The 57,671-nt window shown below is 44.1% G+C and carries 54 protein-coding genes and 1 pseudogene (1 of these 55 running past the window's edge); 39 read left to right on the top strand and 16 right to left on the bottom strand.

The window, feature by feature from the left end; all coding sequences use genetic code 11:
- From ACYQ0H_RS10840 to thrC, 11 genes are all read left to right on the top strand, one after another.
- Positions 1-809: the 3' portion of an adenosylhomocysteinase gene (locus ACYQ0H_RS10840; RefSeq protein ID WP_459812856.1), read on the top strand. It extends 436 nt beyond the left edge of the window; the window shows 809 of its 1,245 coding nt (coding positions 437-1,245); the start codon falls outside the window, past its left edge; its stop codon occupies positions 807-809.
- A 122-nt stretch (positions 810-931) separates the two neighbouring features.
- Positions 932-1,507 carry a site-2 protease family protein gene (locus ACYQ0H_RS10835; RefSeq protein ID WP_459812855.1) on the top strand — a complete coding sequence of 192 codons (576 nt, stop codon included), beginning with the start codon at positions 932-934 and terminating at the stop codon, positions 1,505-1,507.
- 66 nt (positions 1,508-1,573) lie between these two features.
- Complete coding sequence (locus ACYQ0H_RS10830; RefSeq protein ID WP_459812854.1) at positions 1,574-3,421, top strand: TIGR03960 family B12-binding radical SAM protein; 1,848 nt, start codon at positions 1,574-1,576, stop codon at positions 3,419-3,421.
- Positions 3,414-4,118 carry a TIGR03936 family radical SAM-associated protein gene (locus tag ACYQ0H_RS10825; protein WP_459812853.1) on the top strand — a complete coding sequence of 235 codons (705 nt, stop codon included), beginning with the start codon at positions 3,414-3,416 and terminating at the stop codon, positions 4,116-4,118. The genes ACYQ0H_RS10830 and ACYQ0H_RS10825 overlap by 8 nt, the downstream gene beginning before the upstream one ends.
- A gap of 200 nt (positions 4,119-4,318) precedes the next feature.
- Entirely contained in the window at positions 4,319-4,663 is a 345-nt protein-coding gene (gene rplS / locus ACYQ0H_RS10820; protein WP_459812852.1) for a 50S ribosomal protein L19, read from the top strand.
- Between the two features lie 195 nt (positions 4,664-4,858).
- A complete protein-coding gene (lepB, locus tag ACYQ0H_RS10815; RefSeq protein ID WP_459812851.1) occupies positions 4,859-5,449 on the top strand; it encodes a signal peptidase I in 591 nt (196 codons plus the stop codon).
- A gap of 5 nt (positions 5,450-5,454) precedes the next feature.
- Positions 5,455-6,039: a signal peptidase I gene (gene lepB, locus ACYQ0H_RS10810; protein WP_459812850.1), complete on the top strand. Its 585-nt coding sequence runs from the start codon at positions 5,455-5,457 to the stop codon at positions 6,037-6,039.
- Positions 6,040-6,062: 23 nt separating this feature from the next.
- Entirely contained in the window at positions 6,063-6,980 is a 918-nt protein-coding gene (gene ylqF, locus ACYQ0H_RS10805; RefSeq protein WP_459812849.1) for a ribosome biogenesis GTPase YlqF, read from the top strand.
- On the top strand, positions 6,977-7,582 hold the full coding sequence (locus tag ACYQ0H_RS10800) for a ribonuclease HII (protein WP_459812848.1): 606 nt from the start codon (positions 6,977-6,979) through the stop codon (positions 7,580-7,582). The genes ylqF and ACYQ0H_RS10800 overlap by 4 nt, the downstream gene beginning before the upstream one ends.
- Positions 7,566-7,940: a YraN family protein gene (locus tag ACYQ0H_RS10795; RefSeq protein ID WP_459812847.1), complete on the top strand. Its 375-nt coding sequence runs from the start codon at positions 7,566-7,568 to the stop codon at positions 7,938-7,940. Before ACYQ0H_RS10800 ends, ACYQ0H_RS10795 begins: the two co-directional genes overlap by 17 nt.
- Positions 7,941-7,974: 34 nt before the next feature.
- A complete protein-coding gene (gene thrC, locus ACYQ0H_RS10790) occupies positions 7,975-9,465 on the top strand; it encodes a threonine synthase (protein ID WP_459812846.1) in 1,491 nt (496 codons plus the stop codon).
- Positions 9,466-9,556: 91 nt separating this feature from the next.
- Here the strand turns inward: thrC and ACYQ0H_RS10785 are convergent, their stop codons facing one another.
- Entirely contained in the window at positions 9,557-9,724 is a 168-nt protein-coding gene (locus ACYQ0H_RS10785; protein ID WP_459812845.1) for a DUF1540 domain-containing protein, read from the bottom strand.
- Positions 9,725-9,819: 95 nt separating this feature from the next.
- Here ACYQ0H_RS10785 and ACYQ0H_RS10780 point away from each other — a divergent pair, with 95 nt between their 5' ends.
- From ACYQ0H_RS10780 to clpX, 4 genes are all read left to right on the top strand, one after another.
- Positions 9,820-10,530: a metallophosphoesterase gene (locus ACYQ0H_RS10780; RefSeq protein WP_459812844.1), complete on the top strand. Its 711-nt coding sequence runs from the start codon at positions 9,820-9,822 to the stop codon at positions 10,528-10,530.
- Positions 10,531-10,603: 73 nt separating this feature from the next.
- Complete coding sequence (gene tig / locus ACYQ0H_RS10775; protein WP_459812843.1) at positions 10,604-11,884, top strand: trigger factor; 1,281 nt, start codon at positions 10,604-10,606, stop codon at positions 11,882-11,884.
- A 73-nt stretch (positions 11,885-11,957) separates the two neighbouring features.
- Complete coding sequence (clpP, locus tag ACYQ0H_RS10770; RefSeq protein WP_459812842.1) at positions 11,958-12,545, top strand: ATP-dependent Clp endopeptidase proteolytic subunit ClpP; 588 nt, start codon at positions 11,958-11,960, stop codon at positions 12,543-12,545.
- A gap of 28 nt (positions 12,546-12,573) precedes the next feature.
- Positions 12,574-13,845 carry an ATP-dependent Clp protease ATP-binding subunit ClpX gene (gene clpX, locus ACYQ0H_RS10765; RefSeq protein WP_459812841.1) on the top strand — a complete coding sequence of 424 codons (1,272 nt, stop codon included), beginning with the start codon at positions 12,574-12,576 and terminating at the stop codon, positions 13,843-13,845.
- A gap of 88 nt (positions 13,846-13,933) precedes the next feature.
- Here clpX and ACYQ0H_RS10760 read toward each other — a convergent pair whose 3' ends face one another.
- The 4 genes from ACYQ0H_RS10760 to ACYQ0H_RS10745 form a co-directional block, all read right to left on the bottom strand.
- Entirely contained in the window at positions 13,934-14,176 is a 243-nt protein-coding gene (locus ACYQ0H_RS10760; RefSeq protein ID WP_459812839.1) for an RNA-binding S4 domain-containing protein, read from the bottom strand.
- A gap of 73 nt (positions 14,177-14,249) precedes the next feature.
- Positions 14,250-14,525 carry an HU family DNA-binding protein gene (locus ACYQ0H_RS10755; RefSeq protein ID WP_177453924.1) on the bottom strand — a complete coding sequence of 92 codons (276 nt, stop codon included), beginning with the start codon at positions 14,523-14,525 and terminating at the stop codon, positions 14,250-14,252.
- Positions 14,526-14,599: 74 nt separating this feature from the next.
- Positions 14,600-15,412, bottom strand: coding sequence for a nucleoside triphosphate pyrophosphohydrolase (gene mazG / locus ACYQ0H_RS10750; protein ID WP_459812838.1), 813 nt, complete (start codon positions 15,410-15,412; stop codon positions 14,600-14,602).
- A gap of 65 nt (positions 15,413-15,477) precedes the next feature.
- Positions 15,478-17,190: a putative polysaccharide biosynthesis protein gene (locus tag ACYQ0H_RS10745; RefSeq protein ID WP_459812837.1), complete on the bottom strand. Its 1,713-nt coding sequence runs from the start codon at positions 17,188-17,190 to the stop codon at positions 15,478-15,480.
- Between the two features lie 266 nt (positions 17,191-17,456).
- Between ACYQ0H_RS10745 and ACYQ0H_RS10740 the strand changes: the two genes are divergently transcribed.
- The 7 genes from ACYQ0H_RS10740 (at position 17,457) to ACYQ0H_RS10710 (ending at position 26,818) form a co-directional block, all read left to right on the top strand.
- Positions 17,457-18,650 carry an aminotransferase-like domain-containing protein gene (locus ACYQ0H_RS10740; RefSeq protein WP_459812836.1) on the top strand — a complete coding sequence of 398 codons (1,194 nt, stop codon included), beginning with the start codon at positions 17,457-17,459 and terminating at the stop codon, positions 18,648-18,650.
- A gap of 64 nt (positions 18,651-18,714) precedes the next feature.
- Positions 18,715-19,170 (top strand): hypothetical protein, encoded by a 456-nt coding sequence (locus ACYQ0H_RS10735; protein WP_459812835.1) that lies wholly within the window; start codon positions 18,715-18,717, stop codon positions 19,168-19,170.
- Between the two features lie 102 nt (positions 19,171-19,272).
- Entirely contained in the window at positions 19,273-20,274 is a 1,002-nt protein-coding gene (gene trpS, locus ACYQ0H_RS10730) for a tryptophan--tRNA ligase (protein ID WP_459812834.1), read from the top strand.
- A gap of 23 nt (positions 20,275-20,297) precedes the next feature.
- On the top strand, positions 20,298-23,108 hold the full coding sequence (locus tag ACYQ0H_RS10725; protein ID WP_459812833.1) for an FtsX-like permease family protein: 2,811 nt from the start codon (positions 20,298-20,300) through the stop codon (positions 23,106-23,108).
- Between the two features lie 23 nt (positions 23,109-23,131).
- The gene (locus ACYQ0H_RS10720; RefSeq protein ID WP_459812832.1) at positions 23,132-23,386 is read left to right on the top strand and encodes a hypothetical protein; all 255 of its coding nucleotides are present in this window, start codon (positions 23,132-23,134) and stop codon (positions 23,384-23,386) included.
- Between the two features lie 129 nt (positions 23,387-23,515).
- A complete protein-coding gene (gene ychF, locus ACYQ0H_RS10715) occupies positions 23,516-24,610 on the top strand; it encodes a redox-regulated ATPase YchF (protein WP_459812831.1) in 1,095 nt (364 codons plus the stop codon).
- A gap of 141 nt (positions 24,611-24,751) precedes the next feature.
- Positions 24,752-26,818: a glycoside hydrolase family 3 C-terminal domain-containing protein gene (locus ACYQ0H_RS10710; protein ID WP_459812830.1), complete on the top strand. Its 2,067-nt coding sequence runs from the start codon at positions 24,752-24,754 to the stop codon at positions 26,816-26,818.
- Between the two features lie 54 nt (positions 26,819-26,872).
- On the opposite strand, the gene purD is transcribed toward ACYQ0H_RS10710, so the two are convergent.
- The 11 genes from purD to ACYQ0H_RS10655 form a co-directional block, all read right to left on the bottom strand.
- Positions 26,873-28,213, bottom strand: coding sequence for a phosphoribosylamine--glycine ligase (gene purD / locus ACYQ0H_RS10705; protein ID WP_459812829.1), 1,341 nt, complete (start codon positions 28,211-28,213; stop codon positions 26,873-26,875).
- Positions 28,214-28,385: 172 nt separating this feature from the next.
- Positions 28,386-29,114 carry a PsbP-related protein gene (locus tag ACYQ0H_RS10700; protein ID WP_459812828.1) on the bottom strand — a complete coding sequence of 243 codons (729 nt, stop codon included), beginning with the start codon at positions 29,112-29,114 and terminating at the stop codon, positions 28,386-28,388.
- A 27-nt stretch (positions 29,115-29,141) separates the two neighbouring features.
- Positions 29,142-30,323: a phosphoribosylaminoimidazolecarboxamide formyltransferase gene (locus tag ACYQ0H_RS10695; protein ID WP_459812827.1), complete on the bottom strand. Its 1,182-nt coding sequence runs from the start codon at positions 30,321-30,323 to the stop codon at positions 29,142-29,144.
- Positions 30,324-30,369: 46 nt separating this feature from the next.
- Positions 30,370-31,086: an IMP cyclohydrolase gene (locus tag ACYQ0H_RS10690; protein WP_459812826.1), complete on the bottom strand. Its 717-nt coding sequence runs from the start codon at positions 31,084-31,086 to the stop codon at positions 30,370-30,372.
- A gap of 63 nt (positions 31,087-31,149) precedes the next feature.
- Positions 31,150-31,788 carry a phosphoribosylglycinamide formyltransferase gene (gene purN, locus ACYQ0H_RS10685; protein WP_459812825.1) on the bottom strand — a complete coding sequence of 213 codons (639 nt, stop codon included), beginning with the start codon at positions 31,786-31,788 and terminating at the stop codon, positions 31,150-31,152.
- A gap of 251 nt (positions 31,789-32,039) precedes the next feature.
- Entirely contained in the window at positions 32,040-33,074 is a 1,035-nt protein-coding gene (gene purM, locus ACYQ0H_RS10680) for a phosphoribosylformylglycinamidine cyclo-ligase (protein ID WP_459812824.1), read from the bottom strand.
- Positions 33,075-33,100: 26 nt separating this feature from the next.
- Positions 33,101-34,525 (bottom strand): amidophosphoribosyltransferase, encoded by a 1,425-nt coding sequence (gene purF, locus ACYQ0H_RS10675; RefSeq protein WP_459812823.1) that lies wholly within the window; start codon positions 34,523-34,525, stop codon positions 33,101-33,103.
- 70 nt (positions 34,526-34,595) lie between these two features.
- A complete protein-coding gene (purC, locus tag ACYQ0H_RS10670) occupies positions 34,596-35,318 on the bottom strand; it encodes a phosphoribosylaminoimidazolesuccinocarboxamide synthase (RefSeq protein WP_459812822.1) in 723 nt (240 codons plus the stop codon).
- A gap of 483 nt (positions 35,319-35,801) precedes the next feature.
- Complete coding sequence (gene purE, locus ACYQ0H_RS10665; RefSeq protein WP_459812821.1) at positions 35,802-36,299, bottom strand: 5-(carboxyamino)imidazole ribonucleotide mutase; 498 nt, start codon at positions 36,297-36,299, stop codon at positions 35,802-35,804.
- 41 nt (positions 36,300-36,340) lie between these two features.
- Positions 36,341-36,487, bottom strand: coding sequence for a hypothetical protein (locus ACYQ0H_RS10660; RefSeq protein WP_459812820.1), 147 nt, complete (start codon positions 36,485-36,487; stop codon positions 36,341-36,343).
- Positions 36,488-36,666: 179 nt separating this feature from the next.
- Positions 36,667-36,918, bottom strand: coding sequence for a hypothetical protein (locus ACYQ0H_RS10655; RefSeq protein ID WP_459812819.1), 252 nt, complete (start codon positions 36,916-36,918; stop codon positions 36,667-36,669).
- Between the two features lie 197 nt (positions 36,919-37,115).
- On the opposite strand from ACYQ0H_RS10655, the gene rsmA reads away from it, so the two are divergent.
- The 17 genes and pseudogenes from rsmA to ACYQ0H_RS10570 form a co-directional block, all read left to right on the top strand.
- Entirely contained in the window at positions 37,116-37,982 is an 867-nt protein-coding gene (gene rsmA, locus ACYQ0H_RS10650; protein WP_459812818.1) for a 16S rRNA (adenine(1518)-N(6)/adenine(1519)-N(6))-dimethyltransferase RsmA, read from the top strand.
- Between the two features lie 136 nt (positions 37,983-38,118).
- On the top strand, positions 38,119-40,401 hold the full coding sequence (locus tag ACYQ0H_RS10645) for a SpoIIE family protein phosphatase (protein WP_459812817.1): 2,283 nt from the start codon (positions 38,119-38,121) through the stop codon (positions 40,399-40,401).
- Between the two features lie 239 nt (positions 40,402-40,640).
- Positions 40,641-42,644, top strand: a complete 2,004-nt coding sequence (gene glgB / locus ACYQ0H_RS10640) for a 1,4-alpha-glucan branching protein GlgB (protein WP_459812816.1) — start codon at positions 40,641-40,643, stop codon at positions 42,642-42,644.
- A 48-nt stretch (positions 42,645-42,692) separates the two neighbouring features.
- Complete coding sequence (locus ACYQ0H_RS10635; RefSeq protein ID WP_459812815.1) at positions 42,693-43,895, top strand: glucose-1-phosphate adenylyltransferase; 1,203 nt, start codon at positions 42,693-42,695, stop codon at positions 43,893-43,895.
- 17 nt (positions 43,896-43,912) lie between these two features.
- The gene (gene glgD, locus ACYQ0H_RS10630) at positions 43,913-45,040 is read left to right on the top strand and encodes a glucose-1-phosphate adenylyltransferase subunit GlgD (RefSeq protein WP_459812814.1); all 1,128 of its coding nucleotides are present in this window, start codon (positions 43,913-43,915) and stop codon (positions 45,038-45,040) included.
- 42 nt (positions 45,041-45,082) lie between these two features.
- Positions 45,083-46,495 carry a glycogen synthase gene (locus tag ACYQ0H_RS10625; RefSeq protein WP_459812813.1) on the top strand — a complete coding sequence of 471 codons (1,413 nt, stop codon included), beginning with the start codon at positions 45,083-45,085 and terminating at the stop codon, positions 46,493-46,495.
- A gap of 174 nt (positions 46,496-46,669) precedes the next feature.
- On the top strand, positions 46,670-47,608 hold the full coding sequence (locus ACYQ0H_RS10620; RefSeq protein ID WP_459812812.1) for an AAA family ATPase: 939 nt from the start codon (positions 46,670-46,672) through the stop codon (positions 47,606-47,608).
- Position 47,609: 1 nt separating this feature from the next.
- Complete coding sequence (locus tag ACYQ0H_RS10615; protein ID WP_459812811.1) at positions 47,610-48,764, top strand: DUF58 domain-containing protein; 1,155 nt, start codon at positions 47,610-47,612, stop codon at positions 48,762-48,764.
- Between the two features lie 95 nt (positions 48,765-48,859).
- Entirely contained in the window at positions 48,860-51,052 is a 2,193-nt protein-coding gene (locus tag ACYQ0H_RS10610; RefSeq protein WP_459812810.1) for a transglutaminase-like domain-containing protein, read from the top strand.
- Positions 51,053-51,282: 230 nt separating this feature from the next.
- A complete protein-coding gene (locus tag ACYQ0H_RS10605) occupies positions 51,283-51,495 on the top strand; it encodes a FeoA family protein (RefSeq protein WP_459812809.1) in 213 nt (70 codons plus the stop codon).
- 22 nt (positions 51,496-51,517) lie between these two features.
- Positions 51,518-51,736 carry a FeoA family protein gene (locus ACYQ0H_RS10600; protein ID WP_459812808.1) on the top strand — a complete coding sequence of 73 codons (219 nt, stop codon included), beginning with the start codon at positions 51,518-51,520 and terminating at the stop codon, positions 51,734-51,736.
- A gap of 65 nt (positions 51,737-51,801) precedes the next feature.
- Entirely contained in the window at positions 51,802-54,261 is a 2,460-nt protein-coding gene (gene feoB, locus ACYQ0H_RS10595) for a ferrous iron transport protein B (protein ID WP_459812807.1), read from the top strand.
- A gap of 21 nt (positions 54,262-54,282) precedes the next feature.
- Positions 54,283-54,432, top strand: coding sequence for a FeoB-associated Cys-rich membrane protein (locus ACYQ0H_RS10590; RefSeq protein WP_459812806.1), 150 nt, complete (start codon positions 54,283-54,285; stop codon positions 54,430-54,432).
- A gap of 366 nt (positions 54,433-54,798) precedes the next feature.
- Positions 54,799-55,017 carry a hypothetical protein gene (locus ACYQ0H_RS10585; RefSeq protein ID WP_058118389.1) on the top strand — a complete coding sequence of 73 codons (219 nt, stop codon included), beginning with the start codon at positions 54,799-54,801 and terminating at the stop codon, positions 55,015-55,017.
- A gap of 128 nt (positions 55,018-55,145) precedes the next feature.
- Entirely contained in the window at positions 55,146-56,090 is a 945-nt protein-coding gene (locus ACYQ0H_RS10580) for a DUF6017 domain-containing protein (protein ID WP_058118388.1), read from the top strand.
- 36 nt (positions 56,091-56,126) lie between these two features.
- Positions 56,127-56,600, top strand: coding sequence for a PcfB family protein (locus ACYQ0H_RS10575; RefSeq protein WP_002604484.1), 474 nt, complete (start codon positions 56,127-56,129; stop codon positions 56,598-56,600).
- Positions 56,597-57,553, top strand: a pseudogene (locus tag ACYQ0H_RS10570) (type IV secretory system conjugative DNA transfer family protein); the annotation flags it as partial. The gene ACYQ0H_RS10575 and the pseudogene ACYQ0H_RS10570, both read left to right, overlap by 4 nt.
- Between the last annotated feature and the right edge of the window lie 118 nt (positions 57,554-57,671).

The following is a 57,671-nucleotide window of genomic DNA, read 5'->3' as shown; positions in this document are numbered from 1 at the left end:
GTGAGGAAACTACTACCGGAATAATCCGTCTTATCGCAATGAACAAGGCAGGCAAGCTTAAATTCCCTATGATGCTTGTCAATAACGCAAAATGCAAATACCTGTTTGACAATCGTTACGGAACCGGACAGTCGGTATGGGACGGAATAAACCGTACGACTAATCTGATAGTTGCCGGCAAAAACGTAGTTGTCGCAGGATACGGCTGGTGCGGAAAAGGCGTTGCAATGCGAGCAAAGGGTCTAGGTGCGTCTGTAATAATCACAGAGATAGACTCGATAAAGGCAATGGAAGCAGTCATGGACGGCTTTAAGGTAATGAAAATGGAGGAAGCAGCGAAAATAGGCGATTTCTTCGTTACGGTAACAGGCTGTAAGGACGTTATAACAGAAAAGTCATTTGTAAATATGAAGGACGGAGCTATACTGTGCAACGCCGGACACTTCGACTGCGAGGTTGATGTAGCAGGTCTTAAAAAGCTTGCCGTGGAAACAAGGCTTGCAAGAAACAATATAGACGGCTATAGGCTTAAAAACGGAAACTGGCTTTATGTTATCGGAGAAGGCAGGCTTGTAAACCTTGCGGCAGGCGACGGTCATCCGGCTGAAATAATGGATATGTCCTTTGCTATTCAGGCGCTTTCTGCCGCTTATCTTGTTAAAAATCGGGATAAGCTTGAAAGCATGATCATTTCCGTGCCCGAGGAGATAGACAGGGAGGTAGCCGACAGAAAGCTGAAATTCTGGGATCTCGAAATAGATAAGCTCAGTGAAGAGCAGGAAAGATACCTTAACAGCTGGCAGGTTTAAAATTTTAACTGCTGACTTTCGCTTCTTTAACGGGACATATCTGCATATATATTATTCTGGAACGGAGTTTTAGGAATAATGTTCCGGAAACGGGGGCGCTGCCGCTTTGAGCGGCTGCAGTTATGCTTGAATTATCGGTCGGCAGGATAAGGGTTTCTCTTTCATTTACTTTTTTTGCGGCAGTTGCTGCGGTAACGCTGTGGAACGGCTCGTGGGGGTTTAAGATAATAACGGCGCTTATCTGCTGTATCCTTCACGAGCTGGGGCATATTTCGGCAATGTGTATGTTCGGGATACCGCCTGAGCGCATTTGCTTTTATGCCGGCGGTATAAAAATATCTCCTCACAGGGGAAGACTTGTTTCAAAAAAACAGGATATGATAATTCTCTTTGCCGGCTGTTCTGTCAATCTTTTCATTGCATTGCTGTGGCGGATCCTGTCAGGAGGACTTAATTATTTCGCCTGTGCCAATCTGTTTCTGGGTATATTCAATCTTATGCCTGTAAAATATTTTGACGGAGGGCGTATTCTTTCGCTTGCTTTGAACGAAAGCAGGGTCTGTGATTTTATAAGAGGTTTTTTCCTTGTCTTTCTTTCAGCTGTTTTGATAAAAATGCTTCTGTCGGGCAATGTAAGCATATCGCTGATGATTACGTTTGTATATATAGCATTTGCGGAGTTTATGGGCAGGGAGTAGGGCGCGGTTCGAGATTTGTATATGCCGGCTCTGAAAATTAAAGATGTATAAATCGGAGGTTATCCTTTGGAAGAAATAAAACGTAAAATAGAACAGCTTCTGCTTAAAACACAGAAGCCCGCAAGATATATAGGAGGAGAGCACGGCAGCGTTGTTAAGGACAAGTCCGAGGTTGACGTAAGATTTGCTTTCTGCTTTCCCGACGTTTACGATGTCGGAATGTCGCATTTAGGAATGAAGATACTGTACGGTCTGAAAAATTCAGTGCCTAACTGGTGGTGTGAACGGGTATTCATGCCGGAAAAGGACTTTGAAGCGCATATGAGGGAAAATAATATACCCCTGTACGCACTTGAAAGCCTTGATCCGCTGACGGAGTTTGATTTTATAGGTTTTACGCTTCAGTATGAACTTTCCTATACAAATGTGCTTGCAATGCTCGATCTTGCCGGACTTCCGATTTATGCAAAGGACAGGAAAGCTCTTACGCCTATTGTAGTAGGCGGCGGCCCGTGCGTATGCAATCCGGAGCCTATGGCGGATTTTTTTGATCTGTTTATTATCGGAGAGGGCGAGGAGGTCAATATTGAACTGCTTTCCCTTTACGAGAAAATGAAGCCGTGTAATCCCTCAAAAGAGGAATTTTTGAGGGAAGCGGCGAAAATAGAGGGAATATACGTCCCGTCCTTTTACAACGTGGAATATAACGGCGACGGAACGGTAAGGTCTGTAACTCCCAATATACCCGAAGCCCCCGAAAGGGTAAAAAAGAGGGTTATCAGGGATTTTAACAGGGTTTATTATCCTGAAAGCTTTGTAGTTCCGTTTACAGGTATCGTTCACGACAGAGCGGTAGTCGAGGTGCTTCGCGGCTGTATAAGAGGCTGCCGTTTTTGCCAGGCAGGATTTATATACCGCCCGTTCAGGGAAAAGAATATAGATACGATAACAAATGAAACAAAATGCCTTTGCAGGCAAACGGGTTATGAGGAAGTTTCTCTTTCCTCACTTTCGACAAGCGATTATACCGATATAAACGAGCTTTTGGAAAAACTTGCGGATTATACCGACGGTGAAAAGATCAATCTTTCGCTTCCGTCACTGAGAATAGATAATTTCAGCAAGGAGCTTATTGACAGGATAGCCGCCGTAAGAAAAAGCGGTCTTACCTTTGCTCCGGAGGCCGGAACTCAGAGGTTAAGGGACGTTATAAACAAAAACGTGACCGATGATGAGATAATGCGTACCTGCAGTCTGGCGTTCAGCGAGGGCTATCAGACGGTAAAGCTGTATTTTATGCTGGGACTTCCTGAGGAAACTATGGAGGATATAGAGGGCATAGCAAAGCTTGCGCAGGATGTTGTCGATCTTTATTATGACACTCCCAAGGAAAAACGTGGAAAGAATATACAGGTCTCTGTTTCTGCCGCTACGTTTGTTCCAAAGCCGTTTACCCCCTTTGAATTTGAGCCTCAGGCAGCTCCTGAGGAAATATCAGCAAAGCAGAAGCACCTTCTTGACTGCATAACTTCGAGAAAAATTAAATGCAGCTATCATCAGCAGAACGTATCAATTCTTGAAGCGGTTCTGGCAAGAGGTGACAGGCGGCTGAGCAAAGCGATCTGTACCGCATGGAAAAAAGGCTGTACCCTTGACAGCTGGGACGAGCATTTCAGATTTGATCTGTGGCTTGAAGCCTTTGAGGAATGCGGTGTAGATACAGGCTTTTACGCTAACCGCCGCCGTTCCTATGACGAGGTAATGCCATGGTCGCACCTGGATTATCTGGTATCGAGGGAGTTTCTTGTCCGTGAGAACAAGAAGGCGCACAACGCTCAGACGACCCGCAACTGCAGGGAAGGCTGCTCAGGCTGCGGAGTAGGCAAAAACTGCGGAGGTGTTTACTGTGGCTGAACAGCTTATACCGAAAAATCAGAATCTGAATATAGAACGGTTTGAATACAGGCTGGTATACGGAAAGACCGGAAGGGCAAGGTATATTTCACATCTTGATCTTATGAGAGCAATGCAGAGGGCATTCAAGCGCGCCGATATACCTCTTTGGTATACTCAGGGCTTTAATCCTCATGCATATCTTATGTTTCCGCTGGCGCTTCCCCTCGGAACTGACAGCAAAATTGAAATACTGGACGTTGCGCTTGTTGAAAAGCTTGGGTTCGACGAGATAAAAAGCCGTCTTAACGCAAGTATGCCGGAGGGCCTGAGAGTAAACAAAGTTTCAGCGCCTGTAATGAAGCATACCGAAATAGCAGCGGCGGCGTATACGGTTAGGTTTTCCTGCAATTATGATGCCGATAGGGCGGAGAAGCTGTTTATTGAGTTTCAGGCTCAGGATAAGATCGAGATAGAAAAGCGTTCAAAAAAGCGTGGAATTAATCTTGTTGATATAAAACCGCATATCAAGCTTGTGAATTCGGCGGCTGAAAACGGGGAAGCCGTACTTGAGCTGATTTTGCCTGCCGGAAGCAGCTTTAATCTTAATACATCTGCGGTTATGGACGCATTCTGCAAGGATAAGTCTGTTGAAATAGATATGATTTATACAGAACGCACAAAAATACTTACTGAAACAGGCGCAGATTTTATGTAATTGCTAATTGAAACAAAGACAGTTTTGTGGTATAATATTTAAGCATTTGAATTACCGTCGGATTTTGTCCGACGAGAGTTAGTGCCGTTTTCCGTATTTTCGGCGGAAAGACATTAAAGCGGACAGTCCTCTGGCTTTGCGGAAAAGATTTTCCGCCATAAGGTGAATGAATGTCTGAAAATAAACAGGAGGTATTTAAAGTGGACGCTTTAAAACTTATTTCAAACTCAAGCTTAAAATCAGAAGTTCCCGTTCTTAACGTAGGTGATACTGTTAGGGTTCACGTTAGGATCAAGGAGGGCGACAAGTCGAGGATCCAGATCTTTGAGGGAACTATCATTGCAAAGAAGCACGGCGGTATCAATGAAACATTTACTGTTCGCCGCGTAGCTCACGGCTGCGGAATCGAGAGAGTATTCCCTGTACATTCCCCGGTTGTTGAAAAGGTAGAGATCGTAAGAAGCGGACGTGTTCGCCGCGCTAAGCTGTACTATCTCCGCAGCAGAGTCGGTAAGGCAGCTAAGGTAAAGGAAGCAATCAGATAATTTTAAGTCTTTAAGAGCCGGTCAGTTTGCCGGCTCTTGTTTTTTAATTGTAAATTTTTTGTTAATCGATTGATATTTTAGATCGGTTTTTTTGTATAAGCTCTTGAAATCTTATGCGGATTTTGCTATAATAAATCTATATGGTTTTCTGAATATCAATTCTGTCTTATATTGACAGGGAATAGGAGCATATTTATGCGGAAAGATAAAAGCAGCGGCGATGAAATAACGCTGTCGGCAAAGGTGCTCGATGAAATACTGGAGTGGGCGGAATCGTTTGTTTTCGCCGTTTTTGTGGTTGTTCTTATTTTTATATTCCTTTTTCGTATAGTGCTTGTTGAAGGTCCGTCTATGAATTCTACGCTGAGCGACGGCGACAGGCTTATCATTTCACATCTTAACTACAAGCCACAGCGTGGAGATATAGTTGTGCTTAACAGTACAGGGCTTAATAAGACTATCATAAAGCGCTGTATCGGCGTAGGAGGAGATACGGTCAGGATAGACTACTCCGACAGCTCAGTTACGGTCAACGGCGAAAAGCTTGATGAAAGCTATATTGACGAGAGAATGAAGGTTCAGCCGATGTTTGATCAGGATTACTATAAGGACGGAACTGTTTATGAATATAATATTCCTGAGGGCAAGATCTTTGTTCTCGGGGATAACAGAAATCATTCTACAGACAGCAGGTCGTATTTTGTGGGCTTGGTTGATGAAAGCGATGTGCTTGGAAAAGCTGTATTCAGGCTTCTTCCATTCGGCAGCTTCGGAAAAATCGGGTGAAATAAATGTATCTCAATAAGCGTGCGTTAAGCTACAGATCCGATTCATTTCTCAGCAGCGCTCTCGGGTGGGCTGAAACGATCGTTATGGCAGTATTCGTTGTAATACTGATGTTTACCTTTGTTTTTAAAATCGTTCTTGTGGTAGGAAGTTCGATGGAGAATACATTGTTTCAGGACGACAGGCTGATTATTTCCAACCTCTGCTATTCTCCTGCCGCCGGAGATATTATAGTGATAAACTCCGATGTTATGGACGAGGTAATAGTTAAAAGAGTTGTTGCTACCGCTAATGAAACGGTAAGTATAAATTATGATTCCTGTACTGTAAAGGTGGACGGAAGAATAATCGACGAGCCTTACATAAAAGAACAGATGATAAATACCGGCAGCTTCAGCGATTTGTTTTATAATTCCGAAAGCGGCTGCTATGAGTACAGGATCCCGTTCGGTTATGTATTTGTAATGGGAGATAACAGAAATCATTCGACGGACAGCCGTGAGATAGGTCTTGTTTCTGAGGACGAGATACTCGGCAGGGTAGTATACAGATTTTATTCGGAAAAGGCGGACAGAGGAAAGGTCGCCTGAAAAACGGAAGAAAGGAATGTTCTATGAGCGAGGTTTCAAATATACAGTGGTTTCCGGGGCATATGGCGAAAACGCGCAGGATAATGCAGTCGAACCTGAAGCTGGTGGACGTTGTAGTTGAGATAACCGACGCACGGATACCTTATTCCAGCAGAAATCCGGAAATGGACAGACTTGTCGGTTCAAAACCCAGGCTGCTTCTGCTCAACAAGGCTGATTCGGCCGATGAAACCGTTACCTCTATGTGGCTCGATTATTACAGAAGAAAGGGAATAACGGTTATTGCCACGGACTGCCGAAGCGGGAAAAACGTAAATAGGTTCTATTCCGCATTAAAGGAGCTTATGGCGGATAAGCTTGCGCAGTGGGAAGCTCACGGAATGAAGGGCCGTCCTATAAGAATAATGATCGTAGGAATACCCAATGTAGGAAAATCGTCGTTCATTAACAGGCTTGCAGGTTCTAAAAGAGCTAAGGTCGAGGACAGACCGGGAGTAACAAGAGGAAAACAGTGGGTAAGCCTTGAAAGTGATTTGGAGCTTTTGGATATGCCGGGAGTTTTGTGGCCTAAGTTTGAGGATAAACAGGTAGGAGAACGTCTTGCATTTACGGGAGCGGTCAAGGACGATATAATGGATATGGAGTATCTCGCCTGCCGTTTTCTTGAATACCTAAATAAAAGCTATCCTGAACTTATTGCAATGCGCTATGGTGTTGAAACCGATGATATACAGGAAAATGATGAAGCTGCTTCGGGCTGTGTTCAGGGGTTTGAGATACTTGAAAGGATAGGAAGAAAACGCGGATTTCTTATTTTCGGAGGAGAGATCAATACTGAAAGAGCAGCAATTACCGTTATGGATGAATTCAGAAGCGGAAAGATAGGCAGGCTCTCTTTGGAAAGACCCGACGATATGATAAGAAAGGGCGGGGGAAAATGACGCTTGCTGAATTTGACGATGAGTACAGAAAAGAAAATCCTATTGTCTGCGGCGCTGATGAAGCTGGAAGAGGACCTCTTGCAGGTGATGTATTTGCGGCGGCAGTTATTTTTTCTGCCGATACTGTTATAGACGGCATAAACGACAGCAAAAAGCTATCTCCGAAAAAGCGTGAACAGCTTTTTGAGGAGATAGTTGAAAAGGCCGAATATTTTTCAATTCAGCGTGCATATGTAGCGGAGATAGAAGAGATCAATATTCTTCAGAGCGCAATGCTTGCTATGAAAAGAGCCGTTATGGATATTGAATGCACGCCGGATATTGTCCTGATAGACGGTAATAAAACTCCGGATCTTAGCTGTAAAACAGAGGCTGTTGTAAAGGGCGACGCAAAATCGCAGTGCATAGCAGCGGCTTCGATACTTGCAAAGGTTGCCAGGGATAAATATATGGAGGAAATGGCTCTTGAGTATCCGCAGTACCGGTTTGAAAAGCATAAGGGCTACGGAACAAAGCTTCATTACGAAATGCTGGATAAGTTCGGTCCCTGCCCTATACATAGGCTCAGCTTCCTGAAAAAATATTATGACAGGAAGAACTGATGCCCGTAAGATCGGAGATTCAGGAGAAGAAGCCGTATGCGGTTTTTTGATCAAGAACGGGTACGAAATTCTGGACAGAAATTACACTATCCGCGGCGGAGAGATAGATATAATAGCAAAGAAAGGCGATATAATAGCCTTTGTCGAGGTAAAGACCCGCAGGAAAAACTCTCTTGTAACGGGAGAGGAAGCAATAACGAGATCAAAACAGGCACATATTATCAGAACTGCCGAGCGTTATTTATGCGGACTTGATCGGCCTTATGCTTGCAGATTTGATGCGGCGGTGGTCGAAACCGAAAATAACAGGGCGGTAAAGCTGAAATATTATGTTTCGGCGTTTGACGCAAGTAAGTAATGGCTTAGCCAATTTATAAAGAAGGGTGAAATTTATGTATTACAAAAGTACCAGAAACAGCAGCGTAAACGTTACGTCTGCTCAGGCGATAGCGCAGGGGATCTCAAAGGACGGAGGCTTGTTTGTTCCGTCGGAGATACCTTCGGTTTCTATGGACGAGATAATAGCCTTGGGAAAGATGACCTATGCTCAGAGAGCGTTTTTTGTATTTTCAAAGTACCTAACTGATTTTACCGACGCGGAAATAAAATACTGCGTTGACAGCGCCTACAACGATAAGAACTTTGACAGCGGCAATATAGCTGAGCTTGCTCATCTTTTTGACGGAACTTATATGCTGGAGCTTTGGCACGGTCCTACCTGTGCATTCAAGGATATGGCGCTTCAGATACTTCCTTATCTGCTTACTACCTCGGCAAAGAAGATCGATCTGAACAAGAAGATCGTAATTCTTGTCGCTACCTCCGGCGATACAGGAAAGGCGGCTCTTGAGGGCTTTAAGGACGTTCCTGGAACAGAAATACTTGTTTTCTATCCTGAGGACGGCGTTTCCGCAATGCAGAAGAAGCAGATGACAACTCAGGAAGGCTCAAATGTCGGTGTATGTGCGATAAAAGGAAACTTTGACGACGCTCAGAACGGAGTAAAAGCTATTTTCACAAATGATGAAATTGCCCGTAAGCTTTCTGACAGCAATATGATGTTCTCGTCGGCAAATTCTATCAACTGGGGACGTCTTGCTCCGCAGATAATATACTATGTATCAACCTACGCTCAGCTGGCTGAGGACGGAGAGATAAAGCCGGGAGATAAGATAAATATAGTGGTTCCTACGGGAAATTTCGGAAATATCCTTGCCGGCTATTATGCTAAAAAAATGGGAGTTCCCGTAAACAAGCTTATATGCGCTTCAAATGCAAACAATGTGCTTACCGATTTTATCAGAACAGGCATTTATGACAGAAACCGTCCGTTCCATACGACGATTTCTCCGTCAATGGATATTCTTATATCGTCGAATCTGGAAAGGCTGCTTTATCATTTGTGCGGTGAGAATGACGCACAGATAAGAGAGTGGTTCGGAGCGCTTGCTCAGAGCGGAAGATACGAGGTAACAGATGAGGTAAAGGCAGTTCTGAAAGACGAATTTTATGCCGGCTGCTGCGACGACGCTCAGACTAAATCCTGCATTAAGGAAATTTATGATAAGTATTCGTATACCTGTGATACTCATACTGCGGTAGCCGTAAAGGTTTATGAGGATTACAAGGCGGCAACAGGAGATACGACCAAAACGGTTATTGCTTCTACTGCAAGTCCGTATAAGTTCTCAGGTTCTGTTCTTGAAGCTATCGGTGCGGATACACACGCAGATGAATTTGCATTGGTCGAAAAGCTTAATGAGGCTTCAAGGCTGCCGGTTCCGTCATCTCTTGCGGCGCTAAAGAATAAGGAAATTAGGTTTAGCGAAACGGTGGATAAGTCGGAAATGAAGGATTACGTTTTCAAGACCCTGGGTATCTGATAAATATGTACAGTCTGACTTATTCTGCAACAGGTCAGACTGTCGGTTATCTTTTCATTTTAATGATAGGATAACCTGTTAAAGGCAGTAATTAGCAGCCTCTTGCTTTAAAAGTCTTGCACTCTGTTTCATCGCAGCAGTCAGGATTTGAGCAAGTACAGCATACGTCGATTTTACCGGCAGTACACTCGCAGCCGTCCTTGTTGTATACACAGTTCTTAACGTCGCAGTTTATGCCGTAAATTCTTTCCTTTTCCATTAGTAATCACTCCTTCCGCAACAGTGGTTGCAAAATTATTATGCTCTTATCTTCTGTATTTATTATGGAAATTTTGACCGTGAGGAGGTAGCCTTTTGAGCCTGTTTGTAATGGCTGATCTGCATTTGTCCTTATCAGCAGACAAGCCGATGGATATATTCGGCGGCTGGAAGGATTATATTCAGAAAATTGAAGAAAATTGGCAGAAAAAAATAAAGCCTGACGATACGGTCGTAATACCCGGTGATATTTCATGGTCAATGGGACTTGAACAGTCATACAAGGATATGGAATTTCTTGACAAACTCAACGGTACAAAAATTATTTTAAAGGGCAATCACGATTACTGGTGGAATACAAAGAATAAGATGGATAGCTTTTTTCAAAAAAACGGCTTTGATACGCTGAATATTCTGCATAACAATCATTATGCGTACGGTAAAATCGGAATATGCGGAACCAGAGGCTGGATAAACGACGGAAGCGAAGAGGGAGATAAAAAGGTTATTTTAAGGGAAGCGGGCAGGCTTGAAGCGTCTGTAAGCTCAGCTGAAAAAGCCGGGCTTGACCCTGTGGTTTTTCTTCATTATCCGCCCATTTTCGGAGCCGGCTGCAATTACGATATGCTTGAGGTGCTTCACAGGCACAATATAAAATGGTGCTTTTACGGTCATATTCACGGCAGGGGTCATGAATTTGCAATAAACGGAGAGAGGGACGGCATTAATTACCGTCTTATTTCAAGCGATTTCTTGCAATTTGACCCAATGGATATAACGAAAATTGTGCAAAGTGACAATTTATAAAAAAACACTGGAAAAAATCAAATGTATGTGCTATAATTATTTAGATACATTTATTTAATGGAGGAATTTTAAAATGAGTTTAAAAGCTGCAAATAAGGTTGAAGCAAATAAGACGGAATTGGAAATAGAGATTTCTGCAGAGGCTTTTGAAGAGGCTATTGAAAAGGCCTATCAAAAGGCAAAAAAGAATATTACGATCCAGGGCTTCCGCAAGGGAAAAGCTCCGCGTAAGCTTATTGAAAAGCAGTACGGCGAGGGCGTTTTCTTTGAGGACGCTGTAAATCTGCTTTACGGTCCAGAGGTTGACGGAGCGGTCGCAGAATCAGGTTTAGAGCTGGTTGCAAGACCTGAGGTCGAGGTTACTTCTATCGACAAGGCTACAGGCGTTGCGCTCAAGGTTACCTGCATTACTAAGCCTGAGGTTGAGGTAAAGGATTATAAGGGTATAGAAGTTGAAAAAACGGTCAATGCTGTAACTGACGAAGATATTAACAAAGAAGCTGATAAGCTCAGAGAAAAGAACGTCCGTATTATTACCGTTGACGACAGAGCGGCTGAAATGGGCGACGATGTTGTTATAGATTTTGAGGGCTTTAAGGATGATGTTGCGTTTGAGGGCGGCAAGGCTGAGGACTTTACTCTTTCTCTCGGAAGCGGACAGTTTATCCCAGGCTTTGAAGAGGCTATTGCAGGTCATAACGCAGGCGAGCAGTTTGATATAAACGTTACCTTCCCTGAGGAATATCAGGTAAAGGAACTTGCTGGCGCACCGGCAGTTTTCAAGATCAATCTCAAGTCTATTTCCAAGAAGGAGCTTCCTGAGCTTGACGACGATATGATAAAGGATTCAACCGAGTTTGAAACTGTTGACGAGTATAAGGCTGACGTAAAGAGTAAGCTTGAAGAGGCTGCTGAAAAGGCTGCCGACGCTCAGGTAGAGGAAAAGCTTTTCGATACGGTTATTGCAAATATGACGGCTGAAATTCCGCAGGTCATGTTTGACAACAGAGTCAACGAAATGATAAACGAGCTTTCTCAGCGTCTTCAGCCGCAGGGCATTACTCTTGACCTTTATCTTCAGTATACAGGTCAGACTATGGATACTCTCAAAAAGGCTTATATGGAACAGGCTGAAAAGCAGGTTAAGCTCAGACTTGCTCTTGAACAGATAGTCAAGAACGAGGGTATAGAGGCTTCAGAAGAGGAAATAAACCAAGAGTTTACAAAGCTTTCCGAAGCTTATAAGATGGACGTTGAACAGATAAAAATGTATATCCGCTCTGAGGATCTGGCTAAGGATATTTCTGTAGGCAAGGCAGTAGACATGATAAAAGAAGCTGCTGTTATCAAATAATTTTGTAATATTTTGTCGTTTTCGCTCGCCGTTATTCAGCGGGCGAAAAGCATATAATTAGGAGGTAATGAAAATGGCATTGGTACCTTATGTAGTAGAACAAACAAGCAGGGGCGAGAGAAGCTATGATATTTACTCAAGGCTGCTCAACGACAGGATCATAATGCTGTGCGATCAGATCGACGATGCAGTTGCCAGCGTTGTTGTAGCTCAGCTTCTTTATCTTGAGGGTCAGGATCCCGAAAAGGATATAGACCTTTATATCAATAGTCCCGGAGGTTCGATTACTGCGGGAATGGCTATCTATGATACAATGCAGTATATAAAGTGCGACGTTTCTACTATCTGTATCGGAATGGCTGCTTCTATGGGAGCTTTCCTGCTTTCAAGCGGCGCTAAGGGCAAAAGGCTTTCACTTCCCAACAGTGAGATCCTTATTCATCAGCCTCTTATTTCCGGAGGACTTTCTGGACAGTGTACAGATATTAAGATACATTCCGATCACTTGGTTAGAACAAGAGAAAAGATGAACAGGATTCTGTCTGAAAATACCGGAAAGCCTATCGAACAGATCAATATAGATACCGAACGGGATAATTATATGACCGCTCAGCAGGCTAGGGAATACGGTCTTGTAGATAAGGTGATTACTAACAGATAGTTTTGATTAGATAGGATTGGTGTAATAAATGGCTAACGATGTAATTAAGCGGTGTGATTTCTGCGGAAAGCCTGACTCAAAGGTCAAGAATATGTTTTCCTCAGGCGATAATCATATCTGCGACGAATGCGTTCTGTTCTGTTATGATATTCTTGCGGAGCAGGGCATTGCCACGGCACCTAAGCAGGTTAAATTCAAGGATAAAAAAGAAAATGACAGCAACATAACTTTAAAAAAGCCTGCGGAAATAAAAGCGTTTCTTGATGATTACGTTATCGGACAGGAGGACGCGAAGATTTCACTTTCTGTGGCTGTATACAACCATTATAAAAGAATTATGGCGCTTGAGGACGAAAGCGACGACGTTGAGATCCAGAAGAGCAATGTGCTGCTTCTCGGTCCTACCGGTACTGGCAAAACAATGCTTGCCCAGACGCTTGCCAGGCTGCTTAATGTTCCGTTTGCGATTGCAGACGCTACGACTCTGACAGAGGCGGGCTATGTAGGCGACGACGTTGAAAATGTACTGACAAGACTTATACAGGCGGCAGATTACGATGTAGAAGCGGCTCAGAAGGGTATAATCTATATCGACGAAATTGATAAGATCGCCAGAAAATCGGAAAATACTTCTATTACCCGTGATGTAAGCGGCGAGGGAGTTCAGCAGGCGCTGCTTAAAATCGTAGAGGGAACCGTTTCAAACGTTCCTCCTCAGGGGGGAAGAAAGCACCCTCATCAGGAGTTTATTCAGATAGATACCAAGAATATTCTTTTCATTTGCGGAGGAGCTTTCGAGGGACTGGAATCTGTTATAAAGAAAAGAACCGATTCTTCTTCTATGGGCTTCGGAGGAAATATAAAAAATAAAAATGCCGAAAACAACGTTATGAAAAAGGTGCTGCCTCACGATCTTGTGAAATTCGGAATCGTTCCGGAGCTTGTAGGAAGACTGCCTGTTATAACAGTTCTTGACGAGCTTGACGAGGACACCCTTTGCAGGATTCTTACAGAGCCTAAAAATTCGCTTATAAAGCAGTATACAAAGCTGTTTAAGCTTGACGGAATTGATTTTGAGGTTACGGACGAAGCGAAGCGTGAGATCGCCAAAATGACGATAGCTCAGAAGACGGGAGCAAGAGGACTTCGTGCAATTGTAGAAAAGATACTGACAAGGCTTATGTTCGACGCTCCTTCCGATGACGATATTATCGGAATTACTATTACAGCCGACTGCGTAAAGGGTATTTCTGAGCCTGAAATAAAAAGGGCGGAAAGCTCCCCAAGCAAGGGCGCATAAGCTCTAAGAATAACAAAAGTCCGGAGAGTTCCGGACTTTTTTGTTTTTATACAGAAAAACCGCCGCATTATGAACCGGCGGCTGAAAGCTATTCGATTATTACATAATTGTCTGCCGCAGTTTCCTTGGTAGCGTGTTCAGAAACGCTGAGAACCTTGACCTTAAGCGGTTTTTGTCCCATGTTTATTTGAATAATATCGCCGGTTTTTACGTCGTAGGAGGCTCTTGCTGTTTTTTCATTTACGGTTATCTTTCCGGCATCGCACGCTTCGTTGGCAACGGTTCGTCTTTTTATGAGCCTTGTAACCTTCAGATATTTGTCTAATCTCATATATTTGCTTCTCCTTTCATATGAAAAAGAACCTAACCAAAATCAGGCTAGGTTCAAAGCTTCCGCTGTAAAATTACTTGTTAACGGCTTCCTTAAGAGCTTTTCCTGCCTTGAAAGCGGGAACCTTCTTAGCCGGAACGTGTACAGGCTCTTTTGTAAGAGGGTTGATAGCTTCCTTAGCGGCTCTGTCGCGAACCTCGAATGTGCCGAAGCCTACGAGAGAGATCTTTTCACCCTTTTCAAGTGTTTCGCTGATAGAATCAATTACCGTTGAAAGAGCTTTTTCAGCGTCCTTCTTTGAATATTCGCCTTTTTCCGCAATCAGATTGATCAATTCTGCCTTTGTCATTTTCAGTACCTCCAAATTATTTTTAACGAAATGTATGAGCTGTTAATTAAATTTATTGCCCATGAAGCAAATAATCACTTCACACACTTCTTAGCCTTACGCCAGTAGACGTCAAGCTCGTCTATGCTCAGGGCTGACATTTCAAGCCCGTCTTGCCTTATTAGATTTTCAGCCTGCTCAAATCTGGATAGAAATTTGTCGCTGGCTGCCGTAAGAACTTCCTCAGCGTCAAGCTCCAGAAGCCTTGCCGTATTGCAGCAGGAAAAAAGCACATCGCCCAGCTCGTCGGCAATACTTTCAGGTCTTCCGTCGGCGAAAGCCTCTTTAAGTTCCCCTACTTCTTCCTCCAGAGCGTTGAGAGCTTCTTTTGCATTATCAAAATCCATTCCTGCGCGCGCTGCCCTTTTGCCCAGCTTTTGTGCCCGCATAAGAGCAGGAAATACCCTTGGCACGCTTTTCAGTGTATCTGTATAGCTTTCCTGTCCCTTGGTTTCTTTTTTGATGGCGTCCCAGTTTTTAAGAACCGTATCTACGCTGTCGGCATTTACTTCTCCGAAAACGTGAGGATGTCTGATTATAAGCTTTCTGCATATATCGTTTGCTACGTCGTTAAGATCAAAAATGTTTCTTTCGTTTTCGATCTCGGTATGAAATATTACCTGAAGCAGTACGTCGCCCAACTCTTCCCTTAGCATTTCCGGGTCGCAGCAGTCTATAGCGTCAATTACCTCATAGACTTCTTCAAGAAAATCCTTGCGTATTGATTGATGAGTCTGAACCTTATCCCAAGGACACCCGTTTTCGCTCCTGAGTATCTTAACTATCTCGGCAAGGTCGTAAACGTCGTAGGATTCCTTATTCAGTATTTCTTTAACAGCATCGTTCATATGATCAAAGTCCTTCCCTGCAACCAGAGGATACTTTATAATTATAACCCAAATCAAAAAAAATTTCAATAGGTTTTATAAATTTTTTTATAAAAAAATGCTTTAATTTGCTTTTTCGGCAAAACGCACAATAAATACAGTGAAAAAAAGTACATTATGCTACCTGAAAAAATTGAAATAAGCAGAATTAAACGGTAATTCAGAGAAAAAGGCAGATAAACTGTGAGAACGTCGTATAAGAGTCTGGCCGTAGCTCCGCAGAGGAGTCCCGAAAAAAGCGGCTTTACGAATATCTCCTTTGCGCTTATTCTTACTCCCGAGGTTTTCAGCATTGCCGCTGCAGACCAGATACAGATTATACCCTGAGAAATTACGGTAGAAATTGCTGCGCCGCTAATATTAAGCGCAGGGATCGGTATTAGGATAATATTGAAAACCAGCTTTGCCGCGCCGCTTACAAGCATTATTATAACAGGCAGCTTAGGCTTTCCGATAGTCTGAAGCGCTGAAAAGCAGGGAATTGAAATACCCATAAAAATTACTCCCGCTCCGAGAATAGTCAGCGGCAGTACTGAAACTGCGATCTCGTCCGTTCTTCCGCCGTAGAGAAATTCAAGTATCTCCTTTGACATAAGGCTGATCCCGATTCCCGACGGGACAGCGATTATCGAGGTTATAAAAAGCATACCCGAAAGATTTCGCTGTATACAGCTGTGATCCTTTTTCGCCCATGATTCCGCAAGATTGGGAAGTATGCTCTTGCCGAACATAGCTGTAAGCGTCGGCACAAGTCCGAATATAGTTACCGCAAGTCCCGTATACGAGCCGTAAATAAAGTTAGGCAGTGTCTGAGAGGTAAGGTTATTTTCGGTAAGCTGAGAAAAAAGCGCACCGTGTTTTTCAATTGCCTTTGAAAGACATGGGTTGATGGTTATAAGATCTATCATATTGGTAAGCGTCGTTATTACCGAGGCGACAGCTATAGGTACAGCGTATTTTACAAGCCGTCTGAAAAGAGTAAGCGTCCTGTCGGTTGATCTGTCCTGTTCGAGCATTTGTTTTGTGATCCCGTCGCCGTGAATTTTTCCCGAAATTATTATGTAAAGGCTGCCTATTCCTGTAGCCAGAGTTACTCCGAGGATCGAAGCGCCTGTTATAAAAGGAAGAGCCGTCGACCGTGCGTCCTCGATAGTTCGGCAGAATTGACCGAAGCAGCCTCCCGTCTGATAAAACGAAGTTTCGGCGTAGTTCATTACCGCGTATGCAAAGCCAAGTCCGAAAATAAGCTTGAATATGGTTTCGACTATTTCCGAAACCGCAGTAGGTATCATATTTCTCAGTCCTTCGTAATATCCTCTTTCGACAGACATTATCGTTCCGAGGAAGACCGACGGTGCAACTCCTATAAGCGACCATACCGCCGACGGCTCATGAATTACTCCTTCGGAAAGCAGCTTTGAAAGCGCAAGGACAAGCAGTGAAGCTGAAAGACCTGCGGTACTGAATATTATCATTGCCGTGCGTTTTATTTTTCTTACGTTGCGGTAACGCTCAAAAGCGTAGTTTTCGGCTACCATTCGAGCAATTGTCGATGGTATCCCTGAAACTACAATGGCGAATATCGGCGTAAATACCGCATATGCGCTGGAGAAATACCCCATTCCGGTACCGCCAAGCATATGCGTAAGCGGAATTTTATACATAAGTCCCAGTATCTTAGTTATTATCACCATTCCCATAAGAATGGCAGAGCCTTTAAGAAAACTTTGTTTTTTCAAAATACATACCTCCGCTTTTTGAACTCTTTCTATTTTATGACAAGCTGTGCATTGATATTACACTCTGCTTTGTTTTGCTTATGTATAAGAGCCGCTGCCGAGTCAGGATTTTTATTCACCGCGGATATTTTCTGTGATCGCAGCGATTTAAAGCAAAAAAAGCTTAAAAGGTCTTTATTTTTTCATAAAAGTATGTTATAATAAAATGTCAGAATATTATTTTGCAGATCGTCTTAAGAACGGCGCTGCTGAAAGGAATGTTTATTATGGAATACAGTTTTTCTAAAAAGGTTTCGCATCTTCAGGCTTCGGCTATAAGAGAAATTCTCAAGTTTACATCCGACCCGGAGGTTATTTCGTTTGCAGCAGGAAACCCTGCGCCTGAGGCTTTTCCGGTTGATACGCTTAAAAGTCTTTCGGCGGAAATTTTTGAAGAGGATCCTATCCTTGCTTTGCAGTACAGCGTTACGGAGGGCTATACTCCTCTGAGAAATGAGCTGAAAAAGCGTCTTGAAAAGGACGGGATATTTGATCCTAAGACCGACGAACTCATAATTACCAGCGGTGCACAGCAGGCAAACGAGCTTACTGCAAAGGTACTATGCGACGAGGGGGATACTCTTGTGTGTGAATCGCCCTGCTTTATAGGATCTCTTAATGCTTTTAAGTCGTATAACGTAGCCCTTTGCGGAGTAACCCTTGACCCTGACGGAATTAATCTGGAGGAACTGGAGGAAGTCCTTAAAAACGGAGGAGTGAAGCTGATTTATCTTATTCCTAATTTCCAGAATCCTACAGGTCAGACTATGTGCCTAGAAAAGCGCAGGGCTGTGCTTGAGCTTGCTCAGAAATATAATACGGTAATACTGGAGGATAACCCTTACGGAGATCTCAGGTTTTCCGGAGAGGACATTCCGACAATAAAAAGTATGGATAAGAGCGGCCATGTAATGTATTCAGGAACATTTTCAAAGGTTCTTGCTCCCGGTATCAGAGTGGGTTACGCCGTAGGTCCTAAGGATATTATACAGAAGATCGTAGTCTGCAAGCAGGTAGCTGATGTTCATTCAAATATCTGGGCTCAGGTTCTTGCCTATAAGTTCCTTGAAAAATGCGATATGGATAAACATCTTGCTTCGCTGCGTGATATATATAAGCATAAATGCTCGCTTATGATCAATGAGATCGAAAAGAATTTCTCTTCAAAGGTTTCCTTCACGAAGCCGGAGGGCGGATTGTTTATCTGGTGTACGCTTCCATCCGGCTGCGATATGATGTCGTTTTGTTCAAGAGCGGTTCAGGAATATAAGGTAGCGTTAGTACCCGGAACAGCGTTTATGATAAATGAAACGGATAAGACCGCATCATTCAGAGTCAACTTCTCGACTCCGACAGACGAGCAGATCGTAAAGGGCTGTGAAATGGTAGGAAGGCTTTCAAAGGAAATGTTCGGTGACTGAAACTCAATTGCTATCGGAGGGGAGGTCCGCACAGAATTGTTTATAAAATGTGCGGATATGTAAAATGAAAGTTCCTTTTACGCTTTTGCAGATCATACTGACAACGGTTTCGCTGTTCGCCTTATGCGCCTGCGCCGCCGCTGACTGCTTTCTGATATATCTCAACATAGTGGAAATGAACAGCAATTCGTTTGTTATCAACGGAGTTATCTGCGCCGTTCTGATAATAATTCTGGGAATCCTGATATTCAAGCCGTCGCTTACAGGCTTTGTCAGGAAAAGCTCAGATGAAGCTGATCCTGTTCCGGCGCTATCTGCGGTAAGAACTTATATGTGCTTTATCGCTCTCGACGCAGCGGCGATACTTTCGATAATGCTGTTCGGAGCGTTATTTTCCATTAATGTGCTTATGTATATTCTTATTGCCGCACCTGCGGTATTTGTGATCGGAGCGGTAAAATACATTTTTGACGTGAGGCGTATAGGCGTAGACGATAACGGAGAAGATCCGGAAGATTAGAAAAGCCTTTGGCATTGTTATTCAAAGCATAAACAATATTTTTCACGAAACGGAGGAAAGTCCGGAGCATGAACTTAATTTTCAGTCTGCCGGACGAATATTATGAGCGACGATAAGAAACTGATTTTCAGCGGTATCCAGCCTACGGGGACCTTTACTCTGGGCAATTATCTGGGAGCGGTAAAAAACTGGGGACCGCTTCAGGATGAATACAACTGTGTATATTCGATAGTTGACCTTCACGCTATAACGGTAAGACAGGATCCCGTTAAGCTCAGGCAGAATTCAATGCAGGCATACGCTCTGCTTCAGGCGTGCGGACTTGACCCAAAAAAGTCAATACTTTTTTTCCAGAGTCATAATAAGTGCCATGCCGAGCTTAGCTGGGTTTTAAGCTGCGCTACTCAGTTCGGCGAGCTTACAAGAATGACTCAGTTCAAGGACAAATCAGCCAAGCATGCGGATAATATAAATGCGGGGCTGTTTACCTATCCTGTGCTTATGGCGGCAGATATTTTGGCGTATAACGCCGACCTTGTTCCTATCGGTATAGACCAGAAGCAGCATCTGGAGCTTGCGAGGAATATAGCTCAGCGTTTCAATCAGCGTTACGGAGATTTCTTTACGCTTCCCGAGCCGTTTATCCCAAAAACTGGCGCTAAGGTAATGTCGCTCCAGGAGCCGTCTAAGAAAATGTCCAAATCAGATGAAAACCCCAATGCCTGCATTCTGATACTTGACGATAAGGATACGATAATCCGCAAATTCAAAAGAGCGGTAACAGATTCGGAAGCCGAGGTAAGATATGCCGAGGGCAAGGACGGAATAAACAATCTTATGACGATCTATTCGGCTGTAACCGGAAAAAGCTTTGCCGAAACAGAGTCTGAATTTTCTGGAAAGGGCTACGGCGATTTCAAGCTGGCGGTCGGCGAAGCGGTAGCAGATCATCTTGAGCCTGTCAGAAATGAGTTTGCAAGGCTTATAAACGATAAGGCGTATCTCAGGGAGTGCTATATCGACGGAGCGCAGAGAGCCGAGAAGATCACTCAGAAGACTTTAACAAAGGTATATCGTAAGGTAGGCTTTGTAGACGCACGATAGTTTTAAGGAAAGGAGCCTGTAAAATGAAAAACGCTTTGCTGCTTGATACTGTCCGTGAAATAAAGCATTCACTGAGCAGGTTTCTTTCTATTTTTACTATTATTGCGCTGGGGTGCGGATTTTTTTCCGGAATAAAGGCTACTATGCCTGATATGATAGATACCGCCTCACAGTATTTTATCGACAACAGGCTTATGGACTATAAGCTTATGTCAAATATCGGGATCAGATCCGAGGACGTTCAGGCGGTAAGAAATGCCGACGGAGTAAAAGGCGCTCTTCCCGGTTATTCAAAGGACGTTTTCTATCATTATAATAATCAGAACTGCGTTTTAAAGGTAATGTCCTATAATGCAAACGTACCGGAGGACAGTCCGAACCGTATAAACAAGCCTGTACTGATTGAAGGAAGAATGCCTGAAAGCTCAGGCGAATGTGTGGTAGAGGTAAAAATGTCCTCTCCGTCTACCTTTAAGGTGGGGAATAAGCTGACCTTAGCTTCTCCGTCAGAGAACGAGGATATCCTCGATACCTTTTCAACCGATACCTTTGAAATTGTGGGAATAGTAACCTCTCCGCTTTACATAGGCTATGAGCGTGACGCTACGAATGTAGGCAACGGAACAGTTCAGAGCTACATAATAGTTCCTGAAGAGGATTTCGTACTCGACTACTACAGCGAGCTTTATATGACCTTTGAGGGCCTTGACGGATATGATCCGTTTTCTCAGGAGTATACCGATGCGGTAAACGAGAAGAAGACCGAAGCGGTAAAAGCCTTTTCAGACAGCGTTCAGACCAGATATAATAAGCTGAGAGCGGATTCTGAAAAGAAAATAGCGGACGCTCAAGGCGAAGCCGATACTCTGGAAACGGTGCTGAATTCGGATACCGATACGCTTAAGGCTATGGAATCACGGGGAAGCGAGGAGCTGAGATCTGCAAAGTCGCAGTATGAACAGCTGGAGAATAAGGACAGCGCAAAGGCGTACCTGCTGAGGTCCAAAATAGTTCAGGCACAGAATGATCTTGATATTCTTTCAGAGCTTATTGAAGCAAGAAATTCCGGAAGTACGGCTGCCGATGATAAGTATGCGGCAATGCTTTCCGCAGCAAGGTCAGAGATAGACAGCTTTTCCGAAAAGCTTGAAAGCGCTCCCGAGCTGAAAATATATGAACAGGACAGGTTTTCAAGCTCCGATTACAGCTCCTTTAAAAATGACAGCGAAAAGGTTGACGCAGTCGCAAAGGTTTTTCCTGTATTCTTTATACTGATAGCTGCGCTTGTATGTCTTACTACCATGACCAGAATGGTGGAGGAGCAGAGGATACAGATAGGTACCTATAAGGCGCTGGGTTATTCTTCTGCTAAAATAATATCAAAGTATCTTTCCTATGCCGCTCTTGCAGCGGTACTGGGAAGCGCCATTGGAACTGCGGCAGGATTACAGATATTCCCCTATATAATCTACGGCAGCTATAAGATAATGTATAATATCCCAAGTATAAATACTCCCTTCAAGCCGCTTTATCTGCTGCTTTGTATGGTGGTTTCGCTTGCCTGTACCTGCTCGGCAGTGGTCTATTCTTGTATAAGTGAGCTTAATTCACAGCCGTCACAGCTTATGCGGCCCAAGCCTCCTGTTTCAGGCAGACGGGTGATACTTGAAAAGATCGGATTTATCTGGAAGCGGCTTGACTTTTTGGCTAAGGTAACGGTAAGGAATCTTTTTAGATATAAAAAGCGTTTTTTAATGACGATAGTCGGCGTTGCAGGCTGTACGGCGCTTATAGTGACCGGCTTCGGGTTGAAGTATTCGATAAAGTCTATTGCAGATAAGCAGTTCAATGAGGTATTCAGATACGACGCAGTAGTCGTAATGAACAGCGACAGTCTTGAAAATTCTCCTTCTCCGTTAGAACAGCTTTCGGGTTATGATGAGGTAAGCGGTTGTATCGCCTTTTCTCTGACCGAATCCACTGCTGAAAGCGGCAGTAATTCACAGTCGGTAAGCGTAGTTGTTCCGCAATATGAAGACAGGCTGAATGAATATATAGCTCTAAGCAGCGTCAAAGGCGGCAAGGAATGCAGGCTTAACGGAAACGAGGTAGTAATAACCGAGAAGCTTGCAAAAATGCTTGATCTTAAAGAAGGTGACAGCTTCGATATTTCAGTTGTCGGCAAGGACAATATAAAAGTCAGGATCGGAGCGGTAGTAAAGAATTATGCACTGCATTATGTATATATGACCGCCGGTCTGTATGAAGAGCTTTACGGAGAAAAGCCTGTTTACAATCTCTCTTATATCAAGCTGAACAGCGGTGCGGACGAAAATGCCTTTAAGGAAAAGCTTATAAGTGATTCCGACGATTTTCTCGGAATGACCTCTAAAACGGACAGCAGCCGCGGATTCCTGAATTCAGTAGACAGTCTGAATACTATTGTGCTGCTGCTTATTTTCTGCGCCGGACTTCTGGCGGTAATAGTTCTGTATAATCTTGCAAATATAAATATAACAGAACGTGTCAGGGAGATCGCCACAATAAAGGTACTGGGCTTTTACGACGGAGAGACTTCTGCTTATATTTACAGGGAAAATATAATTTCGGCTCTGATAGGAATAGCTATCGGTCTTGGAATGGGCAGGATACTGCACTATTTCGTAGTAATAACTACAGAGATAGATATTGTAATGTTCAACCGTACACTAATATGGTGGGCGTATCTTTTCGGAGCGCTGCTTACAATGGTATTTGCGGCGGCTGTAAACATCGTTCTGCACTTTAAGCTTAAGAAAATAGATATGGTTGAATCCTTGAAATCAATTGAATAATCAAAAAAACGGGAGGAAATATTATGGAAAACGAGATCAAACAACACGGTAAGTTCAGCTGGTGCGCTCTGCTTGCTTCATTTCTGCTGGGAGCGTTGCTTGGATTTATTTTTGCTCCGGTAAAAAAGGGAATGATACTCGGAAGCTTCAACGGAAATAACGGCAATAATACAGATCAGCAGGACTATGATGAATTTGATGAATTTGATGTCTGCGGCGATGAGGAAGATGATGATGAAGGAGACTGGGAGGACGAAACTCAGTCGTATTCTTTCTGATTAATTTAAAAAATATTTATCTGAAAGCGCGGCAGATCTTCGCTTTCAGGTTCAGTACCCTTAAATATTGAAAGGAGGAAATGCCCGGCGCTGTAACGGCGTTCATAGGATCGGGCATAATATTTAATTATGAAGCTGGGAATGGTAGGTCTGCCTAACGTAGGCAAGTCAACGCTTTTCAATGCGCTTACAAATGCGGGAGCTGAATCGGCTAATTATCCGTTCTGTACTATAGAACCCAATGTTGGTATAGTTTCCGTTCCGGACGAAAGATTGGACAAGCTCAAGGAAATGTACGATCCGGTAAAGTTCACTCCTGCGGTTCTTGAATTTGTTGATATTGCGGGACTTGTAAAGGGAGCGTCAAAGGGAGAGGGGCTTGGAAATAAATTTCTCTCCAATATCCGCGAGGTTGACGCGATCGTTCATGTAGTAAGGTGCTTTGAGGACGATAATATAATACACGTCGACGGGAATATAAATCCTGCAAGAGATATTGAAACGATAGATCTGGAGCTTATTTTTTCCGATGTTGAGCTTATCGAACGTAAGCTTGACAGAACTAAAAAGGCAATGAAGGGAGATAAATCTCTTGCCTCCGCCGTTGAGTTTCTGGAAAGACTAAAGGCTCATCTTGAGGACGGAAAACCTGCAAGAGCCTTTGAAATGACTGAGGACGAGCTGGATATTCTGAAGGAAACTCCGCTTCTGTCGCTTAAGCCTGTAATTTATGCGGCTAATATGTCGGAGGAGGACTTTACCAATAATATCGACTCAAACGAACATTATAAAGCTGTATGCAGAATTGCCGAAGCCGAGGGAAGCGCCGTATTTCCTATATGCGCTCAAATCGAAGCCGAGATAGCGGATATGTCTGATGACGATAAGGCAATGTTCCTTGGCGAGCTTGGTCTTGAAATTTCAGGTCTTAACAGAATAATCAAGCAAGGCTATTCACTTCTCGGACTTATTTCATTCTTAACTGCCGGAGAGCCTGAGGTAAGAGCGTGGACGATAAAGAAAGGCACAAAGGCTCCGCAGGCGGCAGGAAAGATCCATACCGACTTTGAAAAGGGCTTTATCAGGGCAGAGGTAGTTTCCTTTGACGATCTTATGAACTGCGGTTCAATGACTGCTGCAAAGGAAAAAGGATTAGTACGTCTTGAGGGAAAGGAATACGTTATGCAGGACGGAGATATAGTTCTGTTCAGATTTAACGTATGATACCTATGTTTTTTTCTGATCCCTCAAAGGTGCGTTGTAACGTACATGAAGATAAATTTGCATTTTGAAAATAAGCTGTTTAGGATATTTTTTATAGACAAGAATATCTTAAACGGCTTTTGCTGTAAAGGAGGTACTGAAATGAAAAGCTTTAAGAAACAGGCGGAGCAGCTTGTGTCGCAGATGACGCTTGAAGAAAAATGCTCTCTGCTGAAATATGATTCTCCCGCAATCGAAAGACTTGGGATTGATTCCTATAACTGGTGGAACGAAGGACTTCACGGAGTTGCAAGAGCAGGAACGGCAACCGTCTTTCCGCAGGCAATAGCAATGGCGGCGGCATTTGACAAAGCCCTTATTTTCAAAGCGGCGGATATTATTTCTACGGAAGCCAGAGCAAAGTATAACTACGCTCATCCTAAGGGGGATAACGATATTTACAAGGGTCTTACCTTGTGGAGTCCGAATATAAATATTTTCCGTGATCCGCGCTGGGGCAGGGGTCATGAAACCTACGGAGAAGATCCGTATCTTACCTCGGAACTGGGGACAGCCTTTGTAAAGGGTTTGCAGGGAGAGGGGGAGTATCTGAAAACTGCCGCCTGCGCCAAGCATTTCGCCGTTCACAGCGGTCCGGAGGCTGTGAGGCATGAGTTTAACGCAAAGGTAAGTGAAAAGGATCTGCGTGAAACCTATTTATACGCCTTTGAAAAGCTTGCCGAAGCGGGAGTTCAGGGGGTAATGGGAGCGTATAACAGAGTTAACGGCGAACCTGCCTGCGCCAATTCTCATCTTATGGATATACTTTTCAATGAGTGGAGCTATGACGGATATTTCGTATCAGACTGCTGGGCAATAAAGGATTTTCACACTAATCATATGGTAACTTCAACTGCCGAAGAATCCGCCGCACTGGCGATAAGGTCCGGCTGTCATATAAACTGCGGCAGTACCTATATCCATGCAATGAAAGCTGTACAGAACGGTCTGCTCGATGAAAGCGATATTGACAAAGCTGCCCGAAAGGCTTTGGAAATACGCCTGAAGCTTGGAATGGGCGCTGAAACGGAGTATGATAATATACCTTTTGACGTAATAGACTGTCCGGAGCATAATGCAGTATCGCTGGAGCTGGCGGAAAAGTCAATGGTACTGCTGAAAAACGACGGTATACTGCCGCTTGATAAAAGCAAGCTCAGAGCGATAAGCGTGATCGGCCCGAATGCGGACAGCAGGGCGGCGCTGTACGGAAATTACTGCGGGACCTCCTCCTGCTGTACGACTTTTCTTGAGGGCATAAAAGCGGAATTTGAGGGACGTGTTTATTTCTCTGAGGGATGTCATTTGTATAAGGACAGAACGGAAGCTCTGGCTATGCCGTATGACAGGATTTCCGAAGCGGTAGCTGCCGCGGAAAATTCCGACGCAGTCGTTCTCTGTCTGGGACTTGACGCTTCTTTGGAGGGAGAGGAAGGCGACGCAGGCAACGCCTATGCTTCCGGCGATAAGCAGGATCTAAGACTTCCTGAAAGTCAGCGGCGTCTGCTTAAAGCGGTTCTTGATACCGGAAAGCCTGTTATAGCCGTGCTTGCTTCTGGCAGCTCTCTTAATATTGAGGAAGACAGAGCTGATGCGGTTATTCAGGCATGGTATCCCGGCTCTCACGGCGGCAAAGCGCTGGCGGAAATTCTTTTCGGAAAAATATCCCCCTCGGGAAAACTTCCCGTAACGTTTTATCGGTCAGCGGACAAGCTGCCTGATTTTGAGGACTATTCAATGCAGGGAAGAACCTACCGCTATACTCAGGATAATATACTTTATCCCTTCGGCTATGGACTTACCTACTCGAAATGCATAGCTGACAGTCTGTCGTTTTCGGACGGCAGGGCGGTATGCAGGGTTTCAAATAACGGCAGCTTCGATACCGACGAGGTTTTGCAGCTGTATATAAAGGTACGGGGAAGCGTATATGCCGTACCTAATTATTCCTTATGCGGTTTCAAGCGGATAACCCTCAGGGCAGGGGAGAGCAAAACAGTTGCAGCAGATATTCCGAAGGAGTTCTTTACAGTTGTTGGTGAAAACGGGAAGCGCATTAAAGACGGGATCGGTTTTACTTTATATGCAGGATTTTCGCAGCCTGACGCTCTCAGCAGCAGGCTTACCGGAACGGTTTGCGCAGAGTTCAGCGCGGATTATGAGCCGTAGGTTATGTTTTATGTTGAAAAGGACTGCCTTTCAGATGAATGGCAGTCCTTGTTTTTATTGTTTTGAATAAACGTCGTTATCCTCAGGATACTTTTCTGATTCGAGGGATTCGTCGGAAAGAGCCTTCAGCGCTTTCTGACCTATATCTTTTCTGTAGTGAGCGTTTTCAAAGCCGATCCTTTCAACTCCTGCATAAGCGCTGTCAATTGCCGCCTTTAGAGTGCTGCCTTTGGCTGTTACGCCGAGAACTCTGCCGCCGTTTGTAAGGAATTTTCCGTCGGCAAGCTTTGTTCCTGCATGGAAAACCTCACAGCCGTCAAGCTGACCGTTTTCGTTGAGTCCTGAGATCTCAAGTCCCTTCGGGTATGAAAGAGGATAGCCTCCGCTTGCCATAACTACGCAGGCACAGCTGCCTAAGCTCCATTTTACGTCAATTTCGGAAAGTCTATGATTATAGATCGCTTCCATTATCTCCGTCAGATCGGTTTCAAGCATAGGGAGAACTACCTGAGTTTCGGGATCTCCGAAGCGGCAGTTATATTCGATCACCTTAGGACCGTCTGGAGTAAGCATAAGTCCGAAATACAGACAACCCTCAAAGGTTCTGCCCTCTGCGTTCATAGCGTTCATTGTAGGAAGAAAAATTTTGTCCATACACTCCTGTGCGATCTCAGCGGTATAATAAGGATTCGGAGCAACAGTACCCATACCGCCTGTATTAAGACCCTCGTCGTTATCATAGGCTCTTTTGTGATCCATTGATGAAAGCATAGGAACAACTGTTTTTCCGTCGGTAAATGAAAGCACTGAAACCTCAGGGCCTGTGAGAAATTCTTCGACAACTATTGTAGAACTGCTGTCACCAAACTGTTTGTTGTCGATCATTGAGCGTATAGCATTTACAGCTTCCTCCTCATTCTGAGCGAGAATTACTCCCTTTCCAAGCGCAAGACCGTCCGCCTTTATTACCGCAGGATAGGTATTCTGCTCTTTAACGTAGGAAATAGCGGATTCGCTGTCGGTAAAGACCTCATACCTTGCGGTAGGAATACTGTACTTTTTCATAAGCTCCTTTGAAAATACCTTTGAGCCTTCAATTATAGCCGCGTTTTTCTTAGGTCCAAAGGTCATAAAACCTTTTTCCTGCAAAGCGTCTACCATTCCAAGAACCAGAGGATCGTCTGGAGCGACAACGACCATATCGACTTCAAGCCTTTGAGCCAGAGCTTGTACGCCCTCTATATCCGTTGCGGAAACGTTGAAGCATTCCGCTCCGTCGGCTTCTATACCGCCGTTTCCCGGAGTGCAGTAGATTTTTTCAGCTTTTGGAGACTGAGCGAGCTTTCTAATTATGGCGTGTTCACGTCCGCCTCCTCCGACAACTAATATTTTCATTTTAATTCCTCCAAGCTTTGAGTTTCAGATTTTCTGTTCATATTACCCCGCTGTTGTTTGCGGAAATTAATTTAAGATCACCAATACGTCTTATAGCTGGACGTGTGTTCTTATCAGATATTAAATCACTGAACGCCTGTTTAGGACAAACGTTCAGTGAAATCGGTTTTGATTATAATACGGTAAAGGAATTGATAACGTCATTGAAATCACTTTCAATATTTGCAAATGCTGATTTTTCTGCGCCGTAGCTTATTGCGTAAATGTATCCGTTTTCAATTATGATTATCTGATTCATATTCATTGTGAAATTTTCAGACTGGCTTACATCAACAGATACTAAATATGCGTCCCTTCCGTTGACTGTCATTTCCGAGCCGCCTGTAACGCTGTAGCCTTCCGTAGAATCGTACTGCTTCTTTATGATCTCGGCATAGTCTGCTGGTGAAGATGAGCCGAATGTTCCTGCCGGCTGTGCAATTATGTTGAAGTTTGCGGTTGCCGCCATAGCGTCAGTGCCTCCGCCTGCATACATAAACATACAGTCAACCATTGAATTAGTATCGGAAGCGTTAGTCCAAAGTTTTTCGTCTACTTTAATTGTGTAGCCTGTTCCTGTAAATACTCCGTCCTTAAGTCCCTTTTCAGCGTTTGAACTGTCAGCTGAGGATTCAGCTGCTGATGATTCTTCAGCCTTTGACTCCTCCGCCTTTGATTCCTCAGCTGAAGATTCTTCAGCCTTTGATTCTTCGGCTTTGGATTCCTCAGCCGTTTCAGATGAGGTCACTGAAGCCTTTGATGATTTATCCTTCTTTGAGCTTGAAGAATCATCATCGCTTCCGCAGCCTGTAAAAGCCATAACGAGTGATGCCGCTATTGCGGCGATAAGCAGTTTCTTCATATTCTTTCTCCTTCTATAAAATTAAGATTAATGATGGAATAATCTTATTCCCGTAAATGCCATAGCCATGTTATATTTATTGCAGGTCATGATAACATGGTCATCTCTGATAGAACCGCCCGGCTCGGCAATGTATGAAACACCGGACTTTTTAGCTCTTTCAATATTATCTCCGAATGGGAAGAAAGCGTCAGAACCAAGGCATACGCCGGTATTCTTTTCAAGCCATTCTTTCTGTTCTTCCTTGGTGAAAACTTCAGGCTTGACCTTGAACATTTTCTGCCACTCACCGTCAGCGAGAACATCCATATACTCGTCGGAAATATAAACGTCAATAGTATTATCTCTGTCGGGACGGCGTATATCATCAACAAACTGAAGTCCCAGAACCTTGGGGTGCTGTCTGAGCCACCAGATGTCAGCCTTGTTTCCGGCAAGTCTTGTGCAGTGGATCCTTGACTGCTGACCTGCTCCGATACCTATTGCCTGACCGTCCTTAACGTAGCAGACGCTGTTTGACTGGGTATATTTAAGCGTGATCAGTGAGATGATCAAATCAATTTTTTTGTCATCAGGAATATTTTTGTTTTCTGTAACAATATTTGAAAGCATAGCTTCATCTATTTTAAGCTCATTTCTGCCTTGCTCGAACGTAACGCCGAAAACCTGTTTTCTTTCAATAGGATCAGGAACATAATTTTCGTCGATTTTAATAATGTTATAGGTTCCCTTTCTCTTTGACTTTAGAATTTCAAGAGCCTCGTCGGTATAGCCGGGAGCAATAATTCCGTCAGAAACCTCTCTCTTAATCATATTAGCTGTGCAGGCATCGCATTCGTCGGATAGTGCAATAAAGTCGCCGTATGAAGACATTCTGTCGGCGCCTCTGGCTCTTGCGTAAGCACAGGCAAGGGGAGAAAGCTCACCCAGATCGTCTACAAAATAAATCTTAGCCTCTGTTTCAGAAAGAGGTCTGCCTACAGCTGCGCCTGCCGGTGAAACGTGCTTAAAAGATGTTGCAGCACACATACCGGTAGCCTTTTTAAGCTCTCTTACAAGCTGCCAGCCGTTGAAAGCGTCAAGCAGATTTATATATCCAGGTTTGCCGTTAAGCACCTCGATAGGAAGTTCAGAGCCGTTTTCCATAAATACTCTCGACGGCTTCTGATTAGGGTTGCAGCCGTATTTTAAAAGCATTTCGTTTGCCATAAAAATTTTCCTCCTGTAATTTGGTATTTTCAGCAATAGAAAGTAATTATTTGCTGTATTTATTAACGATCCTTGAAACCGAGTTGCCTGTTTCAATATCAATATATCTTACAAACAGTGAAACTTTGTTGTCATCATTAAGGCTTTCCCAAAGCTTAGCTGTAAATTCCTCAATTTCGTTTGGAATTTCTACTTTCTTAGGCTCGCCCTCGAAGCTTGGCAGGGGATTTCCGTCGCCCATATATGTGTGGATAAAGTGACCGAAGCCGTTGAGGGGATTTGTGTAGGAGTATGTAAATCTTTCGCAGCAGTCAGGGTTTCCGTCTGCGGATTTAAGTATTGACATCGCATAATTATATGCGCCGTTTTCAACATGCATGATTCCGGAAATACGCGGCGTGTAGTTTGGAGCGTCATCCTCATATTCTCTGGTTCTGAGCGACTGCTCAAATGTCTGCTGCTTATCCATAAGCTCGTAGATAGTATCGGTCTGGTCACCGTTTGTAACTATCGTTTTATTGCCCAGTACACGTACAGGGGAGTATATGATAAGGTGCGGGTCGGTAAGCTTAGAGGGGTCTGCCGCTTCGGTTCTGATACCGTCATCAGTTTCGGTAAATACCCTGTTTCTTGAGTTTACGCTTCTGCCCATGATAAAATAGGCTGTTACCGCGTTTTTTCCGTCAGCGGATTTTCCGATAATAATTCCTCTTCCGGGGTAGGAATTGGACCTAAGCTCCTCGTAAATGTCAAGTGTTTTCATTATATACCTCCTGTTGTATATTTTTATGCTCGCTGTCTGATGGTTTGCAGAGTTTCAGCCTGATCATTGGTCTTCCTCAAGATCAACATACGCCTTGCCGTTTACAATGGAAATTCTGCCTTCACAGAACAGTGACACTGCTTTTGGCAGCAGCTTCCATTCTACATTTTCCATTATTCTTCTCTGGAGCGTTTCGGGAGTATCGCCGTTTTCCACATCAACCGTCCCCTGAAGAATTATTGCGCCTGCGTCTGCTTTTTCATTTACAAAATGTATCGTTGCACCCGATACCTTGACGCCGTATTCAAGCGCCTTTTCATGTACTTTAAGCCCGTAGCAGCCCTCGCCGCAGAAGGAGGGGATAAGCGCCGGGTGAACGTTTATGATCCTATAGCTGTAAGCCTTTGTAACGCACTCGTCGAGGATAGTCATGAAGCCTGCGAGTACCACCAGATCCGCCTTTTGCCTGTCAAGCTCAGCCAGTACCGCACGGCTGTATGAAACGCTGTCGGAATAGTCTTTTCTTGATATCACCACTGAAGGAATACCTGCAGTTTCTGCACGTTCAAGAGCATAGGCCCCCTCTTTTGAAGAAATTACGCAGGTGATTTTTCCGCCCTTGATTTCTCCTCTTTTTTCAGCGTCGATAAGCGCCTGTAAATTTGTTCCGCCGCCTGAAACGAGAACGCATATTTTTTTCAAATAAAAAACCTCTTTCTTAACTTTTATTTCCGAAGGGTTTATAAAACACCCTTCACTAATAGGCAAAAAAGGGGGAAAAGTTGCATACAAATGTGCAACTATGAACAAAAAAGTTTTTAATTAAATTAAATTTTGTAGCTATGCATAAAATATATGATATAAAATTATGCAGAAGCTACAAATAAAATGAAAGATATTTACTGTAAAATATTACTAGACAAGCTGTGATCCTTGCCTATATCAGCCGTAGATCAGCAGATTATTACGCCGAGATCGGATTCTACCAGCTCGCCGAGAACGTAAGCCTCTTCGCCTGCCGCATTGATAGCGGCAACAGCCTTGTCAGCGTCGTTTTTATCAACTACGACTGTCATTCCCACGCCCATATTAAAGGTATTGAACATATCACGCTCAGGAATGTTTCCTGTTTTGGCAATAACGTCAAATATCGGAAGCACCTGAACGGCACTTCTTTCAATCTTAGCGGAAAGACCGTTCGGCAGTGATCTAGGAATATTCTCATAGAAACCGCCGCCTGTAATATGTGAAATTGATTTTACCTTTACGCTGTCAAGAAGCTTCATTACAGCCTTTACATATATCTTGGTAGGCGTAAGCAATACGTTTCCGAGGGTAGTTCCCAGGTCGGAATAATGTCTTGCAAGATTTGACTCGCTTACGTTGAACACCTTTCTTACAAGGGAGAAGCCGTTTGAGTGAACTCCGCTCGATTTGATAGCTATCATAACGTCGCCGGCCTTCTGAGTATCGGGCTTCAGTATTTTGTCCTTATCAACAACTCCTACAGCGAAGCCTGCAAGGTCGTATTCGTCAACTGGATAGAAGCCCGGCATTTCCGCGGTCTCTCCTCCGATAAGCGCCGCTCCCGACTGAACGCAGCCTTCAGCAACGCCTGAAACTATCTGAGCTATCTTTTCGGGATAGTTTTTTCCTACGGCAACGTAGTCAAGGAAAAACTGCGGCTTTGCTCCGCAGCAGATAATATCGTTTACGCACATAGCAACGCAGTCAATTCCTACGGTATCGTGCTTATCCATAAGAAAAGCGATCTTAAGCTTTGTTCCGACGCCGTCTGTTCCCGAAACAAGAACAGGCTTTGAGATACCTGTCATATCAAGCTCGAACAGACCGCCGAAGCCGCCGAGTCCGCTCAGTACGCCGCTTGTCATAGTACGTCCGACATACTGCTTCATAAGCTCTACTGCTTTATATCCGGCAGTAACGTCAACGCCGGCTTCCTTGTAGCTGTTTGAGTAACTGTTCATAATTTTATCCTTTCAAGCTTTATTCTTTACTTATGCTCTGATATTTTATATTCAAATTTATCCTTAGGCATTTCCTTAGGCACTTCTATTGGATAGCTTCCGCTGAAGCAGCCTGTGCAGAAGCCGCAGTCTGAATTTCCGGCAAGCTTCTGTACACTTTCAACGCTGAGGTAGCCCAAGCTGTCCGCGCCGATATAGCGGCATATTTCCTCATTAGTCATACGGCAGGCTATAAGGTTGTCTTTGCTGTCGATGTCCGTACCGAAGTAGCAGGGGGAAACGAACGGAGGACTGGAGATCCTGACGTGGACCTCTTTTGCGCCTGCGTCTCGCAGCAGTTTTACGATACGAGCGCAGGTAGTTCCTCTTACTATACTGTCGTCTATCATAACGACTCTTTTGCCTTTTACGGTGTTTGATATCGCATTCAGCTTTATCTTCACCGAATTTGTTCTTTCCGTCTGAGTCGGCTGGATAAATGTCCTTCCTATATAGCGGTTTTTAATAAATCCGATACCGTAGGGGATTCCGCTTTCCTGTGAAAATCCCAACGCTGCGTCAAGTCCGGAATCCGGAACGCCGATGACAATATCAGCGTCTGCAGGGTGCTCGCGCCACAGATATTTTCCTGCTCTCAGCCTTGCTTTATGGACGCTTGAGCCTTCGATTACCGAATCGGGACGTGCAAAGTAGACATATTCAAAAACGCACATAGTACCCTTGCCGCCGCAGTGGCTTTCTATTGAACGCAGTCCGTTTTTGTCGATCACAATAATTTCTCCCGGCTTTATATCACGGATAAACTCCGCACCGATACTGTCGAAAGCGCAGGTTTCAGATGAAACAACATAGCCGCCGTCTATCTTTCCGAGGGAAAGAGGTCTGAAACCGTTGGGATCTCTTACTGCGATCAGCTTTGACGGCGACATAATTACAAGAGAGTATGCGCCTTTTATCTTGTCCATAGTTCTCTCGACAGCCGTTTCGATCGAAGGAGCCGTAAGGCGTTCCTCGGTTACGGAATATGAAATTACCTCTGTATCGTTGGTCGTATGAAAGATCATGCCCTTATTCTCATACTTCTCCCTAAGTTTTCTGGCGTTGGTAAGATTGCCGTTATGGGCTATTGCAAGCGGTCCCTTGACATGGCGTACTACCAACGGCTGAGCATTTACAGCGCTGCAGCTGCCGGTAGTCGAATAACGCACATGACCTATAGCAATGTTGCCTTTTCCCAGCTGTTCAAGCGTATCCCTGTCAAAAACCTGATTTACAAGGCCGAGATTTTTATGATGTCTGAAAACTCCGTCGTCGTTTACAACTATACCGCAGCTTTCCTGTCCTCTGTGCTGCAAAGCGTAAAGCGCAGTATATGTCTGAGCGGCAACGTCGCTTGTTTCATCGGTATAGATACCGAAAACGCCGCATTCTTCGTGAATAGAGTTAAACATTAGCAAAACCTCCGGATAAATGGATAAAGTCGGATATGTGTCAGAGCGTATGCTGCGTCTTATTTTATTGTTAAATTCCGGCTTCAGAAACTCTCTTCATCATTTCCTGATAAGCGTCCTCTACGCCGCCCATATCTCTTCTGAATCTGTCCTTATCAAGCTTTTCATGAGTAGCAGAATCCCAGAAGCGGCAGGTATCGGGCGAGATCTCGTCAGCGAGAATGATCTCTCCGTGAAATCTTCCGAATTCGATCTTGAAGTCGATAAGGTCAACGTTGATCTTCTTAAAGAACTTTACCATAAAGTCATTAACCATAAAAGCGTATTTTGTAATAGCTTCGATCTCTTCCTCGGTAGCAAGGTCGAGTCCAAGAGCGTAATATTTATTGATAAACGGATCACCCAGCTCGTCGCATTTATAGCTGAATTCAAGAGTAGGCTGCTTAAGCTTTGTACCCTCTGCAATTCCAAGCTTCTTTGAAAAACTTCCCGCAGCTACGTTTCTTACGATCACTTCAAGAGGAACGATCTCAACTTTTTTTACTATAGTTTCTCTGTCGCTTATCTCTTTTACGAGATGAGTAGGAACGCCTTCTTTTTCAAGCAGGCTCAGCATAAGGTTTGTCATTTTGTTGTTGATAGCGCCTTTGCCTAAAATAGTGCCTTTCTTCTCGCCGTTAAATGCGGTAGCATCGTCCTTGTAATCAACGATAACAAGATCGGGGTCGTTGGTTGCATATACCTTTTTAGCCTTGCCCTCATAGAGCTGTTCTGTTTTTACGATGTTTTCCATAACCAATTCCTCCATTATAAATTTATAGTATTTTGTACTTTTTAATATTTATATATTTTCGCCTGTTTTTTGAGCGAAAAGAATATCCATACAATGCTTATGCGGTGTTCCACCACTGTTGCAGTCAAAAATAATTTCCGAGCAGCTATTTATTATCCAATCGTGATATAATGTGAAAAGTTCGCCTGAGTGCCATATCTGTCTGTTCTTTTCTGCGTCATCAGGACGACTTAGAAAAGGTTTGCTGACAAATACATTAAAAGCGTTTATACCATTTAATGCAGTATGTTTTTTGAAATTATCAAAAATTTCTGCTCTTTTTTCAGGCGGAACAAAATGCAGAACTTCTGAACAAAAAAGAATATCAAACTAATTTTCAAGCTTGAAATCAAGTAAATCAGCAACAAAAAAATTAATGTCCACATTGTGCTTTTTAGCTAATCTGAAAAGAGATATATCAGAATAATTCTACCTTTGGTTGAATTAAAGCTCCGCAATAGCTTTCTGAAGCTTTTCGTCTTTAGCCTTTACTCCCTCGATCATTTCTTTTTTAGCGTCCTCAAGCTTGTCCGCAAGAGTTTCGTCCGAAAGCGCAAGCATCTGGACAGCCAGTACCGCCGCATTCCTAGCTCCGTTTATAGCAACTGTAGCAACGGGGATACCGGAAGGCATCATTACTGTTGCAAGAAGAGCGTCGAGTCCGTCAAGTGCAGCTGATTTAATTGGAATACCGATAACCGGCAGCGTAGTGTGACCTGCAATAACTCCTGCCAGATGAGCCGCCATTCCGGCAGCGCATATTATAACTCCGAAGCCGTTTTCCTTTGCCTTTGAAGCAAACTCAGCGGCAAGCTCAGGAGTTCTGTGAGCTGACATAACTCTGCATTCTACAGGCACTCCGTATTTTTTCAGCTCGCATACAGCGTCCTTAACAATCGGAAAATCGCTGTCCGAGCCCATAATGACCGCTACTTTTTTCATAAAATATCCTCCCGCAGTATTTGTTAATAAAAAAACTGCAACTATAGCGTTGCAGTTTTATTTTTGACTGAAATAATATGATTAGAGTGCAAAAAACCAAGAACACGTCCGCATACATCGGACATATCCTTTGAAATATAAGAGAAACGCTCTGAAAAAACGGTTTTTTCGGAAACTGCCGTTTTCATTCCTTATCCTCCTAAAGCACTCGATAATATAAAGCTCCGCCGCACCGCCTTTTACCATAATTTTACGACGTGAGAACATAGAACCTTACATTAATATTGTACTATACTTATATAGAAATTTCAACACCATAATATATAAAATTTATAACGAATAAAAATAGATTTATTGTGTAAAATCACTATATATTGAATCTGGGAGGCATACTGTCAGGATATGTGCCGGAGGAGGGATTTACAGAGCCTTCAGCCATATTATCCACAAGCTGATGCATTTCTTCTTTGGAACGGACGCTGTGAGTGCTTGAAATAAGCTGCTCCTTCTGATCGGAGGAAAGCCTTGTGAAGTAATCCATAGCCAGAGGATTTTGAGCCATAGCCATTGCAAGTCCCAGAGGCATATCAAGACCGTTTGAATAATTTCTCTTATCCATTCTTATCGTTCCTTTCATAAAAAATTTCCCGGGAAATACCCGTAATAATATTTTTACCTCAATTGCTTAAAATAAACCGCGTAACGCTGAAAAACTATATTTCTTATTGGTTGACAAAATGTAAATATCATGTTAAAATAATCTGAGATCATATGACGCGGCAAAAGCGTAATTCTTTGAAAGGGACAGGATTTTTAATGGAAAATCTTTCAAATATAAAAGTGATAAAGGACGTACTTGAACGGCACAGCTTTACATTTTCTAAGTCGCTGGGGCAGAACTTTCTGATAAATCCTACGGTATGTCCGAAAATTGCGGAAATGGGCAACGCCAGGAAAGGCTTTGGTATAATCGAGATAGGGACAGGTATCGGCGTGCTTACCAACGAGCTTGCAAAAAGAGCGGACAAGGTAGCCGCTGTAGAAATTGACAAGCGCCTTATTCCTGTTCTTGAAGAAACGCTTGCGGAGTATTCAAACGTCAGGATAATAAACGGCGATATTATGAAGACCGATCTTTCAAAGCTTATTGAGGAGGAGTTTGAAGGATTGGAGGTCGCCGTATGCGCAAATCTTCCGTATTATATTACTTCACCCGTAATTATGAAGCTTCTTGAGGAAAGGCTTCCTATAAGATCTGTAACGGTCATGGTACAGAAGGAAGCGGCGCAGCGTTTATGTGCAAAGCCGGGAACGAGGGAAGCGGGCGCAATCACTGCGGCGGTAAATTATTTTTCTGAACCCAAGCTTCTTTTCAACGTTTCAAGGGGAAGCTTTATGCCTCCGCCTAATGTGGACAGCTGCGTTATAAGGTTCGACATAAGGGAAAAAACTCCGGAGGGAGTTACGGACGAAGCATTTTTCTTTCGGACGGTAAGGGGAGCTTTTTCTCAGCGGAGAAAAACGCTGGTAAATTCGGTTTCGGCTTCGCTTGGGATAGATAAATCCGTTGTTACAGCCGCCGCTGTACGATCCGGACTTGAGGAAAGCGTCAGACCCGAAAAGCTTACTTTGGAACAGCTGATACGTTTTACAGAGGAGCTGAGGCAGGGGACAGAGCCTTAGATCATCAATTACGATTAATGTCGTTTTGTGCAGATTAAAATATTATGATATTCCCGTATTTCTGACATTTTTCACCGTATATTTTTGCTATGATATTGATATTCAAGTCTTGCAAAATATAGGAAGTGGTGATAATATGTTAAAGATAAGGGAACGGACGGCTGCTCATACGTCAAAAAAGAGCGTCAGCGTTATCGGCTGTATTATAACAGCTGCTGCGGCTTTTCTGGCTTCTATGGGAAAAATAATGGGTTATCCGTCTCCGGTAAATGTGGCGGTCGCCGTTGTTTCGGGAAAATATATAATTCCGGCGTTCCTCGGCTCGGCGCTCAGCTACATAGTATCAGGAAATGCGGAAAACGGCATTATACAGCTTTGCACTATTCTGGTCATAGCGGGAATAAGACTGACAGTCATGCATGACAGCCGAAGGGACGATCCTGTTTTTCTGGGACTGCTTACGTCGGGGATAATGATACTTTTCAGCTGCGTTATGTCGGTTGCCGTGCCGTCTGACGCATATACGGCGTCGCTTCGCATGATAACTGCGCTGATAGGCGGCTGTCTGGTATTTATCGCAAAGACCGTAAAGCAGAATTATGAATGCGAGGGAGTATTTGAGCTTGGCGGACTGAACGGAGTTTTTGCGGCAATACTGTATATAATGACGGTCGCGACGCTTGCGGCAGTTCCTCTTCCGTATTTCAACGCCGGCAGGATCTTCGGCGCATTCGCACTGCTTGCCGCTGTTAGAAAATATAAAACGGCGGGAGGAGCGGTAGTAGGAGCGCTGACTACCTGCGGTATACTGCTGTGCAGTCCTCAGCTGGCGGGGAATACGCTTCTGCTTGCGACCTCGGGGCTTATATGCGGGGCCTTTGTACAGTTCGGAGTTCTTGCAGCGGCTTTTGTTTTTATAGGTGTATCGCTTATAAGCCTTGTCGCTATCGGAATAAATTCAGATACGTTTTTTATGTTTGCTGATCTGCTTGCCGGTTCTGTTCTGTTTATAGCCTGTCCGGTTTCATTTCTCAAAAAAACCGCCGCCCGATTTTTCGGAGTGCGCAGCTCGGTAGACCTTGTAGGCCAGACCGCTTCCTCTAGGCTGAATTTTGCTTCCAGAACTCTGGGAGATATAAGGGGGCAGATCGCTCTGGTATCTGCCGCAATTGATAAAAAAACAGAAAATGCGGATCTTAAGGTAAGAGTATGTACTGCGGTATGCGGAAACTGCGAGCTTTTCGGAATGTGCTGGAAGAAATCCAGAAATGCGGCAAAGCAGGCGTTTGAAAGGCTTGAGCAGACGGTAATGAAGTATAACGGAATAAGCGTGCTTGATGTGGAAAAGCAGCTTCCTCTCTGCTGCAGGACGGAGGCTCTTACAGACGGTTTTAATGAAATATACAAAAACCTGCTGGCTGAAAAAGCCGACAATATAAGAGTCAAGGAGCTTAGGGGGATACTTACCGAGCAGCTTTCATCAATGGAGGATATGCTGAGCGATCTGTCTTACAGAGTCGGACAGGTCAGGGCGGTAGATCCGTCGCTTTCAGCGCAGGTAAGGGACCATTTTGCTCAGCTTGGTTATCCTAACGCAAAGGCTTGCGTTTATATAGACGAGAACAGCACCCAGAGGGCGGAGGTTTTTCTTACCGCAGGTTTTAAGGGTGATCTGGTAAAGCTTACTACCGGAATAAGCGCCATTGCCGAAACCGACTTTGATATCCCTGTAATAACTCAGGTCGATAACGTAACCAAGCTTTCCTTCAACGAGCTTCCGGCTTTTGAAATACAGACGGGAACCTTTCAGGCGTCAAGCGGCGATAATGAATATTCCGGTGATACGCTGGATATTCTTGAACTTACAGCCTGTGAAAAGTATATTATTCTTTCGGACGGCATGGGTACAGGAAAGCGGGCAAGGCTCGATTCGATGTTTGCCGTTAACCTTGCATGCAGGCTGCTGAAGGCGGGATTCTCAATGACTACAGCTCACAGGCTTATCAATTCTATCCTGAGAGTAAAGGGCTGGGAGGAATCTTTTGCTACGCTGGATCTCCTCAGGCTGGATCTTTGCGGAGGAAGTGCGGAATTTCTCAAATCAGGAGCAGCTCCCGCTTATCTTTACCGCGACGGTGCGTTTAGGGTAATAGGAGGACAGGCGTTCCCGGCGGGTATTCTGGAGGATTGCCCTCCGGATACTGAGAATCTGAAGCTCTTTAAGGGAGATATAATAATAATGACCTCCGACGGCGTGAGCGAAAGTACAGTCAGACGGCTTCCGTCAGTAATAAAACGGAAAGCTTCATCTCCTGCCGAGATCGCTCAGAAGCTGGGCGAGTACGCAATGAACGTTAAAAACGGAGGAAAGCGGGACGATATTTCTATTGCGGTCATCAGCATAGACGGAAGAAAATAGGTTTTTTATATAACCAGTCTTATCGTATTGTCATTTTGCACAAATACGAGTGTTGAAATATGTGACAAACTGAAAATAATAACTAAAAGTCTTGCAAATTCGTTCAAAATCGGTTAAAATAAAAGCATGGGAATTTTTATATTTCAGTTGCTTTTCAGGAATTAACAGAATGAGAATCAAAGCGCCGCGTCGGCGCACAAAACACGGCGAAAGGAGCAATACTTCCCGCAGGAGGAGGTATGGACGGTAAAATGATCAAAAAAATACCCGAAGAATATAAACTGCCGCTTCATTTGTTTCATCAGGGTACGAATCTGATGACCTATGAATTTCTCGGCTGTCATAAAGGAGAAAAGGACGGAAGAGAAGGCTATTATTTCAGAGTATGGGCGGCTAAGGCGAAGTCGGTTTCAGTCGTCGGCGATTTCAACGATTGGGACGAGTCTGCCGATCCTATGGAAATGATAGCGGAAACCGAGGTATGGGAAGCTTTTATAGAAGGTCTGAAGCAGTTCGATACATATAAGTTTTCGGTTGTCGGCTGCGACGGCAAAACAAGGCTGAAAGCAGATCCGTACGGAACTCATATGGAGGTCAGTCCTGCGACCGGAAGCAAAATATACGATATAGACGGATACTGCTGGGGCGACGGCAAGTGGATAAAGGATAAGGAGAAGAAGGATATATATAATTCTCCGATGAACATTTACGAGACTCATCTAAATTCATGGAGAACCTGTACCGAAGGAAGATTTATGGGATATATTCCTTTTGCACAGCAGATCATCCCTTACCTTAAAGATATGGGTTATACGCATATCGAGCTTATGCCTCTTGCGGAATACCCGTTTGAGGGTTCGTGGGGTTATCAGGGAATAGGCTATTACGCTCCTACCTCAAGATTTGGCACTCCAGCTGATTTTATGAAGATGATAGATATGTTTCACCAGGCGGAAATAGGCGTTATTCTTGACTGGGTACCTGCTCATTTTCCGAGGGACGAGGCAGGGCTTTTCGAGTTTGACGGCGGTCCGTCCTACGAATACGCCGACCCTAAAAAGCGGGATCATCTTGCTTGGGGCACAAGAGTATTCGATTACGGCAGGGGCGAGGTAAGGTCTTTTCTTATTTCAAACGCTCTTTACTGGCTGGAAAAATTCCACATTGACGGACTTCGGGTCGATGCAGTAGCGTCTATGCTTTATCTTGACTATGACCGCAGGGACGGGGAATGGACACCCAACGTATTCGGCGGACACGAGAATCTTGAAGCTATTGATTTCTTTAAAAGACTCAACGAGGCGGTTTTTGCCAGAAACCCAAAGGCTCTGATGATAGCGGAGGAATCTACTGCATGGCCTATGGTAACAAAGCCGACCGGCGACGGAGGACTAGGATTCAATTTCAAGTGGAATATGGGCTGGATGAATGATATGCTCAAATATATGGCGATGGATCCTATAAACAGGGCGTTTCATCACGATATGCTTACGTTTTCGTTTTTCTATGCCTTTTCGGAAAATTTTATTCTTCCTATCTCTCATGACGAGGTAGTTCACGGTAAGGCTTCGCTTGTTAATAAGATGTTCGGATCGGATACAGACCAGAAGTTCGCTCAGGCACGGCTGTTCATGGCTTATATGATGGCTCACCCCGGCAAAAAGCTTCTGTTTATGGGCTCGGAATTCGCTCAGTTCAGAGAATGGGATTATGAGAGCGGTCTTGAGTGGTTTATGATAGAGGAATATGAAAATCACAGAAATTACTGGAAGTATATAAAGAACCTGAATCATTTCTATCTTGAGCATCCTCAGCTGTGGGAAAATGATTTTACCTGGGAAGGCTTCAGCTGGATATCCAACGACGATTACAGGCAGAGTATAATAATATTCAGGCGTTTTGACCGCAAGGGAAACGAGATAATCGCAGTCTGCAATTTCGTTCCGGTAGGAAGGACTTCATACTGTTTCGGAGTTCCTTATAAAGGCTCATATACCGAGGTGCTGAATTCGTCATCTCCCAACGGAGAGCCTTCTGTAAACGGAACGGTAAGATCCAAGCCTGTTCCTATGCACGGTTTTGACAATTCCATATGCATTGATATTCCGGCGTTTTCGGTAATGTACTTTACTGTAAAAAAGGCGCCGGTAAGGAAGGCTAAAAAAGCCGCAGATACAAAAAAGACCGGCTGCGAAAAGAAAAAGGCTCCGGTCAAAAGGAAAAGTAAGTCCGCTGCCGAATAGTTCGGCTGAAAAATAGATGAAAAATATTACATTGGTGGGTGAATTATTATGTTCAACAAAAAAGAATGCGTAGCTATGCTGCTTGCCGGTGGACAGGGAAGCCGCTTGTACGCTCTGACTCAGACTGTGGCTAAGCCTGCTGTGCCTTTCGGTGCTAAATACCGTATTATCGACTTTCCGCTGTCTAACTGCATTAATTCGGGTATTGATACGGTAGGAGTTCTTACTCAGTATCAGCCGCTTGCGCTGAATGAATATATCGGAAACGGTCAGCCTTGGGATCTTGACCGTATTCACGGAGGAGTTCATGTGCTTCCTCCTTATCAGAAAGCGTCGGGAGCAGATTGGTATTCAGGAACAGCAAACGCTATTTATCAGAATATGGCTTTTATTGAAAGATACGATCCGGAGTACGTTATTATTCTTTCGGGCGACCATATTTATAAGATGGATTACAATAAAATGCTTGCTTATCATAAGGAAAAGAATGCGGACGCAACTATTGCCGTTATCGACGTTCCTAAGGAGGAAGCCTCACGCTTCGGTATCATGATAACGGACGATAAGGACAATATCATAGACTTTGAGGAAAAGCCTAAGGTTCCTCGTTCGACGCTTGCGTCTATGGGTATTTATATTTTTACATGGTCTAAGCTAAAGGCCTATCTTATTGCAAACGAAGAGGATAAGGAAGCCAGCAAGGACTTCGGAAAGAATATTATTCCTGATATGAAGAATGCCGGAGAAAAGCTTGTAGCTTACCGCTTCGACGGCTACTGGAAGGACGTAGGAACGATAGATTCGCTTTGGGAAGCCAATATGGATCTTATAAATCCCAATATCCCTATAGATCTGTACGACCCCGCATGGAAAATCTATTCTAGAAATCCCGTGCTTCCTCCGCAGTATATCGGAAAGGGAGCATCGGTTCAGAATTCAATGGTTACTGAGGGCTGCTTTATTGACGGTTCGGTTGAATTTTCAATGATCTCAGAGGGCGTTGTTGTAGAAGAGGGCGCTGAAATATATGATTCTATACTTATGCCGGGCTGCGTTGTAAGGAAGGGCGCAAAGGTAGAATATTCTATCGTAGGAGAAAATTCCGTTATCGGTGAAAATGCTCATATAGGCGCAAGACCTGAAAATATTGACGACAAGGATACATGGGGAGTCGCAGTAGTCGGTCACAATATAAATATTTCGGACGGCGTTTCGGTAGCCCCCAAGGCGATCGTATCGTCAGATATGTAGGAAAGGAATGGCTAGACATGGATGTAAATATGGGTAATGTTCTCGGTCTTATTTTTGCGAATATGCATGATATGACCGTAGGCGATCTGACTAAAAACAGGACAATGGGCTCTATTCTTTTCGGCGGAAGATACCGTCTTATAGATTTCCCGCTGTCCAATATGGTAAACAGCGGTATTTCAGAGGTAGGCGTAATTACAAAGTCCAATTACCAGTCGCTTCTGGATCATCTCGGCTCTGCAAGGGAGTGGGATCTTTCAAGGAAGAAGGGCGGACTTTATATACTTCCTCCTTTCGGCAATGTTGACAGCAAGCTTTACAGAGGACGAATAGAGGCGCTTTACGGAGCTATGAGCTTTATAAAGCATTCAATGGCTGAATATGTCGTGCTTTCCGACTGCGATATAGTTACGAATATGGACTTTAAGCCTATAGTTTCTCAGCATATCTCAAGCGGAGCGGATATAACGATAGTAGCTCATACGGGAGTATATACAAGCGAGGATATCAAGCAGTCTACAGTTGTAAATACAGACGAGGAGGGCAGCGTCAAGTCTGTTCTTATCCAGCCGGATATAAGCGGTACCTGTACCGCAAGCCTTAATATCTTTATAATGAGCAAGCAGTTCCTTATAGATATGATCTCAGATTCTATTGCAAGAGGAAACGTCAGCTTTGAAAAGGATATTCTACAGGAAAAATGCAGGGAGCTGAATATCAAGGTATATGAATATTCGGATTATTTCAGCAAGATAACAAGCGTAGAAAGCTATTTTAAGGCCAATCAGGAACTTCTTAAACCGGAAAATGCCAGAAAGCTTTATCTGCCGAAGAGGTCTATCTATACCAAGGTCAGCGACAACGCCCCTGTAAAGTACGACCTTGACAGCTGCGTTGAAAATTCGCTTATTGCCGACGGCTGCGTTATCGAGGGCAGCGTTGAAAATTCGATACTTTTCAGAGGAGTAAAGGTAGGCAAGGGAGCAAAGGTAAAGAACTGCATACTTATGCAGGGTACAGTTGTCGGAGATGATTCCGAGGTAACGTATCTTATTACCGACAAAAATGTAACGATCAAAGAAAATCATATTCTTACAAGCGCACCAAGCTATCCTATGTATATCGGAAAGGGCGCTTCGGTATAGACAACCGGATATTAAATTCTGATCAAGAAAGAGGGCATTATTTTGAATATACTGTATACGGCAAGCGAGGCGCTGCCTTATATCGCCTCGGGCGGTCTTGCCGACGTTGCAGGTTCGCTTCCTGCGGCTATAAATGCTGAGGGGCATGACTGCAGGGTGGTGATCCCGTACTACAGCCAGATAAAGCAGGAGCTGAAGGATCAGCTGACATACTTAACTAATTTTACCGTTCCCGTTGCCTGGAGAAATCAGTACTGCGGAGTTTTTACAGGCAATATAAACGGAGTGACTTATTATCTTCTGGATAACGAGTATTATTTTGCAAGAAACGGTCTTTACGGTTTTTATGACGATGCGGAAAGATTTATTTTCTTCTCACGCGCCGTACTGGAGCTGCTTCGATATATTGATTTTAAGCCTCAGGTAATAAACGCAAACGACTGGCAGACAGCTTTGGTTCCGGTATACTATGATATATTCTACCGTTATCAGAGCGGTTACGAGGACATCAAGACTGTATTTACTATTCATAATATTCAGTATCAGGGACGCTACGGTCTTGAAATAATCAACGATCTTATGGGGATTCCGCTTTATCATACCGACCTTTTGTCGTATGACGGCGATGTTAACTTTATGAAAGCGGCTATAGAGGCTGCAGATAAGGTAACTACCGTTTCTCCGAGCTATGCATGGGAAATTCTTGACCCTTGGTATTCTCACGGCCTTGACAGGATACTTGTACATAAGCAGTACAAGCTATGCGGTTTCCTCAACGGAATAGACCAGAATGTGTATAATCCCGAAACTGACCCGAATATCGAGAAAAATTACAGTCTGAATGACAAATCCGGAAAAGCGGTATGCAAGGCGAAGCTGCTGGAGGAAATGGGAATGGCTCCGGGCAAAGAGCCTGTTATCGGAATTGTAACCAGGTTCGTTTCACATAAGGGATTGGATCTGATAAAGTATGTATTCGAGGATATAATCAGGCTCGGCTATAAATTTGTTATTCTTGGTTCAGGCGAGAAGATATATGAGGATTTCTTCAGAGAAATGCATTATCGCTATCCTGACAGAGTAGGAGTAACGATAGGCTTTGTTCCGTCGCTTTCAAAGCGGATCTATTCAGGCGCAGATATGTTCCTTATGCCTTCCCAGAGCGAACCCTGCGGTCTTGCTCAGATGATCTCCCTGAGGTACGGTACAATACCTATAGTAAGGGAAACCGGAGGACTGAGGGATTCTATTCATGACGCGGGAGCGCCGGGAGGAAACGGGTTTACATTCAAGTCCTACAACGCTCATGATATGCTTGACGCCTGCACAAGAGCAAGAGTTTATTATGACGACAGAATGAAGTGGGGTAAGCTTGTGAATCTTGCAATGAAAGAAGATTTCAGCTGGAAGAGGTCTGCAAAGCTGTATATCGGACTTTATGAGGACATTCACTAATATTTTAATATCATCTGTTTTGAAGAGCGTTCCGCATATCAGCGGGGCGTTTCTTCGTTTATGCGGTTGACATTATTAATAAAATAATGTATAATATTTTATATAATTAAGTGTTTAAATAAGATTGAGTTTAAGAATTAAATAAATTAAAGAAAATTTAAAGGAGAGGCATAAATGGACAACAAGGTAAACCTGCTGATCGAAAATATTGAAAGGGTCATAGTCGGAAAAAGGGACGCTATAAAGAAAGTTATCTCCGCAATGCTATGCTCAGGTCATGTACTGATAGAGGACGTTCCGGGCGTAGGAAAGACCCAGCTGGTTTCGGCTCTTGCCAGATCAGTTGAGGGGAAATTCAACAGAATACAGCTTACTCCTGATATAATGCCGTCTGATATAGTCGGATTTTCAATGATAAACCCCGAAACAAGACAGCTTGAATATAAGCAGGGAGCTGCAATGTGCAATTTTCTGCTTGCCGATGAGATTAACCGTGCCTCGCCAAAATCACAGTCCAGCCTGCTGGAGGTTATGGAGGAGCATCAGATCTCCCTCGACGGGAAGACCTATGATCTGCCTGCTCCGTTTATGGTGCTTGCAACACAGAACCCTGTTGAGACATATGGAACATATCATCTTCCTGAAGCGCAGATGGACAGATTTATCATGAAAATATCAATGGGCTATCCGACTGCCGAAGAAGAGCTTGAGATCATGGAAAGAGCCGAAAACGGAGCGGATATAAGAAACGTTACCTCTGTAATGAGTGTAGACGATGTTGAGAAAATGATCTCTGAGGCGGCTAAAACCGTTACCGCTCCAAGTATCAAGCAGTATATAATAGATCTTACAGCCGCAACGAGAAATTCGGATTATGTAAAGCTCGGCGTATCTCCCAGAGGTAGCATAGCCTTGCTTAAAGCTTCCAAGGCTTACGCATTCGTTGAGGGAAGGGGTTATGTTGTTCCGGACGATGTAAAGGCGGTTATGACAAGCGTTTTGGCTCATCGTCTTATGCTTTCCCCTAAGGGAAAATCTGCCTTTGATTCAAACGAGCAGGCTATGGAACATATATCTCTCAGCGTAAGCGCTCCGACTGACGGCGGTAACTGATATGAAGCACTTTATTGCGTATTTGTTCTGCATTGCTGTTGCGGCGGCAATAGCGGTTCTTATTGACGGAAGCGGCGGAGTAATGATAGGACTGATCCTTATTACGGCGCTGATAGTATCAGAACTGGTGCTGCTGTTTTTCAGAAAAAAGATAAGCTTTGAGACCGAATGCTCACAGAATCTGCTTTCCAAGGGCGATGTGCTTGAAGTAACTGTCAGGCTGAAAAAGCAAACCGTACTGCCGACGCCCTTCATTGAAGTGGAGCTGACGTCATCGTTACAGCTGGAGGCTAAGGATAAAACGGTATACAGACTTGCTCTGGCTTCTATGAATTATGAAAAGATAATAGTTCCGTTTACTGCGGTCAGCTCGGGAATGTCCTTTGCAGCAGTTAAAAGTATCCGTCTTATGGACTTTCTCGGGATATTTTCGATATCGGTATTTGATAATAATAAGCTTGAACAGAAGCATGATATACGGGTGCTTCCGAGTATTCCCGATACAGGCGTTCAGGCTGAAATTTTAAGGACAACATCTGAAAACTCCGGCTTTAACGATTCTGAGGAGGAAACATCTGAAACCGCAGCAGGCTCGACGGGCGTTCCCGGCTATGAGCATAGGGTGTATACTCCGGGTGATCCTATAAAAAAGATAAACTGGAAGCTGTCCTCAAAGCGGGATATTTACATGGTAAGACTGGACGAAAAGCTTACGGTAACAAGTCAGGTATTTGTTCTTGATATTCCGCAATTTGAAAATGTGACGGCGCAGGATCACAGAAATTTTGACATAGTCACAGAAGGCTGTCTTGCAATGCTGTCTATGCTTGTTTCACAGGGAATGGAAAGCGATGTTTACTATTATAAAGACAAATGGAATCATGTTAATATAAAAAATATGGGCGGACTGCTGGAGCTTCAGGAAAAGCTGTCGGGCTTTTCTCCGGTCACGCCGCCTGAACGTGTTCCTGCCGAGGCTTTGAAGTCCGGTGCGGCTGTTATTTTTACAGCTGTCGATATAGCGCATGAGAGCTTGTCGTATGAAATTTTCGGAATAAAGGATGCGGTTTTCGCAGCGCATGAAAACTGCGGCTTTACCGCAATTGACAATCTCTGGATATGCACATCGGATTTTGAATTTAAAAAGCTTACTTAGATATGTATGACGAATAATGAGATCATTTAAGATTATTATTGAACGGAGGAGATCCAGGGCGCTGAAACGGCGTCTATGATCCTGCCATTTTGCCTATGAATAAAATTATAAAAAATAAAGATACGCTTATTGATAAAGCGGTAAAATATATTCTTCCTGTTCTGCTCGGTGCGGCTGTAGCCTATGACGTTATAGAATGCTATTATTCCGAACGTGCTTGGATCTTTACGTTTTTGTTCCTTGTTGCCGAGGCGCTGCTGTTTATTGTCTTTGACTGGCTGAAAAGCAAAAGGTATATTGGAGCGCTGATATATACGGCGGGCTTTGCAGCATTAATTTTCTTTTCAGGTCTTATGCTTAGAAACGGAAGCTTAAACAGCAGAATATATTTTGTAGACTGGTTTTATCTGGACAGGAATAATGCGGGCTTTGTTCTTGAATATTTCTACGCTCTTTTTGCCGGCGGCGGATTTTTCCTGATTTCTATAATATATTATTTTACTCAGGTAAGATACAGAAGTCTTGGTTCTATGCTCTGCGTACTTTTTCCTTTTGTTATTCACGCAAAGCGCGCCGAGCCTATGAGCGACCTTCAGGCCGCAGTGCTTATTACTCTTTTTCTTGCGGTAATGGTCCACAACCGACAGCTTTCGGTCAAGGAAAAAAATACAAGGGTTGTAATGAACCTTTCCTACATTATTTCAATAGCTCTGTTTGTTTCATTCTGCGGTGCGGCGGCAATGGTTATCCCGAAGCCTGAAATAAGATCAATGCTTGAAAACGACGCTACGGCTTTTGATCTCGACGCGGGGGATACGGACGACGCGACTGCTGATTATTCACAGCTAAGTGACGTTTCGTCGGCAAGATACGGCGGAAGCTTTACAAATAAGATACTGTTTTACTTTGAATCTGATTACAAGGCTCCGGTCTATTATCTGAGGCGTCAGGCGTTTGATGAATTCTCAAACGAAAGATGGCGCATTAACAGAAATTCTGATAAGTATTCTGATTATTCCTATTTTACAGATCCTCCTGTAGGCGGATACGAAATATATAACGCTATGAAAGAGCTTGCTGAAACAGGAAGGTATGAAAAATACGGTCTGACTTCGGATAAATTTGCTCAGGAAAACGCTGTTCTGAAATCAAAGTTCAGGGTTTATGGCAACGGCTTCAGTGCGTCATACATTCCTGCTCCGCTCGGTGCGGTTTCAGAGGGTTTCAGTGACGCAAATAATAACATATTTACGAATGCCGACGGCGAAATATATTTGTATAATCCCGGTATAACATACGATTATACAATGGATTACTATCCTCAGACGGAAGAATTTTTCGCTTACGCAGAGGGTCTTGAAATAAGCGGAGAGGATTATGCAGCGCTGCTTGAAGAAGCTTATAAAAACGGAGATCTGACAGACGTAAGACTTTATACAGAGTATCAGAAAGCGGTAAATTACAGCACCGGCGATATTGAATATTCCGAAAGGCTTGAAAAGCTAGCGCATGATATTACGGAAAACTGCCTTACGGATTTTGAAAAAGCTCAGGCTCTGTGCGATTATTTTGAGGATCAAGGATATATTTACGATCTGGAATATATTCCGGACGACAAGTCTATAGATTATTTCGTATTTGAAAGCAAAACGGGAAGCTGTACAAGTTATGCTACTGCAATGACTCTTATGGCTCGGATATGCGGACTTCCGGCAAGATATGTGGAGGGCTTTGCCGCTTATGAGTATACCGATTCAGGTTCAGTAGCAGTACGCGACGCTCATGCTCATGCTTTTGTAGAGGTATATATTCCTGGCGCCGGCTGGATAACATTTGACCCTACGGTTTCGGATTATATGGAGGACTACTCCCAAAAGTCCAATTTCAGCTTTACAATTTTCGCTCAGTATTTCAGTAAGATACTTATTTTTATCGGAGTCGTATTTTTTATAGTTTTTATTGTTCTGCTTGACAGAATAATGGAAGCTGTGTTCCGTATAAGGCTCAGGTTTGCTAAAGGCGGAAAACGTATCGTACTGCTTTACGGTCATATCATAAGGCTTCTGGAATATTCCTCTAAGGACGATCTGTCAGCCTATACGCCCGATATGATAATAGAATATGCCGCAGAAAAACGTTCGGTTTCGGTGGAAGCGGCGGCAAGGCTTTTTGAAAAGACCTGCTTCGGAGGTCAAGAGCTGAGCAGCACAGAGTTTGACAGTGTCTATTCAGTTTACAGATCATCATACAAATACCTGCGTAAAATACCTAAGGTAAAGGTCAAATAGAAAAACCGGCTTCGGAAACGGAGCCGGTTTTTTGTGCAGAAACTTCTGTCAATGTGTAATTATGCACAAATGATCAGTTTACAGCCAACTGCATAATTGTAATTATAGCCGAATTTTTCGGCAGATAAAAAAGATTTTTCAGATTTCACTTGACTTAACAGTTAACCTATGCTAATATTATTAAAGAAGTTAGCTATAGCTAACTAAATATCTGATAAAGGAGTATGAGTATGATGCCTTTGACTTTTGCAATTGCAGGAGAAGAAAACATGATAAAAAAAGTCGGCGGAAACCCTGAAACAAGAAAATTTCTGGAAAATCTCGGCTTTGTAGCAGGGGGAAGCGTTACAGTCGTTAATCGGATAGGAGGAAATGTAATTGTAAACGTTAAGGAATCCCGGGTGGCAGTTTCAAAGGAAATGGCGAGTAAAATTATGATATAGATCTATGAACGGAGGAAATTATATGACATTGAGGGAAGCTAAGATAGGTCAGACTGTTAAGGTAAAAAGACTTAACGGCGTAGGCGCTGTAAAACGGCGGATAATGGACATGGGAATAACAAAGGGAACTGATGTATTTATTAGAAAGGTTGCGCCGCTGGGGGATCCGATCGAAGTTACAGTCAGAGGCTATGAACTATCCCTGAGGAAATCCGACGCAGAAATGATCGAAACCGAATGAACCTTATTTTGTTATGAAAACGAGTTAGCGACCGCTAACGAAAAGACTGATCAGGAGGACAAATAATGAGTATAAAAATTGCGCTTGCCGGTAATCCGAACTGCGGAAAAACAACGCTGTTTAATGCGCTTACCGGCTCTAATCAGTTTGTCGGCAACTGGCCCGGCGTAACGGTAGAAAAAAAGGAAGGAAAACTTAAAAGTGATAAAAGCGTTATAATAACCGATCTTCCGGGCATTTATTCGCTTTCGCCTTATACGCTTGAAGAGGTAGTTGCAAGAAATTATCTGATAAACGAGCGTCCGCAGGCTATTTTGAATATTATAGACGGAACAAATCTTGAAAGAAATCTTTACCTTACAACTCAGCTCACAGAACTTGGTATCCCTGTAATAGTTGCAGTTAATATGATGGACGCAGTCCGTAAAAGCGGGGATAAGATCAATACTCAGCAGCTTGCGGGGGAGCTTGGCTGCGAAGTAGTTGAGATTTCAGCGCTTAAAGGCGAAGGGGTAGAGGAAGCGGCAGGCAGGGCGGTCGAAGCTGCCAGGCGTGGAATTCCGTGTATTCCTCAGCATAGCTTCTGCGGCTGTGTTGAACACGCGTTAGCTCATATCGAGGAAGCCGTTCTGCATGATATACCTGAGGAACAGCAGAGATGGTACGCTGTTAAAATATTTGAGCGTGACGAAAAGGTACTTGAGCAGCTTCAGATACCTGAGAAAACCAAAGCTCATATCGAAGCGGATATCTGCGCTGCTGAAAAGGAAATGGACGACGATGCGGAAAGTATTATTACAAACGAGCGTTACATATATATTGCGTCAATAATCAAAGACTGCTGTAAAAAGAAAAATAAAGGAGCGCTTACAGCTTCTGATAAAATAGATAGGATAGTAACTAACAGGTTTCTGGCTCTGCCGATTTTTGCGGCTGTAATGTTTATAGTTTACTTTGTATCGGTTTCCACAGTAGGAACATGGGCTACCGATTGGGCTAACGACGGAGTATTCGGAGACGGCTGGCACTTGTTCGGGATTGGCTCTTCCGATTATGAAGTTGACGCTGAGAAATATGATGAAAGCCATGCCGGACCTATAATTGAAGCGTTTGAAGCCGCCGCTTCCGAAGCAGGAGCTGTAGACGAAAACGCTTCTGCGGACGGTGAAACAGCGCTTGTTAAGGAACTGGCAGAAAATATAACTGCCGCTGCCGAGATACGGGATGATGAGGGAAATATTGAAGAGGAAATACCCGTTACATATCAGAGCTATCTTAAGGCTCTTGAAATTGAAGAACCTGATCCGGCTGATTACGGTGTATGGATTCCCGGAATTCCCGAAGCAGTCGAAAGCGGTCTTGACGCTGTCGGCTGTGCAGACTGGCTGAAGGGACTTATTCTTGATGGCATTATCGGAGGCGTAGGAGCGGTTCTGGGATTTGTTCCGCAGATGCTTGTGCTGTTTATTTTCCTTGCTTTTCTTGAAGCCTGCGGATATATGGCGAGAGTAGCTTTTGTAATGGACAGGATCTTCAGAAAATTCGGACTTTCAGGAAAATCATTTATACCAATGCTTATCGGAACGGGATGCGGAGTACCGGGTATTATGGCGAGCCGCACTATTGAAAATGAGCGTGACCGCAGAATGACGATCATGACTACTACCTTTATTCCCTGCGGAGCCAAGCTTCCTATTATCGCTCTTATTGCAGGAGCGCTTTTCAACGGTGCATGGTGGGTTGCGCCGAGCGCTTATTTTGCAGGTATTGCCGCAATCGTCATATCGGGTATCATTCTGAAAAAAACCAAGATGTTTGCCGGAGATCCCGCTCCGTTTGTAATGGAGCTTCCGGCATATCATATGCCTACGGCTATAAACGTTCTCCGCTCAATGTGGGAGAGAGCGTGGAGCTTTATTAAAAAGGCAGGAACGATAATTCTGCTTTCGGCAATTATTCTCTGGTTTCTTCAGGGCTTCGGAGCAGAAAACGGCTCATTCGGAATGGTAGAGGATCTGAACAATTCGATCCTGGCGAAAATAGGAAGTGCGATCGCATGGATGTTCGCTCCTCTGGGATGGGGCAATTGGCAGTCTGCTGTTGCCACGATTACAGGTCTTATCGCAAAGGAAAATGTTGTCGGCACATTCGGAGTATTGTTCGGAGGCTTCGGCGAGGTAGCGGAAAACGGCTGGCAGGTTTGGGCTAATATGAGAGAAGCGTTTACTCCTCTTGCGGCATATTCCTTCCTTGTATTCAATTTGCTTTGCGCACCGTGCTTTGCGGCTATGGGAGCAATAAAGAGAGAAATGAACAACGGAAAGTGGACGGCTTTTGCAATAGGCTATCAGTGTGTGTTCGCTTATGTGATCTCATTGATAATATATCAGATCGGTCTTATATTTACAGGCTCGGTAAATGTTATAGGACTTATGGCCGCACTTGCGCTTACGGCGTTTATGATCTACATGCTTTTCAGACCGTATAAGGAAAACGCAGGAACTTCCGTAAAAGCTGAAGCTTGATAAACAGAAAGGAGGCTCGTTATGAGTACATTTATAATTTCTGCGGTTATTGCGGCTGTGGTGATCTTGATAATTATCAAGTTGGCTAAGGACAAAAAGAAAGGCAGAACTTCATGCGGCTGCGGCTGTACAAACTGTCCCGGCTCTTCAATATGTCATAAAGCCAAATAGTATAAAATAAACTGCGCAGATAAACCATTATATCCGCGCAGTTTATTTACGGCCGCTTGTTTTCTGATATTATTCTGTTTAGCACTTCGGAGGAAATTACCATAAGGATCATAAATATAAGAAGATAATACGGATATATCACCGAACCTGTTAAGGAGGCGATAAGACCGAACAGCGGCGGCATAAATAATGAGGTGTGATAGCGATAGCGGCAAAAAGCTAATAAAATCAATGGTTTTGCGGACAGCGGATAGACAGGGAATGTGTTAAAAACTGAATACGCACACAAGCGGCGTTACCTTAACCCCTTTTGGGGAGAAAGTAACGCCGTTTTTTTATGCCCGCAGGAAAGGAGGTACAGCCGGAATGTATTTCATAAAAGGCAAGCAGCGGGCATTTGAACTGCTCATGCAGCAGAAGCCGGGATTTGACCGCTATCAATCCGGTTGTGCCGGAGATGATGAAGATTGCGGCACTTGCCGTTTCTACCGCCCCGGGTGGAAATATGAGTTTTGCGTTTTCAAAGAGTGTCCCTATTGCCCCGGCAAAAGGACGCGGAAAACGCCCGCCAGCATGGACAAATAGACGGGCAAAAGCCCTTGTGTCATGCGGCTTTGCAGACGCGAAAACGGCAAAGGGCATATTGCAATACCAAAACAGCCGAAAACGGCTTTCTAATTGTCCACGCAGACCAAGAGAGGAAGTGAGGAAAAATGGCAGTTTTCAGAGTGGAGCGAAATACGGGATATACCGTTATGAGCAACCACCACTTGCGAAACAAGGAATTGTCCTTAAAAGCAAAAGGCTTGCTTTCGCAAATGCTGTCCTTGCCGGAGGATTGGGATTATACCCTTGCGGGCTTATCCCATATCAACCGGGAGAAGATCGACGCAATCCGCGAAGCGGTAAAGGAACTCGAAAAAGCCGGATATATCGTGCGCAGCCGGGAACGCGACGAAAAGGGACGCTTGCGGGGCGCGGATTACGTCATATACGAGCAGCCGCAGCCGCGAGAGCCGGAAGCAGCTACCAGCGTCGGACAGCCGCCTATATTGGATTTACCTGCGTTGGAAAATCCAACATTGGAAAATCCAACGTTGGAAAAACCTACGCAGGAAAAACCTACGTTGGAAAATCCAACGCAATTAAATAAAGATATATCAAGTAAAGAAAAATCAATTACTGATTTATCAAGTACCCATTCCTTTCCATTCCATTCCCTAAATCCCTTGCCCTTTGAGCAGGGCGAAGCGGCTTCGCCGCCGGAAAGGAAAAGAACGGAAGCGAAAAGCAATAGCGCAGTAGAGATTTACAGGGAGATTATCAAGGACAATATCGAGTATGACATTCTCATTCAAGACCCCAAAATGGACAAAGACCGCCTAAATGAGATTGTTGACCTCATGCTGGAAACCGTCTGCACAGCGCGAAAGACAATCCGTATTGCCGGGGACGACTACCCCGCCGAACTGGTGAAATCCAAATTTTTGAAGCTGAACAGCAGCCATATTGAGTTTGTTTTGGATTGCATGAGGGAGAACACAACCAAAGTGCGCAACATCAAGCAGTATCTAAAAGCGGTGCTGTTCAACGCGCCGAGTACCATTGACAGCTACTATACCGCCCTTGTCAATCACGACTTATACGGCGGCGAATGAGCATAGCCGCATTTTACCGGGAAAGGAGTTGATACCTTGCAGGAGGAAGTAACCCAAAAAACGATTGCCCTATACGTCAAAGTGGGAAAAGGCGCGGCGCGGCTTACCGAACAGGCGTTGCAGAAAGCAATCCAAAAGTTTTTGGAGCAGAAAAGCAAGCCCGCGCATGGGAAACAGACCATGCGGCAGCTTATGAAGCAGAACGCGGGTGTTTCCAACATCGAGATCACCGACAGCAATATTAAAGCCTTTGAGAGTACGGCGAAGAAATACAACATAGATTTTTCGCTGAAAAAGGTTAAGGGCGAGCAGACCCGCTACCTTGTGTTTTTCAAAGGCCGGGACGCAGACGTTATGACCGCAGCGTTTCAAGAGTTTTCCGCAAAGAAGCTGAACAGGGAGAAAAAGCCCTCTATCCGCAAAGCCCTTGCCGCTGCAAAGGACAAGGCAAAGCAGCTTAACGCCGCCCGCGACAAGGTAAAGAAAATGGACAGGGGGCGCGAGATATGAAGCAGATTAACTACAAAAAGCTAATACTTCCGAATATCCCCTATGTGTTCTTTGTCTATCTCTTTGATAAAGTCGGACAGGCGGTGCGGCTTGCCCCCGGCGCGGATATTTCCGCAAAGATACTGAATATCACGCAGGGATTTTCCGCAGCCTTTGAAAGTGCCTTGCCGAGCATTTACCCGCTGGATTTGCTTGTCGGCATTGTCGGCGCGGTGATTATCCGCTTGATTGTCTATGTCAAAGGGAAAAACGCGAAGAAATACCGCAAGGGCGCGGAGTACGGCTCTGCCCGATGGGGAAACGCCGAAGATATTAAGCCCTACATAGACCCGGAGTTTCAAAACAACATCATTTTGACACAGACGGAACGCCTTACCATGAACAGCCGCCCGAAGCAGCCGAAGTACGCAAGAAATAAGAACGTCGTCGTGATCGGCGGCAGCGGCAGCGGAAAAACAAGGTTTTTCGTCAAGCCGAATTTAATGCAGCTTCATTCCTCTTACGTCTTGACAGACCCGAAAGGTACGGTTTTGATTGAGTGCGGGAAGCTGCTGCAACGGGCGGGCTACCGCATTAAGGTACTGAATACGATTAACTTCAAAAAATCTATGCACTACAACCCCTTTGTGTATATCCGCAGCGAGAAAGATATTTTGAAGCTGGTAAACACGTTGATAGCGAATACCAAAGGCGAGGGAGAAAAAAGTGCGGAGGATTTTTGGGTAAAAGCGGAAAGGTTATTGTATTGCGCATTGGTTGGCTACATCTGGTATGAAGCCCCCGCCGAGGAAATGAACTTTATTACCCTGTTGGAACTTATCAACGCCAGCGAAGCCCGCGAGGACGACGAGGAATATCAAAGCCCCGTCGATCTGCTGTTTGCCGACTTGGAAGAACGCGACCCCGACCATTTCGCGGTGAAGCAGTACCGAAAATATAAATTGGCGGCGGGAGATGTATGCTCTAAGTGACTTCTTAATCATGGTTTTTGTCATGGTTAGTGAAGCAGTCACTTAGAGCATTTTCATTTCAGGAGGTACAGCCATGAGAAACGAGAAAATCACCCCTCTG

Source organism: Hominimerdicola intestinalis, assembly GCF_054655215.1.
Note: the sequence above shows the minus strand (reverse complement) of the source record. Positions and strands in the feature narration are given on the sequence as shown.

What these genes read in the sequence shown, in the direction of transcription:
- ACYQ0H_RS10615 (WP_459812811.1), top strand. Translation starts at nt 47,610, where the DNA reads ATGAAGCACTTTATTGCGTATTTGTTCTGCATTGCTGTTGCGGCGGCA.
- purE (WP_459812821.1), bottom strand. Translation starts at nt 36,299, where the DNA reads ATGAAAAAAGTAGCGGTCATTATGGGCTCGGACAGCGATTTTCCGATT.
- glgD (WP_459812814.1), top strand. Translation starts at nt 43,913, where the DNA reads ATGGATGTAAATATGGGTAATGTTCTCGGTCTTATTTTTGCGAATATG.
- thrC (WP_459812846.1), top strand. Translation starts at nt 7,975, where the DNA reads ATGTATTACAAAAGTACCAGAAACAGCAGCGTAAACGTTACGTCTGCT.
- ACYQ0H_RS10800 (WP_459812848.1), top strand. Translation starts at nt 6,977, where the DNA reads ATGACGCTTGCTGAATTTGACGATGAGTACAGAAAAGAAAATCCTATT.
- purD (WP_459812829.1), bottom strand. Translation starts at nt 28,213, where the DNA reads ATGAAAATATTAGTTGTCGGAGGAGGCGGACGTGAACACGCCATAATT.
- clpX (WP_459812841.1), top strand. Translation starts at nt 12,574, where the DNA reads ATGGCTAACGATGTAATTAAGCGGTGTGATTTCTGCGGAAAGCCTGAC.
- ychF (WP_459812831.1), top strand. Translation starts at nt 23,516, where the DNA reads ATGAAGCTGGGAATGGTAGGTCTGCCTAACGTAGGCAAGTCAACGCTT.
- ACYQ0H_RS10660 (WP_459812820.1), bottom strand. Translation starts at nt 36,487, where the DNA reads ATGAAAACGGCAGTTTCCGAAAAAACCGTTTTTTCAGAGCGTTTCTCT.
- ACYQ0H_RS10590 (WP_459812806.1), top strand. Translation starts at nt 54,283, where the DNA reads ATGAGTACATTTATAATTTCTGCGGTTATTGCGGCTGTGGTGATCTTG.
- ACYQ0H_RS10710 (WP_459812830.1), top strand. Translation starts at nt 24,752, where the DNA reads ATGAAAAGCTTTAAGAAACAGGCGGAGCAGCTTGTGTCGCAGATGACG.
- lepB (WP_459812851.1), top strand. Translation starts at nt 4,859, where the DNA reads ATGCGGAAAGATAAAAGCAGCGGCGATGAAATAACGCTGTCGGCAAAG.
- rsmA (WP_459812818.1), top strand. Translation starts at nt 37,116, where the DNA reads ATGGAAAATCTTTCAAATATAAAAGTGATAAAGGACGTACTTGAACGG.
- trpS (WP_459812834.1), top strand. Translation starts at nt 19,273, where the DNA reads ATGAGCGACGATAAGAAACTGATTTTCAGCGGTATCCAGCCTACGGGG.
- ACYQ0H_RS10695 (WP_459812827.1), bottom strand. Translation starts at nt 30,323, where the DNA reads ATGGCAAACGAAATGCTTTTAAAATACGGCTGCAACCCTAATCAGAAG.
- ACYQ0H_RS10580 (WP_058118388.1), top strand. Translation starts at nt 55,146, where the DNA reads ATGGCAGTTTTCAGAGTGGAGCGAAATACGGGATATACCGTTATGAGC.
- ACYQ0H_RS10795 (WP_459812847.1), top strand. Translation starts at nt 7,566, where the DNA reads ATGACAGGAAGAACTGATGCCCGTAAGATCGGAGATTCAGGAGAAGAA.
- clpP (WP_459812842.1), top strand. Translation starts at nt 11,958, where the DNA reads ATGGCATTGGTACCTTATGTAGTAGAACAAACAAGCAGGGGCGAGAGA.
- ACYQ0H_RS10700 (WP_459812828.1), bottom strand. Translation starts at nt 29,114, where the DNA reads ATGAAGAAACTGCTTATCGCCGCAATAGCGGCATCACTCGTTATGGCT.
- ACYQ0H_RS10720 (WP_459812832.1), top strand. Translation starts at nt 23,132, where the DNA reads ATGGAAAACGAGATCAAACAACACGGTAAGTTCAGCTGGTGCGCTCTG.
- purF (WP_459812823.1), bottom strand. Translation starts at nt 34,525, where the DNA reads ATGTTTAACTCTATTCACGAAGAATGCGGCGTTTTCGGTATCTATACC.
- ACYQ0H_RS10585 (WP_058118389.1), top strand. Translation starts at nt 54,799, where the DNA reads ATGTATTTCATAAAAGGCAAGCAGCGGGCATTTGAACTGCTCATGCAG.
- ylqF (WP_459812849.1), top strand. Translation starts at nt 6,063, where the DNA reads ATGAGCGAGGTTTCAAATATACAGTGGTTTCCGGGGCATATGGCGAAA.
- ACYQ0H_RS10725 (WP_459812833.1), top strand. Translation starts at nt 20,298, where the DNA reads ATGAAAAACGCTTTGCTGCTTGATACTGTCCGTGAAATAAAGCATTCA.
- tig (WP_459812843.1), top strand. Translation starts at nt 10,604, where the DNA reads ATGAGTTTAAAAGCTGCAAATAAGGTTGAAGCAAATAAGACGGAATTG.
- ACYQ0H_RS10760 (WP_459812839.1), bottom strand. Translation starts at nt 14,176, where the DNA reads ATGAGATTAGACAAATATCTGAAGGTTACAAGGCTCATAAAAAGACGA.
- glgB (WP_459812816.1), top strand. Translation starts at nt 40,641, where the DNA reads ATGGACGGTAAAATGATCAAAAAAATACCCGAAGAATATAAACTGCCG.
- ACYQ0H_RS10610 (WP_459812810.1), top strand. Translation starts at nt 48,860, where the DNA reads ATGAATAAAATTATAAAAAATAAAGATACGCTTATTGATAAAGCGGTA.
- purC (WP_459812822.1), bottom strand. Translation starts at nt 35,318, where the DNA reads ATGGAAAACATCGTAAAAACAGAACAGCTCTATGAGGGCAAGGCTAAA.
- ACYQ0H_RS10735 (WP_459812835.1), top strand. Translation starts at nt 18,715, where the DNA reads ATGAAAGTTCCTTTTACGCTTTTGCAGATCATACTGACAACGGTTTCG.
- ACYQ0H_RS10645 (WP_459812817.1), top strand. Translation starts at nt 38,119, where the DNA reads ATGTTAAAGATAAGGGAACGGACGGCTGCTCATACGTCAAAAAAGAGC.
- ACYQ0H_RS10690 (WP_459812826.1), bottom strand. Translation starts at nt 31,086, where the DNA reads ATGAAAACACTTGACATTTACGAGGAGCTTAGGTCCAATTCCTACCCC.
- ACYQ0H_RS10620 (WP_459812812.1), top strand. Translation starts at nt 46,670, where the DNA reads ATGGACAACAAGGTAAACCTGCTGATCGAAAATATTGAAAGGGTCATA.
- ACYQ0H_RS10740 (WP_459812836.1), top strand. Translation starts at nt 17,457, where the DNA reads ATGGAATACAGTTTTTCTAAAAAGGTTTCGCATCTTCAGGCTTCGGCT.
- ACYQ0H_RS10605 (WP_459812809.1), top strand. Translation starts at nt 51,283, where the DNA reads ATGATGCCTTTGACTTTTGCAATTGCAGGAGAAGAAAACATGATAAAA.
- feoB (WP_459812807.1), top strand. Translation starts at nt 51,802, where the DNA reads ATGAGTATAAAAATTGCGCTTGCCGGTAATCCGAACTGCGGAAAAACA.
- purM (WP_459812824.1), bottom strand. Translation starts at nt 33,074, where the DNA reads ATGAACAGTTACTCAAACAGCTACAAGGAAGCCGGCGTTGACGTTACT.
- ACYQ0H_RS10655 (WP_459812819.1), bottom strand. Translation starts at nt 36,918, where the DNA reads ATGGATAAGAGAAATTATTCAAACGGTCTTGATATGCCTCTGGGACTT.
- lepB (WP_459812850.1), top strand. Translation starts at nt 5,455, where the DNA reads ATGTATCTCAATAAGCGTGCGTTAAGCTACAGATCCGATTCATTTCTC.
- ACYQ0H_RS10635 (WP_459812815.1), top strand. Translation starts at nt 42,693, where the DNA reads ATGTTCAACAAAAAAGAATGCGTAGCTATGCTGCTTGCCGGTGGACAG.
- ACYQ0H_RS10785 (WP_459812845.1), bottom strand. Translation starts at nt 9,724, where the DNA reads ATGGAAAAGGAAAGAATTTACGGCATAAACTGCGACGTTAAGAACTGT.
- ACYQ0H_RS10835 (WP_459812855.1), top strand. Translation starts at nt 932, where the DNA reads ATGCTTGAATTATCGGTCGGCAGGATAAGGGTTTCTCTTTCATTTACT.
- mazG (WP_459812838.1), bottom strand. Translation starts at nt 15,412, where the DNA reads ATGAACGATGCTGTTAAAGAAATACTGAATAAGGAATCCTACGACGTT.
- ACYQ0H_RS10600 (WP_459812808.1), top strand. Translation starts at nt 51,518, where the DNA reads ATGACATTGAGGGAAGCTAAGATAGGTCAGACTGTTAAGGTAAAAAGA.
- ACYQ0H_RS10755 (WP_177453924.1), bottom strand. Translation starts at nt 14,525, where the DNA reads ATGACAAAGGCAGAATTGATCAATCTGATTGCGGAAAAAGGCGAATAT.